Below are 57,671 nucleotides of genomic sequence, written 5' to 3'. Positions count from 1 at the left end.
CCGGCTCCGCGTCGCCTGGGTGAAGTCCGAGTATTTGATTTTCACCGTCACCGTCTTGCCGCTGATGCCTTGGGCCTCGCAGTAGCGCCAGACCTTTTCAGCAAGGGGTTTGAGCTCCGCGGTCGCCAGATCGAGATCAGCAATATCCTCGGCGAAGGTGTCTTCCGCACCCACCGACTTGCGAATCCGATTGGGCTTCACCCGGCGCTCGTCAATCCCACGGGCAATGCCATAGAAATACGGCCCAGATTTCCCGAAATGTTCCTGCAGGAAAGCGAGCGTCTTCCCCTTGAGGTCGGCGCCGGTATTGATCCCGAGCCGATGCATCTTTTCGGCCGTTGCCGGGCCGACGCCATGAAATTTCTCGACGGAGAGGACCTCGACGAAGGCGGGTCCATTGCGCGGCGTGATGACGGCCTGGCCATTGGGCTTGTTCAGATCGCTCGCCATCTTGGCGAGGAACTTGTTGTAGGAAATCCCGACCGATGCGTTGAGCCCGGTGACCGCTTTGATCTTGGCACGGATTTCCAGTGCGATCTCGGTGGCGATGTCCATGCCTTGCAGATTCTCGGTGACATCGAGATAGGCTTCGTCGAGCGACAGCGGCTCGACGAGCGGCGTATATTCCGCGAAGATTTCCCGGATTTGCTGGGACACGGCCTTGTAGACGTCGAAGCGCGGCGGCACGAAGATCAGCTCCGGGCATTTTCGTTTCGCGGTCACCGACGGCATGGCCGAATGGACGCCGAAAGCGCGCGCCTCGTAGCTCGCCGCCGCCACCACGCCGCGCGCCGCCGGATGGCCGACCGCAACGGGCTTTTCACGAAGCTCCGGGTTATCCCGCTGCTCGACCGATGCGTAAAAAGCGTCCATGTCCAGATGGACGATTTTTCGGACGGGGGTTGGACTCATGTCGTTCATGGCGGCTTCGGCGATCACGATGGGATCGGCATGTCATCTGGAAGGCGGCGCCGAAACAAATAGAGAACATAGCAGTCTTTGCCGCGAGATCAACTATTTCAACTGGCCCGGGGCCTATGTCCGCGAAACTCCGGACCGCCCGCGGCGTTGTCGTCTTGTGAGCTTCGACAATCAGGAGGCAGACGTCGGCGGCGCCGCTCGTGCTGCTGGAGGATGCCGCGAAATGGCCGACAATCTTTCCAAATACCGTGCCAAGCGCGATTTCAAAAAGACCAGCGAACCGAGCGGTGAGGCGCAGGTCAAGCCGTCGAACCGCCGTCGGTTCGTGATCCAGAAGCACGACGCCACCCGGCTCCATTATGACCTGAGGCTCGAGCTCGACGGGGTGTTCAAATCCTGGGCGGTGACCAAGGGGCCGTCGCTCGATCCACATGACAAGCGCCTGGCGGTCGAGGTCGAAGATCACCCGCTCGACTATGGCGACTTCGAAGGCACGATCCCCAAGGGTCAATATGGCGGCGGCACGGTGATGTTGTGGGATCGCGGCTACTGGGAACCGGAGGGTCGCAAGTCACCAGAAGAGGCCTTGAAGAAGGGCGACTTCAAGTTCACGCTTCATGGCAAGCGGCTACACGGCAGTTTCGTCCTGGTGCGGATGCGCAACGATCGCGATGGCGGCAAGCGAACCAACTGGCTGCTGATCAAGCATCACGACGATCATTCGGTCGAGGAGAATGGCGCGGCGGTCCTTGAGGAGAACCCGACTTCGGTCGCCTCCGGCCGCAGCATGGAGCAGATCGCGGAGGGGCAAGGGCCGCAAACCGAGACCGTTCATGATGGCGAAGGCGAATGTCGAGGCGGATGCTGTCTGGGACAGCAAGCATGGCCTGGCGGCCGACGAGCGCAAGAAGAGATCGCGGAAGGATGTCGCGACCTCCACGGCAGCCGACCCGCCGCACTTCATCGCGCCGCAGCTTCATGCTGCGGAGGTGGCAGCTTGGCTCCTTCCTCCCGATCCAGCGCGGCGACCGCGTCGCGCTCGAGAATGAGAATCCCTGATCGCTTATCGTTCTACAGACGACGTCGTGATATCAATTTCGGATTAGGCGTCTGGCTTCTGGAGATAGAGATGAGCGTTGTAGATTTCCGGCTTATCCGTCAACTCTGGATGTTTCTAGCAATTGCCGAGGAAGAGCATTTTGGTCGCGCCGCCAAACGCCTTGGCATGTCCCAACCGCCACTCACCGGGCAGATCAAGGTCCTCGAGCAATCCCTGAAGCTTCAGTTGTTTGATCGTTCCCGCCGCGGCACGAAGCTGAGCGCGGCTGGCGCCGCCATACTTCCGGCTGTACGTCGTTTCGCAGACCAGGTGGAACAGCTGGAACGTGTTGTCAAAGAAGTCGCGGCCGGGCAGTCAGGGGTCCTGCATATAGGAGCGATCACTTCCGCTATGCTCGATACCGTGCCGCCTTTGCTGGAGGGACTTCGCCGGAGCCACCCCAACCTGACGGTGTTCGTTCGCGAGATTGATAGCGTCGAGGCAGTTCCAGGCCTTGAGGCCGGGGAACTGGATCTCGCATTCGTCCGGCTGGAGGGTGAGATTGGTAGCGGTATTGCGACCATGCCGCTGACCGACGATCGCCTCGCCGTTGCCATGCCAAAGGACCACGTGCTTGCCAAGCTTCCGAGGGTCCGTCTGAAATCGCTGGAGACCGAACGGTTGGTGATGTCGTCTCGACAGGTAAGCCCAGTCTATTTCGACATGGTCGTCGCGGTTTGCCGTTCGCATGGTTTTGCGCCGCGAATTCTGCATGAGGTCAGGTCCGTCGCTTCGCAGATTGCCTATGTCAGTTGCGGGCAGGGACTTGCACTGGTGCCTTCTTCGATGCGCAAACTTGCGCCTGATAACGTGGTCGTCAGGCCGCTTAAGGAAAAAGTGATGATCGTCACCGCTGCACTCGCGTGGAATGAAAATCGTTACCACCCGATGGTGGATTTGGTCGTTTCGCGCTTAAGATCTCGCAATGGGGCGAGTAACCCGACCGCCTGAGCCTGCCGCAGCAATCACCTGCATTCGCGCATTCGCTCATTGTTGGTCGAGCCGCTTCAGGTAATGGCGATGGTGAAGTCGACGATCTCTTTCCACATCGCAGGTGGGTTGGAATACATCGGGAAATGGCCGCAATGTTCGATCTCCGCGAGCCGCACACCACAGGACTTGAGCTGTGGAAGATAGGAGAGATTTGCGAAATCGACGCCGTACATGAACATCTTAGGGCATGGCAAATTGACGAACTTTGCCAGCAAGTCTCCATGATCGGAGAGGTCAACCATGGACTCAAATATTGCACGCACAGCGCCAATGCGGACCTTATGGCGAAGGCTTGCCGCATAAAGTGCGCTCGAGAAGGCAGGCGCTGAATGTGTCCGATGAATGAAGTCTTCGAAGAACTGCGCGGCGTCCGCTTCCGCATAGTCCACTATCTGTCTGGAGAGGAAGCAATCCTCCGGAGCAAGATTGCCCTTGATATTCGTGAAGCTGATCACGCGCTCGGGAGCCTGGTGAGCCAGCAACAAGGCGGTCAGCCCTCCCATGGAGTGTCCGACCAAGTGGAACCTGTCGAAGTTGAAGGCCTCAGCCACGCGAAGTGCCGCCCCCGCAAGAAAAGGGATAGAAAGCTTCGGCAGGTCGGAACAGTAGGTCTCACCAAAACCTGGCGCATCGAAAGCAATGAAGGGGTGACCATCGAAAGCGCGCTGGCGCACAAAATCGGCATAGTCTTCCTTGGTCGAGCCGAAGCCGTGAAGGAAGACGAACGGAGTAAGATCTCCATCACGATGAATCGCCGCGATCTTGAGATCGGCGCCCGCGAATTCTTGTTTAAGTTCCGTCTTGCGAAACTGCCGGCTCATCCGCCCAATCCTTTATTCTTCTTTCAAGGCGCCTGCGGGAGCATACTGCAGGCTGGTGTTTATCAGGGATGCGGCGAGACGGTCGATCATCAACGTCGGTCGGAAGGTTTGGCAGTGGCGGGTGTCGGTTAAGCGGGTTGACACTCATACCTTGTTTCTCCAAGCGCCGAGGCCCAGAAGATCGAGGGTCGTCGCGCCGCTGACGAGCTTTTCCATCATGATCCTTTCCTTGGCAGCGCGCGCGTTCGCATCGATGAGCGTTCGCTCGACGGCTAATCTCGGAAGGATGATGACGCCGTCATCATCGGCAACGAGGAGGTCGCCGGCCGCTGCGGGTACGCCGCCAAAAACAAGTGGGGCTCCCACCGAAGAAACGCTCGCCTTGAACGTACCGCGCATGGAAACGCCGCGAGAAAAGACCGGGAAGCGGCGCGCCTTCAGGGCTGCGACGTCGCGGACGCCGCCGTCGATGACTAGACCGACGATACCGGCTGCTTCCGCCGCGACTGTGAGCACCTCTCCCCAGTAGCCGGCCAGATAATCTCCCGTGGCAACCACGAGGACGCTGCCGCGTGGTGCCCGTTCCATGGCAATGTGGATGGCGAGATTATCACCCGGCGCGCAGGCAAGGGGATAGACGGGTGCGGCAATCGCAGCTCCTGTCGATAGCGGTCGAATTGCGGGATCGACCGAACAGGGAAGCGTGGAGGCTTCGAAGAGGGTTGCGCTTCCAAGCGCAAGCGCGCGCGATGTCGCGTCTTCAGGCAAGCAGACGAGAGACGAAGCGGCGTTCATTGGGGTTTCCTTTGAAGAAGATGGTAGCCAAGCGCCGCACGAGCCTGCTTCAGCGCTTGTCCTTTCGCGATCGCCTCGCGTATCTTCGTTTCAACGCCTTCGATCGCGTGGGCGACCTCGGCAACCTCGCGAGCGCGCGCCCTCGGCACGACGACAACACCATTCGCATCTGCAACCACGATGTCACGGGGCGCAACGCGGGTCTTGCCGACGGAAACCACTTCATTGACTGACCCAACCTCGACCCGGTCCTTTCCTGTGCGCATGAAGCGACCGCGGGTAAAAAGCGGGTAGTTAGCGCCAAGCGCCTTCGATACGTCCCGGCAAACCCCGTCGATGACGGTCGCCGCAATTCCGCGTGCGCCAGCATATTGGGTCATGATGTCACCCCAAACAGTGCAGTCGGTGCGGCCGCCATTGTCGATGACAATCACATCACCTTCCGCAACGTCACCGGCGAAATCGCCGACCGTGCCCGGTGGATTGGCTGCGGGCACGTATTGGACCGTGAAGGCCGGACCGACGACGGTGCCATCATAATTGGCGAGAGGCATCACATCGAAGCACTGCCCGCCAAGACCCAGCTTGTCCAGCGCGTCCGAAACGCCTGGCGTGTCGAGCCCTCCAAAAAGCTCGACGAGCTCCCGATCTTCTTTCCTCATTTCGGCAGCTCCTGCTTGATCGCGTCAAATTCCTTGTCGTGCATCACCTCTTCCACGGAGCGTCCGGACCTGACGGCCGCGACCATGCCGTCCTGGCGGCGCGCAATCCGCTCACCGAGATCAAGCACTTCCTCAATCCGGGAAGCGGGCACGAAGACGGTGCCGCAGCGGTCGGCAATCACGTAATCGTCCTCATGCACCGTCACGCCCGCCATCTGGACAGGTACGCCAGAACTTACCTGAACCACGCGATTGCGGGCGCTGACCATTGTCACGCCGCGACCATAGACTGGATACTCGATTGCTTCGCTGCCTTCGATATCGCGGCTGAAGCCATCAATGACGGAGCCACGCAGGCCGCGTGTCTTGGCAGCATTCGCGAGAATATCGCCCCAGCAGGAAATGCCCTCGATGCCGCCTGCGATGACAAGAAGCCGGTCGTCGCTCTTGACGCGGGCAATCACTGGGGAAATCAGATGAACGGTCGGCGCCGTCTCGCTTTTCGGTCCGAGCTGGATGGTGCTCGCATAACCGACGATCTTCGGGCAAGACCAAAGAGGGCGAAGGCCGACTGTGGCACCGGGAAGATTGAGGAAGTCGAGAGCATCCGAGACTGTGTTGGTGTCGAATCCTGCAAGCCGGTCGAGGTGAGAAGGATATGTCATGGCGCCTTACCCGTCATTGTTTGAGGCGTCCATTGTCGTTCAACTTCATTATTTTGAAAAATTGCAAGAAAAGATCGCTGTGATAGCTTTTTCGGATCACAAGAATCGGATGCGGGATTAAGCGCGCGGAGCTTCGGCGCAGACCTTTGACCATCACACTGCGCCTGGATGCCCACGGTTGTGATTCCGTGTTCTATTTCATTTCGGACAGGCCCATGATGGCTGCGTCCTGATTACCACCATCAGGGGGAACCTCGCGAATGAAATAGGCTTCGCTCTTCGATCTGATCAAGAAAACGTCCTGGAAGTTCGCCAGGGTAATTGAACCTGTCGTCCGTCAATTGAGTTAAGACGCTCGAGCAAAGACATTTTTCATGACCGAAAGCGCGCCGAGCGGAGGCTTAAGATTCGGTCGGATTTACTGGATTGGGACGTTCTTTTTGCGGCTTGCCTTGGCGGCTTCACAACTGTATAGCGGCGACCCTTATGAGGGACTGCCCGGCTGTGGCGACGGCAAGTTCTGTATAAACGAACGGATCGTGCTTTGGACCGGCGTCGTTGGACGGCCGATCAGCCGGGCGAGCTCGCCCCCATTGTCGAAAAGCGCGCCATTCGCCAAGCCGGCATCCGTGTCTGAAAGCATAATGGCAAACATCTCCGGCAAACCGGCTCTGATTGCCGCCGCCTTCAAATCATCCGGCGTCATGTCCTTATAGGCAATGGGCTTGCCAGCCGCCTCGCTTGCCAACGAGACCAGTTCGGACAAGGTAAAGGGTGCGTCGCCCGCCAGCTCGTATGTGCGTCCAACATGATCGCCACCCGCCAGAACCGCGGCTGCTGCCTCGGCATAGTCCGCGCGCGCAGCCGGGGAGATGCGCCCTTCTCCCGCCGCACCAATCAAGGTTCCGGTCTTCAAGGCAATCGGAAGCCGCCAAGTAAAGACCTCCGAGTACCATCCGTTTCTCAGCAGCACAAAAGGCAAGCCGGATTCTGCTAGCGCCGCTTCCGTATCGCGATGCTCGTCTGCAACGAAAAGGGGAGATGTGTCTGCGTGAAGGCCGCTGGTATAGGCGACCAGACCAACGCCAGCGCCCTTTGCGGCGGCGATGACGTTGCGGTGCTGCTCCTTGCGCTGGCCGATCTCGCTGCTCGAGATCAACAGGAGACGGTCGACGCCGAGCATCGCGGCCTCCAATGTCTCCGGTCGAGCGTAGTCGGCGAGGCGGAGCTCCACGCCTTTGTCCCGTATGGCCAGTGCCGCGTCCTTCGAGGGATCGCGCACACCGGCTGCTATGGCGCTTGCAGGGACTCTCTCGAGAAGGGCGTCGATTACCAATCTTCCGAGTTGGCCGGTCGCAGCGGTGACGAAAAGTTTAGGCGAACTGGACATAGTGGCTCTTCCTTGTGCTTTGTTTCAGGTGCAAACTACGTAAGTGAGACCGTATTTGATGTGAAGGAGGCACGATTTTGGGACAGGGTGAGGCAGGCGTAACCATCCCAGCCGCCAGTGCTACCTTGCGCGGCGCGCTTGCAGATTGGAGGCACGAGGGATTGCCCAACGGGCAATGTCCGGTCCGCGGTGTTCTTGATCGTATCGGAGACAAGTGGTCGACGCTGATCTTGGGTACGCTTGCGGCTGGTCCACACCGCTTCAGTGCAATCAAGCGCGCAATCCCTGAAATTTCGAAGAGAATGGTGGCGCAGACGTTGCGGGACCTGGAACGCGACGGCCTGATCGCGCGCACGGTCTTTCCTACTAAGCCGCCGAGCGTTGAGTATAGGCTGACACCTCTGGGGGAGACGATCCTCGAGCCTCTGGCCGTTGTGGTCCGTTGGGCTGATCGCAGCCACGCCGAGATCGAAAAGGCTCGCTCGGCCTTCGACAGATCCGGATGATCTTTGCGGCAAGCTTTCCGCTTGGGTCCGACAAGGATGCTGCGGACTGCCAAGTGGACGCGCGCTGGTTAGAGAACCGCGATGGAACGAATTTCGAGGAATGCCATTGCCCGGCCGCCTATGCATGAGAGTATGCCAAGCCAGTCAATTGACATAGGCTACCTGGAACAATCACCTCCATTGCGACTGTATGCGCAATCGTTGACCGTCCGCTCCAAACTCAGATTCTGAAAATCAGACAACGGTGATTTCCAAGACGGCTTCCGCACGGCGCTGGAGTGTCGGTTTTGGTCATCCTGTGCTCCTGTCCCCCCTCCCTATGAGCCGCAAATATCCGACCGTCGACCCGGAAAACGCTTTGTCGTCTGAAGTGCGCCGCGGAAACCGGGCTGGCCTCTTGGTCGAGAGGCTCCAACCTGCGACAGGCAAAGGAGCACAGCGACCGAACCATAACTGAAATGACTGCGAAACCTCGGGTGACTCGATCAATAGTATCGACAGCAACGTGGCGAATTGCCTTCACGTCCAGTATTGCCTCAAAGGCTGCTAATCCCGCACAGCGACGATCCTCGTCGTTTACAAATCACCTCTAAGAACTGCGCTCGCCCAAGGCCGAATGACCATCTTCATCCCTGTTTTGCGCAGCTCGACGGTTCCGGCGCGCGTCTCCCAATCCAGCCCGCGGTAACCGTTCCGCTGCGCCAGCCGCAGCGGGTTCTTCTCGCCATAGCCGGCGCCGGCGGCAGCGCCCACCTCCAGCTCCATCAGCCGCTCGGCGGCAAAGCCGATCATCTAGCGCAAAAGATCCGCATCGGGGGTCTTCTCCACGAGCGCGCGCAGGTTCATCATGTCGTCCGTCATCGGTGGTTCCTTCGAATCAGGTTGGTGTCAGCAACCCGACCGGAACGGAAGAACATCGATGACCACCGCTGCGCCGCTCGCTCGAGGGCGCGCTCGCGAGCGGCTTCGCTACCGCCGAGCTACACCACCTCGCGGGACACGACCAGATGAACAGCATCACGCGGTGAGCGGTGTCGAGCAGACGATCGACTTCTTCATCCGTGCGGCCCTTCAGCAGATCAAATTTCATAAGCGGCAAGACCGGTCTCCTTGTTTCGATGGTCTAGCATTGTCACGATCGCCCAGGCGTCAACTTGAATGGCGTGGGCATCATTTCAGAGTCGAGGAAAAGTCGCCCGTCCAACTGCCCGTTCAAACGTTCAACGAAGCCGGACGCTTCGTCCATATGCGCGCGCATGAGGTGACGGACTTTTTCAGCGTCCCTCTGCCGGGCCCCCTCGAGTATCTTGATGTGGCATTTGGCGTTTGCGCATCCGAATTCGGCGTGCTCCTCGGGCGGCGTGTGGGTGCTAAAGACGACCAGGCGTCGGAGCATTTCATTGATCATCTGACAGAGGAAGCGCAGAAACGGGTCCGGGTTGGCGGAAGCAAGAATGTCGTGGAAGTCGAGGTCCGCCTGCCTTTGATGTACGAGCCGCGTTTCATCACGAGAGGTAGGCTGGCAATTCTCAATGTTCTCTTCCAGAGCACGGAAATGCTTCTCGGTAAGATATGGGACCGCGCCCGCGGCGAGTTCAGGCTCCAGTAAACGTCTAGCGGAATAGATGTCTTTCATCGTCACGTTTTGGAAGAACAGGTAGTTCTGTAAAAAAAGCAGAGTCCGCTCCAAGGGTACCTCGACGATGGTGGCGCCGCCAGTCGGACCCGTGCTGATTGTTATCAGCCCTTGCACCTCGAGTGATTTCAGAGCCTCGCGAATGGTGCTCTTGCTTACTCCGAACAGTTTTTGCAGTTCCTTCTCCATCGGAAGTTTGTCGCCAGGACTCAGCTCGTGCTGAGTGACAAGTCGCTTGATATCCTCAGCGACGAGGTCGCCCCGCTTCTGCTGCCGCACCCGAGTCGTCTGTGATCGAAATTCCATGACGCATCCTCTGAATTTGTCCCTCACCTTCATACCATCCGTAGCCCCAGCTTCAAACAATTGATGACTATGGATTGTATAATACGGTTTATCATGATAAATATAACAAAAGCGTGCGAAGGGAGCTAATATGATTGAGGACCCTATCGGGATATGGGCAGCCATCCCGACGCCATTTTCACCGTCTCTCGAAGTCGACGAGCCTGGCCTGCGTCACAACGCCCGTCATTATATTGGGCTGGGATTGCGCGGCGTCTTTTGCAATGGTTTGATTGGTGAGGTCTGGGCCATGACCGTCGCCGAAAGAAAACGAGTGGTGGAAGTCCTCGTTGAGGAAGGCCAAGGTAGGCTGGGCGTATCGACAGTCATCTCGGCCAGTTCGATCCATGAAACGATTGAGCTTGGTGCTCACGCAAAAGAAGCGGGCGTGGACCACGCCGTCATCATGGTGCCGACGTCCGGTCCCAGATCTCGCGAGCAGCAATTCGAATATGTGAAATTAATCTGCGATAGGCTTGATATGCCGATCGTGATCTTCAATGCAGCGGGGGCGACAGGAAGCCCGTTATCCTCCGAGCTCTTCTCTGACATCTGTGCTTTGCCTCAGATCGTCATGCTCAAGACGACCGCTTACAATTACAATGCCGCTCTTCGAAAGGCAGCCCACGGCAAGGTGGTCGTTTCCGACCCGCTGGAGGAGCACTTTCTCGAAAACCGGCTGCAGAGCCAGCAGCCAATCCTTTATGCCGATCCTGAGCCGTACCTCTACCAATTTCCGGGGGTCTGCCCGATTGCGGACTATGTCGCCCAACTCGACCGCGGAGAGAACGATGCCGCCCGCGCAGCCCGCGAAAGGCTTGAACCACTGCGCCGCGCCTTCAACAAATGGGTGATGAGACCATTGATCGAAGGCCACATGCCGAACGCGGCCGTCAAGCGGTGGTCTGAGATGTTGGGAATGGCCGGTGGAGCCGTGCGCGCGCCGATCCGGCCCCTCAGCCCGATCGAAAAACAGGCTCTCGAAGAAGAAGTGCAGATCGCCCTCGAACAATCCGGCCTTCCAAAACCGGAGGTCGTTTACTCGTAGCATAAGTGTTCAACCAAGCAAAAGGGGAACCAGAATGAACAAGACCTTTGCAATGAACCGCCGTGCATTCTTGAAAATAATGGGAGCTGCGTGTGCTGTGCCGTATGGGCTGGGCAGGGCGTTCGCGCAGGAAGCGAAGCCTCTCACCGTCGGCGTAATCTACCCCGGCTCGAAGGAAGACTACGGCTATAACAAGTCGCATGCTTCAGCCGCAGCTCAATTGAAGGCGTTGCCGGGAGTCACCGTGATCGAGGAGGAGCGTGTTCCTGAGACAGTCGCGGTGCAACGAACCATGGAAGGTATGATCCAGCAGGACGGCGCCAACTTGATCATTGCGACGTCATTTGGCTATTTCAAACCTCACGTGCAGCAGATCGCTGCGAAATATCCCGACGTAATGTTTGCGCATTGCGGCGGTGTGTGGGACGAAACGATGCCAACGAACATTGGCACGTTCTATGCTTACATCTATAGTGCGCAGTATGTTTCCGGCATCGTCGCGGCTCATATGACGAAGACGAAGAAGCTGGGAGTCGTTGCGGCCAAGCCTACCCCGAACCTCATCCGCAGCATCAACGCTTTCGCGATTGCGGCACGGTCCGTCGATCCGAGCATCACAGTCCAGGTCATCTTCACCGGCGATTGGGTTCTGCCGGTGCGCGAGGCCGAGTCGACCAATTCTTTGGTTGATCAAGGCGCCGACGTCATTGCCTGCCAGGTCGACAGCCCCAAAGTGGTGGTGGAAACGGCAGAGAAGCGTGGCGTATACTCCTGCGGTTATCATTCGAGCCAAGCCGACATCGCCCCCAAGGGTTTCCTAACAGGCGCGGAGTGGAACTGGTTTACGCCCTACAGCAACTTCGTCGATGCTGCGCGCGACGGCAAGCCCCCCGTTCACTATCTTCGCGGCGGTTTCGCCGAGAATTTCATCAAAAACACTCCGTTCGGCTCGGCAGTAACCGCAGAGGCCCGCGCGGCGGCTGAAAAGGCCCAAGCGGCGCTCGCGTCCGGGAGCCTATCGATTTATGCTGGTCCCTTGAAAGACAACAATGGCAATGTTGTGATTCCGGAAGGAACGAGCTTTGCCGAAAACGATCATCGACTCGACAAGATTGACTATCTCGTCGACGGCGTGATCGGTCAGAAGTGAGGTCGGTCCAATGGTCGATCTGACACGAGTGCTGACGACAGTGCCAGCACGAAAATGGAGTCCAAATTACGTCGCGGTGACGGCCCAGCTGGGAACCGTCCTGGTTGCCTCGATCATTTTTGCGATGTTTGTAGGTCTCTATGGGTTTGACCCCCTGAAGGTTTTCACCTTCATTGTGGAAGGGGGGTTCGGCAGCGGTTTCGCCTGGCAGGACACCCTTTCCCGTGCGGCTCCGCTCATTCTCGTGGGGCTTGCGGTGGCGATACCCGCGCAAGCCGGTATGGTCATCATCGGCGGGGAGGGAGCCATCGTTCTCGGCGGGCTTGCGGCCGCCGTCATCACCCTGCCGTTCGTGGGAGCTCCACCACTTCCAATGCAGTTAATAATGATCCTTGCAGGGTGCGTTGTCGGAGCCTTCTGGTTTGGGCTTGTTGGTCTGCTGCGGCAATGGCGCGGCCTTAACGAAACTATGACGAGCCTCCTCCTCGTTTACATTGGCCTTGCAATCTTCAATCAACTCGTTGAGGGCGTGCTTCGCGATCCGGCCAGCCTCGATAAACCGTCAACGCACCCGGTCGACGCTAGCTATATGTTACCGACTATCCCAGGCACATACATTCATATCGGCCTGCTAATAGCTACATCAATGGCCCTCATCGCCTTCGTTGTTATTCGCTTTACGAAATGGGGATTCGCTCTTCGCGTGGTGGGCGGCAATGAACGCGTCGCGCGAATGATCGGCCTGCGGGTCAACCGCTGGATCATCGGGGCGGCCGCAGCCGGTGGCGCAATGGCGGGCTTAGCAGGCGCCATCGAGGTAGCGGCGGTGCAAGGCACAGCCAATTCCTCGCTGCACGTTGGTTATGGCTTCAGTGGTATTCTTGTGGCCTTCCTCTCTCGCCATTATCCCCTGGCCGTTATCCCAGTGTCGATATTGATCGGCGGCGTTCAAGCCAGCGGCAGTCTCCTTCAGCGCCGCCTTGGCCTGCCGGACGCTACGGTGCTGGTCTACCAAGGCATCATCTTCGTCTGCGTTCTGCTGGGCGACGCGATGGTTCGTAAACTCAGCGATGGTGGGAGGAGCTGAGCCATGGACATGACCTCTCTTGGTTGGACCGTTCTGCCGCTCGCTATCCTGGCGGGTGCGATCCGGGTCTCGACTCCCTTTATCTTCGTCAGTCTCGGCGAGAGCATCACTGAGAAATCGGGGCGAATCAATCTCGGTCTTGAAGGTAACCTCGTGCTGGGAGCGATGTCCGCCTATGCCGTTTCGTTCCTTACCGGATCGCCGTGGGCTGGTGTTTTCGCCGCGGGTGCGATGGGCATGCTCTTCGGCACGTTGCATGGTCTCCTTTGTAGCGTAAGGCGGGTCAACGACACAGCAATCGGTATCGGTCTCATGGTACTTGGCACCGGCTTGGCCTTCTTCTGGGGTAAGCCATTCATCGAACCGAAGGCGCCGTCGCTGCCGACAATTCCCTTGGGATTTTGGACTGATATTCCGCAGGTTCAGTCCGCTCTCGATGTAAACGCGCTTTTCTTTGTTGGAGTGGCACTGGCGTTCTTGCTGCGCCTCTTTTTCACCCGGACCGGTTGGGGCCTTATGCTGCGGACTGTTGGAGACAGCGAGGACGCCGCACGTGCCTTGGGTTTTCCAGTTATGAAAGTACGGATTCTCGCGACGAGTGTCGGCGGATTTCTCGCGGGCGTGGGCGGCAGCTTCCTATCCCTCTCTTATCCCGGCAGCTGGAGCGAAGGCTTGTCCAGTGGACAGGGGATCATGGCGGTCGCTTTGGTGATTTTTGCGAGGTGGGACCCGGTCAGGGCGCTGTGGGCGTCGCTCTTGTTCGGAGGCGCTGGCGCAATTGGCCCTACTCTCCAGGGAATGGGAATTACCGGCTTTTATTATCTTTTCAACGCGGCTCCATATGTCCTGACGTTGGCGATCATGATTGCGTCGACCTCACGAGTTCAGACGTTCACCGACGCACCGGGTGAACTTAGTCTGCACCGATAAGAGCGAAGGGAAACCAAAAATGAATGCGATCAGTTTGGACCTGGTGGACATGACCAAAAAGTTCGGCACGCTCACGGCGCTCGATCGTGTTTGCCTTTCCGTCAGGGCCGGAAGCGTCCACGCATTGCTAGGCGAGAATGGCGCTGGCAAGAGTACGCTCGTAAAATGCCTTGTCGGTTTCTACCAGCCAGACGAAGGTTCGGTCTTGGTTGACGGTCGAGGAGCCAATATCGCAACGCCAAAAGACGCTGACGCCCTGGGGATAGGCATGGTGTATCAGCATTTTACCCTAGTTCCGTCCATGACCGTTGCTGAAAATCTCGTAGTGAGCGAAGCACGCTTGCCACGCTTTATCGATTGGCACTCGACGGGCGAACGGTTGCAGGCGCTGATAAAGACGATGCCTTTCCACGTTCCTCTCAACGTGCGTGTGTCTCAATTGTCTGCTGGTGAGAAGCAGAAAGTCGAGTTGTTTAAGCAACTCTATCTCGGTCGCCGCCTCCTGATACTGGACGAGCCTACCTCTGTTCTGACGCCTGATGAGGCTAAGGAGGTTCTGGGCTTCGTACGGCAGCTCACTGGGACCGGAGAACTCAGCGCGATCCTCATCACACACAAGTTCGAAGAGGTGACCCGCTACGCCGAGGACGCGACGATTCTTCGCAAGGGGCAGGCCGTTTGCACAGGCCGGGTGTCGGAAATGACCACAACGGAGATGGCGGAGGCAATGATCGGCCATGCCTTGGAAAAAAAGAGCACCAAGCCTCGGAATCCAACATATTCCAAAACCCATTTCTCAATCCAGGGTCTCTCCGCGCTGGGGGATATCGGCTTGCCTGCAGTCAAGAACGTTTCTCTTGATGTTGGAAGGTGCGAGATCGTCGGTGTCGCCGGAGTATCCGGGAATGGCCAGAAGGAATTGGTCGAGGCCCTGATGGGGCAGCGAGATCGCTCGGGCGTCGTAAAAGTATTCGGCAGAGCCTTCCATGGAACCAGGAAAGAAATCGCCGATCTCGGAGTCTACGGTCTTCCGCAAGAGCCCTTGAAGAATGCCTGCGTTCCACGCATGTCGCTTCAGGAAAACATGGCGCTGCGAAACTTCGACAGAAGGCCGGTCGCCGTCGGTCAGTTCATCAGCGGCAAAGCAATGGCAGAGCAAGCACTGAACTTTGTTCAGCAGTTCCGCGTAAAGGCAGCAGGTCTCGATGCCGAAATGACCACGCTGTCCGGAGGTAACGTGCAACGGGCCGTGCTGGCACGCGAGCTGACAAATGAGGTGCAGGTTCTCATTGCCTCAAACCCCACCTTCGGCTTGGACTTCAAGGCCTGCGAGGAGACTCGCGAAAGGATTGTCAACGCTCGCAACAACGGCGCTGCCGTCCTCCTGCTTTCCGAAGATCTCGACGAGCTGTTTGATCTTGCCGATCGCATCGTTGTCATGAGCGAAGGCAGGTTTGTTTACGAAGTTGACGTCACAACAGCGGACAAACAAACCATCGGCCGGCATATGGCCGGTGCAGCCTGACGAGCTTAGATGAAGCGGCTTGCAAACATAACGGCCTCTGCTCGCCATAATGTTGCTGGTGTTGCGCAATAGCTTGCTCCAGCTCGGCCGCGATCGGCTGACGCTCGCAGGCGTCGATCGATGCTGCTAGTTTCGGCGGGAATTCATAAGATGCTGCCACCGTTCGAATGACTTGACTGCGCTGGGTTCTCGGCGCAAAACGCTCACCGAAATCGCCCTCTGGAGAGACGAGCGTTACAGAGGTCGAACTTTGCCTGGAACGTGCGCTAGCCTTGCTCGATGCGAGTCAGTAGACGAGGCCATTGCGAAGGCGAATGGATCTCATTCCAGAGTTGGGCGACCAGCTTAACGGGATTGGGGGACGCCAACAACGTGGCCTGCTAGTTCGACGACAAGCAGTAATCTGCCGCTGGGCAGCGGCGAGGACCTGGCACCGAGCTCGAAATCGTCCGGTAACCGGTGTCTCAAACGGAAGCAAGCCAATCCCGCTCTCTTGTGATGGCGTCCTGGCCCGGTTCCGGATCTTCCACGATCAATCCGAGAGGGGTAAGCAGCGGCCGCTTCCGCTTCGCGTTGCGGTGATCGCGCCCGGAGCCCAATCCTTTCGAGGAGCCATCGAGCGGGAATTGGCCCGCTCCCGAAGGAGCCTCTCAAATGTTGCACGATCTTTCCCTCGCACGCCTTGCAGCTCTCCCGCGACCTGATGGTCCCGGTCACCCTCTTCGAAGTCGACGGCGAATACGGCGTCCGTCCTTCCAAGGAGATCGAGACCGACGACGAGCTGGCGGATCGCCTCGGCCGGTTCATTGAACCGGCAACTGCCTTGGCGTGCCGCTGAGCGCGGGCCGCAGCTGCGCCGCGGGGCGACGGCAGCATTGCATGATCCGACGATTGCCAGCCCCGCCCGTTCGGCCTTTGGTCTTCGCGGCCTGCCGAAGGCGCCCCTGAACAGACGGGCAGGGAAGCATCACTGAGGCCGATCGCATGGCGATCGGAAGGAAAATGAAGAGAAGAGAGATAGAGGTGCTGCGCAAGCGGGTGAGCTGCGGGGCCGTTCTCGAACGAGCCGGTTTTGCCATCGACGTCAAGGAAACCACGCGGCGAGCGGTAAAGTTTCGTCGCGGCGTCGAAGACGGAGTGCAGCAGGCACAGACTTGGCGATAATTTGGAGGGCGCGTCCATCGTCAGGTAAATCCCGTCACCATGCGGCTGCAGACATCCATCGCCAGTGTCAGCCAGGGCCGGCCGATCGGCTGCCTCCTCGTCGACGACAAAGATGTCCGACTTCGTATGGTCCACCTGAACAACCTGCAAAGGCCGGGAGGCGGCAAACACCCCAGCAACGGCCTGTGTCTGCTTCACGATCTCGGTTTCGCCGCGTCGTTTGGCGCGCCTCTGCAGATCGATCTCCTCGAGACGAGCCTTGATCGTTCGCGATGCGGCGGCTTGAGGCCGACCGAGATGCAGTTTGTTTGCACATCCCGGACCAGCTGCGAAACTGTCGGCCGGTTTCGCGTTAGGTGGTATCGGTTGATCGTCGTGCGGATGATCTGTTCCCGTTTGTACATCCAGCACCCGGTGTCCCTCTGGTCGACCGCGCTTGCGGTCCCCCAACGACATGACCGTTCCAAAACAGTTTGATACGGCGGTACGCAGTTGCCCGACTGGGGCAAGGATCAGTGCGAAGGACCGCCATTTGCCGTCGCTCCAATGCCTTCCGGGTGGGGCGGCAAGCGAGCGCGCACCTTCCGATTGACCCTCTTGCCATTTTCTTCAGGCCCGGATCTCGGCAAGACGCGCAGCACTGATGCCAACGCGGTGGAAGTCTCGCCCGAAATATATGAGCCCATCACAACCGGCCTGATATCGAACGGCCGTCACTCCGCAATAGAAAACAGTGTGGGTGCCCACTTCGGAAGCAGAATCGATCTGACAATCGAAAGCCCCATCGAGCACCGGAGCGCCCGTTTCAAGGACACTCCATTTAGCACAGGCGAGGCGTTCGCTGACTGACAGCCCCTTCGTAGCAAACTGCATCGCCACGTCACGCTGATCGGCTGATAGAACGTTGACACAAAGATTTCCATTCTTGCGAATGATTTCGTTGTTGGCGCTCGAGCGATTGATGCAGACGAGGAGCGTCGGCGGCTCGTCCGTCACCGAGCAGGCTGCGGAGACTGTACATCCTGCAAGGCCGCAGCGCCGTTCGACGTGACGATATTAACTGCCGCAGCCAGACCTGCCATTGCGTCTCGGTACTGGGACCTATCAACCATGTGAAATCCTGCAACTCACAAGTGAAATCACTTGGCAGCCGCATCGCCGCGACACTTCGCGGCCGAATGCGTTTCTTTGCTGCGCGACCCACACCAGATGATGGTAATCCACCTACTTGATTCGGAGGCGAATATCAGAACACGTCGTGGTCACACTTGCCCGAAGCATCTTCGCCAGAAATCTTTGACTCGAACATCGTGTGCCCGCTTCAAGTCTCGGGCCTGATATGAGGCACATGTTGGGATCTGGACAGCATTCGAAGCGTAGATCTGCATTCAACCTCCTACATCACTTCCGACTTTAGCTCTGCGCCAACGACGTCGATCGAATGGGAACATAATGTAGTCGCGCACGGTGAGCGGCTCGGGCTGGTCTCGGAGGCCAACTTCTGGCCACTCATTCTTTTGTGGCCAATATGCCGTCAGAAAAATCGTGTCCCAGATGGTTGTAAAGAACCCGTAGTTTCGGTGCCGGTGATGCGGTTCCATCGAGTGGTGGATGCGGTGGAACTTATTATCGCCAATGATGTAGCGAAGCGGCCCAAGATTGATGCGAGTGCTAGAGTGTGAAAGATGCGCCTGAAAGGTGATCAGGGTCATGGCAACAACCGGCACCACGCCAGATTCGAAGTGGATCAGCGCGAGTGGTAGTGCTACCAACGCTGCGTAAATGAGGGGCTCGGTAATGTGATGATTGCAATTCCATGCCGTCAATTCGCGGATCGAGTGGTGAGTAGCGTGGAGGCGCCAGAGAAATGGAACAGCATGCTGAGCGCGGTGCATCCATTAGTAAAAGAAGTCGCCGGCAATTGCGACCAAGACCCCTGAAAGGACGGCCAATCCAGTGTTAATTATTGCGTTCTCAGAGTGAAGCAACGTCCCGAAGTCGATTGTTACGAGCGGCTTTACCCCTAACCAGTCTAAGCTTACGGCGTAGAGGTGCCAGATCAAGGCACCCCATCCGAGACGAATAATCCAATTCCGCACGCCGCGAACGTATGAGGCAAAACTGTAGCGATAAGCCGGAAAAGTTAGCTCCAGCGCGGCGCAAAAGGTAGCGAAAATCACAACCAGCTCAAGCGATTTCACAAAGGACTGGATCATCTGATCAACATCGAGAATGTGCATTTGTTCTGCTCCGGCGAATCTTTCTGATCAACGCGGTCGCCTTCGTCACGAGGGCAGTCCAACCGGGATCGGTATCCGCGCAGAAAGCACGATGGCCACGTCATGCAAATTCCTCGCACGCATCCAAACGGTGATCATTCCGCCGTACGGCGGGGCACCGCGAGGACGCTATGCGGTATTCTCGCCCTTGGTAAAATCCATTGTTTGGATAACGCCCATCCGTGGCCCAAATGGCTGGAGGAGCCCAGCAGACGAGGTGGCTTACGGGAGGCGTTTGGATTGGTCGACTACGGATACTACCAAAGCGACGCAAGCCATCCCCGGTCACGGCAGTATTCGTTCGGGTCTCCTGCGCGACTTTCCCAAGTATTGGGGACGGGACGCCCTCTGGCTGATTACGAGGTATCAACCGCGGACCGAGGTCGCGAACATCGCGATGCTGGTACCTTTGATGGTAGTTCAGCGGGTTGCAGGCGCAGCCAGCGATGCGATGCTCGCGCGGGAAACTGACTGCGATGGTGGTGGAAGCGCAAGGACACGGCCATCACCACGAAGCTCGCCGTAGAACGGGACGACTCTTTCACCTGATCGGTGCGGATAATGGGCCCCACCGGCAAATGAGGGAACCCATGCCCGCCCGAAGGCCTTCGCATCAGGCCTCTTCGACGCGGCTCGTCATCCCGTCGTCTTCTGCCAAGCGAAGCGGTCATCGAGGTCCTCTTCGATCACCCCGGCCGCGTATAACTGTTCGAGCAGGTCGGCGACCGCAAGTACGCTTGATCCGTCCGTCGCGACCCGCCTAACGAGCTCCGAGGCTGTGCAGTTGCCGCACGCGATTAGTTGGCCAACGGAAATCGGAGCGACATCGTCGAGCACCCTGTGTTCCATGTTGCGTGACCGGAGCTCGAAGTACCCGTTTCCTGGCCTGTATTGCAGGCCGCTGCGGAAGCGAATTGGCAGGCCTGGGGCTGGGCTCTCGAGCATATGCTGATCCATCATGCTCTGCAGCCCCTCCCGAAACTCATCAGGCGTCCTGAAGAAACGTTGATCCACAATGCGATACCCGAGAGGCCACCGTTCACTGCCCGGTACCGGCGTCACCAATTGTGAACGTCCCTGCGGCATATTTACGAGGAAGCCGGAAACACAGGCGATTGTCGTGTGATAGCCCTCCGGCAAGGCGATTGCATCACCTTCGTTGGCTACCCTGAGCTTCTGCTTGCGCGCGCGTGCCCGCCCGGTGAAAGCCTTCGCGGTCGGCGCCTCCTTGCCCTGCAGGATGAGTTCGACCCCGAGCAGCTCCTCAGGCGAAAACGCCATGTGAATCTTATTGAGATGCGCTGTGCTCAGCACAGAGAAGCGATTGGTAGTAGCGCCGTAACGGTCGAAGAGTCTGAGCACGCGCCTGGTGAGGGCCTCATCCTTGAGCGGGGCGGCCGTCGATGTTTGCGGCAATGCCCCGGTGATTTGATAGTAGTCGTACAGAAACTGATCGTAGTGCGGGTTGTCCATAGGATCTGTGGCCCAGTAGCAGAAACCAGTGCGGGCTGCCGAACCAAACATCTCGCTTGCAACACCAACTACACCGCGCCAAAGCTCTGCATGCTCTTCGTTGTAGTCATAAAAGCCTTTAAAGCGATCGGCCGAGAGGCCACAGAACCAGCAGCCGACGGTGCAACCTTCGCTCAGCTCGAAGGCGATAACGGGGTGCGTGATCGACGGCGCCGATCCGCCCAATTCTTCGTTGCAGCGCCGCATCTGCCGCTCACGCCAGGCATGAAATCGAAGGTTGATCTTCGACATATCGCCTTCGATGCGTAGGCGGTCGCGATGGCGCGACATCTCGCGGATATGGTCATCCCACATCATAGCCAATGGCCAGGGGGCAGACTCAGGCTTGAAGCGATATTTCAGGTGGTCACTGCGCCAGAGCGGCAGCATTTCCATTGGGTCAACTTCGATGCCGTAGCGCTCTGATACCGCTCCAGGCGCGTCGACGTTCTCCGAAAGCGCCCTGCGGAACTTTATGTCACCAGACAGCCGTTCCATGAAGCGCTTGACGTGTGACAACGTGCGCCGTTGCTCCGGTGTGCGCCGGTCAATATTCGGTCGGCAGTGTTCGCCCCGAGGGTACGAGTAGGCCCCTGAAGGCATATCTTGCTGGCCTGATGTCATGTTTCATTCTCGATGAGGATGGCTTTCATGTTCCCTTGGCACCGGCTCGGCGAACTCGATGCCGGCAGAGCCAGAATCACACCACCACAACAACAACTACAACAGCTACAACGACCGCGGCGAAGCCAGGCAACTTTTCCTCGGCGCCGATCCTCTTACTGGTTACCTTCTGTGGGTTGGCTAACCGTATGTAACTTTTCACCTCATCAGGCGTGATGTTGTAGTCGAGGCTCTTTCCGACCGCCGCGATCGATGCAAGGCCTGTAGCAGTTGGTTTGACGTTTTCAAGCAGGCTCACTTTTCTCCCTAAGTCGTTGACGAATCGCTCTACATCAGTTTGCGGCATAGCTGATTTCCGCCTTTACTCAATGTTGCCACGCTACCCATCTTGCTCTCGCAAACGCTCAAGTGAATGATGCCATGAACGAGGCAAGCGGCGTACCAATCTGAGATCTCTGATTTTGCGCCTTGTCTGACCGTATACATTGTCAACTTGCCGACATTTGGCTCCCGAACCCGACGATTGGACTGTCCAAAATGTCGCCAACCGAGCATTCTTTCAGTCAGCGCTCTGCGGCGCCAGCTCAGTTGTGGAGACCCCTGGTGGATTCCCCAGCGCAGCATCGATCGGGTGGCGGGGACGACATTTCATCTGACGCACGAATTCCTCTCGCTGATGCTTGCCGTCCGTCGACCATTCTGGAGGGTAGCGATTTCATACGTTCCGTGGGAGGCCACATAAGAATCGCAGCAGGGAAGCACTCAAGGGATTCGCGCGCGAGCCTGTGGCAAGCCCGAGACTGAATAAGTAGCTATCGAGCCGAGCGGGGGACGAGGAGCAAGACGTCAGAGCGGGGACCAAAAGAAGGGGCCGCTGCCCACGCCATGGGCCGTCAGCCAACGGTCGCCGCGAAGGCTCCTACGGGTCGACGGTTAGATCCCATAGCGGTCGAAGATCTCGTTCCCAGAACAAGGACCGGCCTCCGCGGCCGATCCACCAATTGGACGATCTCAGTTAAAGAACGCGAACGTTTTCTGCCTTCGATTTTCCGGTCTTGCGATCCTGACCTAGGTCGTAGCTCACTTTCTGTCCTTCGCTCAGCGAACTGCCACCTTGCAAGGCAGACACATGCACAAACACGTCAGCCCCTCCATTTTCGGGTGTAATGAAGCCAAATCCTTTGTCTCCATTGAAAAACTTAACCGTGCCAGTGGCCATGAGCATATCCTCGACGCTTTCACGGCTGATTGCCGCTTGAAGAGCTTTAAGCCGGCAATGTGTCGCCCGCAATCTGTTTGATCCTGATCTTGTCCCGAACATCGGACCACTCACGCAAATGGAGGCGTCCAGAGGTTCATCATGTGTCGGCCGAAAGGATCAGTGGTTACGCGGTTGCCGGTGACGACGCGGGGGACCATCGCTTGGTTTAGGGGCGACGAGGTTCCAACAGTTTCATCGGCACCTATTCTGCTGCGATACCATGGCCGATATGGTGTTCATCCGTATCGTGGTCTCGCGCGACAGCAACCCTACGCATGACGATGGGACGGTCCTCAACTTCCTTGTCAATCCGGATGCGCGCTTGAATGACCGCCGGCCGATGGATCTGTTGAAGCCCGGCGACGTGAGACCGGTGGTCGAGGCCGCAACAAGTGCATGACGGCACCGCTCCCCCCGGCTGACCTCGCGATCTTTGTCCTGCCTAGATTACCAACTTGAGATGACTGGACAAGACCAGGCCTGCGGCCCCCCGTAACGCGGTGTGACCTTCTCCGATCCCGTTCACCGTAATGGAAATCTCCTGGTTTGGCCGCTTCCTGACCAGGCGTTCGACATGCTGCCTGACGCGTGCGGCGGCGTCTGGGCCGCCACCTGCGATGTCGCCGTGCAGGACATAGGAGTTGAGCGACAGGGTCTGTTGCAGGTTGAGGATCCCGAACGCGACATTGCGAGTATAGCGATCGAGCAGAACATCGGCGGCCTCCGATCCTTCGGCGGCCTCTTTGACGAGGCGAGCGGAGGTGACACCTTCGGGATTCGCCAAACCGAGTCGAGCCGCTTCTCGCCGTAGCCAGGGCAGGGCGGCGACGGTTTCCCAACATCCATGCTTGCCGCAGTTGCAGAGCTCGCCATCTATCTGGACCACCGTATGGCCAAGTTCGCCTCCGGAGCCGGCAAGCCCCCGATAAACCCGTCCGTCGATGTAGAAGGCTCCGCCCAACACTTCACCGGTGTAGATTGCCGCGAACGTCTGCTGGCCCCGTCCCGGTCCAAACCACCGGTCGCCGACGAGGAGTGCGCGGGGGTGGTGATCGATGACCACGGGAAGCGAAAAATGATTCTGCAGGATGTCGACCAGGCGCAGACCGCTCAGAACCGGCGCGAGATTGACGGCAAGGATCACACCGTTATCGCTGTCGATCATTCCCCCCGAGGCAATGCCAATTCCAAACGGCGCCTGGTGGGCTTGGGACAGCGTTGCCGACAAGGTCTCCTTCATGATCGCCAGGAACACATCCCTGTCTCCATGCGGATCGAATTCTGCCTTGGTGAGCGCGTTGATCTCGCCGCTCAAAGTCACCAGGCATGTCTGGATTCTGCCCGGCAAGAGAAGCACGGCGCCGAGCATCGGGGCTTCCGGATTGAAATAGATCGGACGCGCCGGCTTGCCGCCCTTGAAGTCGGAGGGGACCGCGTCGCCTTCGACGAGCAGGCTCTCTTCAATCATCGGCTGGACGATGCCGGTTATCGTCGTCCGGTTCACGCCTGCCAGACGGGCAAGCTCCGCGCGGCTCTTGGGGCCGTGGTCGTACAGGGCCTGCAGCACTCGGCCACGATTGATCTCGCCCAGCGTCGACTGTGAAACAAGCGTCACGTTGCCACCGTCGCCAGCGTCCTTGTGGGAAGGACTGCGCTGCCCCAGCGAATAAGGTGGTTGATTCTCGAATTTCAACTTGCATCTCCGATTTGGCAGCTGGTCTTTCTAGCCTGTGAGCGCTTGCTCGACCAGACGGAGCCTGCGCGCACACACGAGGACCCAGCGCGGTTTGGCGACTTCTTGACAGTAGCATAAGTTTGTGCGAAGTACAAACTAACTGCTGCAAAACGGCAGACGAGGGGTAACAATCTACGTCGAGCAGGGCGCCAAACGCGTCCGAAAATCGATTGAGGTTGGATTACAGATAACTGAGGAGGAGACATTCATGACATATATCGGAAACATGTCGCGCCGGAACATGCTGAAGTCGGCGTCCGCCGCGGCGCTCCTGGCGTCAGGCGTCGGCGCGCTTGTGGCGCCACGGCGTGCAGCCGCCGCCGGCACGGTACGGGTACTGTCTGTCGAAGACCCGTTCTTCTTCGCGATGAAAGCGATGATCCCTGAATACGAGAAGGAGACCGGCATCAAGGTCGAGCTGGAAAGCCTCTCCTATGATGCGCTGCAGACCCGCCTCGTCTCGGCCTTCGTCGCCAAGACGTCGGATGCAGACGTCATCGCCGTCGATCAGATGTGGCTCGGTCAGTATCTCGACAATGGCTGGATTATTTCGCTCAACGACTTCATTGCCAAGGACAGCGACATCGATCTGTCAGACTTCATTCCCGAGGTTCTCTATTCTTCGAACATGTGGCGCGGGCAGATCGGCACGCTGCCGGTTGCGGCCTATGCGCAGGGCGTCATGTACCGCAAGGACATCTTCGATGAGTTAGGCATCGCCGTGCCGCCGGCCGAGAGCTCGGAAGACTGGACCTGGTCGAGATACCTAGAGACGCTGAAGGCGCTCGAAGGCAAGTCGTTCGGCGGCAATCCGCTGTTCCCGACGGTGGTCTGTGGCTCGCAACCCTCGCCGATCACCCATATGTTCACCCAGCTTTCGGTGAGCCATGGTGCGAACTGGTTCAAATCCTTCCCGGGCGCTCCGTGGGATTTCTCGCCGGAACTGACCGGTCCGGCCTGGATAAGGACGGTGGAGATCTACCGGCAGCTCTACAAGCTCTCGCCGCCCGAGGCGATCAATTACGTCTGGTTCGATGCAGGCACCCGCTTTGCCAAGGGCGATATCGGCATGTTCTACTGGTGGACGCCGTATTTCTACCTGGTCAAGAATTCCGGCTACATGACCGGCAAGAAGTCGGATGTGATGGACAAATACGCAACCGCTGCTTTGCCGAAGGCCGAAGGCCTGCCGCAGACCGTCAGTCTCGGCGGCTACAGCCTCGGCGTCCCCTCGAGTTCCGAGCGGCAGGAGGCGGGCTTCGCGTTCATCAAATGGGCGACGTCGAAGGCGACCCAGAAGAAAATGGCGCTCTGGCCGGACCTCAACTACCAGTTCTCCGACTTTGCCCGCGCCTCGCTCTACGAGGACGCGGAGGTGAAGGCGGTCTATCCTTATCTCGACGTCCAGTACGCGATGATGAAGCAGGGCAACGGCAAGATCACCCGCCCGCCGGTTCCTGGCTACACGGCCATCGAGAGCGTACTCGGCCTCACCTTGAACCAGCTCCTGACCGGCACTGAAGACCCGAAGACGGCGCTCGAGCGTACCAACGGCCTGTTCGAAAGCATCCTCAAGGGCAATCTGATGATCCCTTATCAGAAGGAAAGCTTCACGGACACGCTCGACGGGGCCAAAACCCTGATCAGCACGCTCAGCAAGGCGTAATAGAGTTCTCCTCGTGCCGGCGCGGCAACGTTCGCGCCGGCAAGCCGAGTGAAGAAGAACTGGACCTTGAAATGCACTCTAGAACTGCTCGCATGCCACAGGCGCTTGCGCCTGCCCGGATAAGCTTTATCCGGCGAAATCTGCCCTACCTGCTGATCGCGCCTTCGGTCATCATGCTGCTGGCGCTGATCGCCTACCCGCTGCTCTTTGCGCTCAAATCGAGCTTTTATTTCTGGAACCTGCAGGTCGGGCCGCAGCCCTTGGCGTTCGTCGGCTTTGACAACTACGTCCAGGCCCTCAATGCCTTCGATTTCCGCGCGGCGCTCACCAACACGCTGATCCTGTCGGTCCTCGGTACCGCGATCGAGTTCGGGCTTGGGCTGGCAATTGCACTCGTCCTGCTCAAGGCGCTGCCCGGCATGAATGTCGTGCGCGCGCTCCTGATCCTGCCAACCACGATCGCGCCGATCGTCGTCGGCTTTCTGTTTCGCTATCTCTACGATCCCGGCGGCGGCTTGGTGACCTGGGTTCTGCAGTCTCTTTCGCTGCCCATTCCGGCGGAAGGTATTCTCGGCTCGCCCTCGACGGCGCTCGCCGCGATCCTCTTCGTTGACATCTGGCAGTGGACGCCCTTCTTCGCCATCGTTCTCTATGCGAGCCTGCTCGCCGTCGCCGACGAGATCATCGAGGCAGCCAGACTTGATCGCGCCTCGGCCTGGACGATCCTGATGCGCATCAAGCTGCCGCTGATCCGGCGCACCGCGATCATCATCGTCATGCTGCGCTTCATGCAGATCTTCAACACCTTCGACACCGTGCTGGTACTGACTCGCGGCGGACCGGGGACTTCGACGCGCACGCTCGGCTATTCGCTCTACGAGCAGGGCCTGGTGAACTTCAATGTCGGGCTGGTCAGCGCGATGACTTGGATCACGGTGCTGATCATCAACATCATCGTCGCCCTCTACGTGTTCTTCGCCTTCCGCAATGAGGAGTGGTGATATGTCAAGACGCACGACGTTCTACACTGCGCTTACCTATGCTGCTGGCCTCCTGTTCCTGGCGGTCTTCATCGGACCGATCATCTGGTTCCTGGCGCTCGCCATCCGTCCAGCCGAAACGGCGTTCGCGATGCCGCCGGAGCTCACCTTCGAGCCGACACACGATGCCTTTAGGCATATTCTCGTCGACCCAGGCACCAATGCGCCGCAACTGGTGAACTCTCTCATCGTGGCCATTGGCGCCGTGCTGCTCAACCTGCCGTTCTCGGTTCCGGCGGCCTATGCGCTCTCTCGTTTCAAGCTGCGCGGCAAGAAGAACATCATGCTCTGGTATCTCGGCTTGTTGATGGCGCCGCCGATTGCCTTCCTGATCCCGTATTTTGTGCTGATCAACCGGATCGGCCTGCAGGGCTCCTACCTTTCGATGGTGCTGGTGCTGCAGACGCTGACGATCCCGTTCTCGGTCTGGCTGATGAAGAGCTTCATCGACGAAGTTCCGGCTGAACTTGAGGAAGCCGCCCGCGTCGACGGGGCCCGCTGGTATACGATCATGTGGCGGATCACGCTTCCGATCGTTCGCCCCGGCATCATCGTCACATCGATGTTCGCCTTCGTGTTCGCCTGGAACAATGCTGCCTTTCCGCTGGTGCTGAGCTCGCGCTCGACCGCCACGCTTCCGATAGGGACGCTGGGATATTTCGCCACCAGCGGCGTGACCTGGAACTACATCGCCGCGGCCGCGGTGCTCGCGATGATCCCGCCGATGATAATCTTCCTGGTGTTCGACCGCCACGTCGTCAGAGGCCTCACCTTCGGTTCGGTGAAAGGCTGATCGCCCCCTTTTGAATGGAGTAGAATTGAATGAGCAAACTTCGCATGGGCGTCATCGGCGCCGGCCTTTGGGGCAACAACCACGCCCACACCTTTAACGTCCTGCCGGAAACCGAACTCGTCGGCGTCTGCGACCTCGATGAGGGCCGGGCGTTCAAGATGAAGGAGAATTTCGGCGCAGCTGAGGCCTTCACCGATTATCAGAAGCTGATTGCCAGTGACGATATTGATGCGGTGTCGGTGGCAACACCCGACTTCACCCACACGCCGATCATCCTCGCGGCGCTCAGGGCTGGCAAGCATGTCCTGAGTGAAAAGCCTTTGGCGACGACAGTGAAAGAAGCCAAAGACATTGCCGAAGCTGCGGCGACGTCCAAAGGCAAGCTGATGATCGACTTCCACAACCGTGTGAACCCCATCCTGTCCCAGCTTCGTGACATGATCCAGGACGGCCAGATCGGACTGGCAAAGCATGGCACCGCGCGGCTTTCGAACACGACATTCGTGCCGTTCCAGATGCTGAGCTGGGCTGCGAAGTCTTCAGCGCTCTGGTTCCTGGGCAGTCATCTCGTCGACGTCCTGCGCTTCATCCTCGCCGACGAGGTTACCCGCGTCTACGCTGTTGCCCGTTCAGGCACATTGTCAGCCGGAGGCGTCGATACAAAAGACTTCCACGTGTCGATCCTGGAGTTTTCAAAGGGTACGGTCGTGACCATGGAGAACAGCTGGATCCTCTCGCGTGACAACCCGTCTCTTGTCGATTTCAAAATCGAGTTCGTCGGCGAGAAGGGCCAGATCCAGGCGGATCCAACCCATAACGGCGGTCTTCGCCGCGTCATGGAAGGCGGCCTGAGATACAACGACTACATCGGCGTAACGCCCACCGGCACAACCCGGATCGGAGGCTTCGTGCAGGAGTCCATCGCCCGCTTCGTCGATAGCGTGGTGCGCGACGTCCCCTTGCTCGCGGACGCTAACGATGGCCTCGCCAACACAAAGGTTCTAGCCGCCATCGAGGAGTCGGTCGCCAACAGCAAACCCGTGAACATCGGCTGATGTTTTAACCCTCACGAGGCATTCCGGTCCGGAGGATAGTTGCCTCGCCTCTTGATGCTTGGAGTAGAATTATTATGGCGTCCATGACCTTCGACGGGATTGGAAAAATCTTTTCAGACGGGACCGTCGCCGTCGCCAATGTGAGCTACACGGTTGCCGACGGCGAGTTCGTCGTGCTGGTCGGACCTTCGGGCTGCGGCAAATCCACCTTGCTCAGGATGGCGGCGGGGCTGGAGACGCCGAACAGCGGCCGGCTTCTGATGGACGATCAGGATGTCACCAACACCGAGCCTCAGGACCGCGACATCGCCATGGTGTTCCAGAACTATGCGCTCTATCCGCATATGACCGTCTACGAAAACATGGCTTTCGGCCTGCAGCAGCGCAAGATGCCGAAGGACAAGATCGAAAAGCTCGTCCGCGATACGGCCGAAATGCTCGACCTGACACGCTATCTGCAGCGCAAACCCGGCGCGCTGTCGGGCGGCCAGCGCCAGCGCGTGGCGATGGGCCGCGCCATCGTCCGCCATCCCATGGCCTTCCTGATGGACGAGCCGCTCTCCAATCTCGACGCCAAGCTCAGGGTCCAGATGCGTGCCGAGCTCAAGCTCCTGAACCAGCGCCTCGGCGTCACCACGCTCTATGTCACCCACGACCAGGTCGAGGCAATGACGATGGGCGACCGGGTCGCGGTTCTCAAGCCCGTCGGCAACGCCGGCGAAAGCAATCTGCAGCAAATCGACACGCCGCAGCTGCTCTATGACCGGCCGGCAAATATCTTCGTCGCAGGCTTTATCGGCTCGCCGGCGATGAACTTCGTGCGGGCCGAACTCCGGGCGGAGGGGGCAGGCCTGCGCGCGGCGATCGCGGGGACCGGGATCAGTTTTCCGGTTCCCGCGAGCGCTGCCTTGTCTGCCTATGGCGGACGCCAGGTCGTCGTCGGAATACGACCGGAGATGTTTCTGGTGTGTCCCGAAGCTGAGGCGCTGTTCAACGAGCCAGTCCCGGTCGCCGAGGCGCTCGGGGCCGACACCTATGTCTTCTTCGACATCGCGTCCCCGCCCGTCGATGTCAACGGCGCCGAGGAGCCGGAGGATTTCAATCGCAAGGGCACCAATCGCCTGGTGGCGCGTATCCCGCCGGCAGCGACGCCGGCGCCCAATCAGCGACTGCCGCTGACAGTGGATTTGCAAAAGCTGCATTGGTTCGACCCGTCGACAGGAACTGCTATTCGCGATTGATCCGGATGGAAGATCAAGCACCGACTCGCTTTTACAATCGTTTCCCGACCCTCCCAGGGCGCCTTGGCTGCCGTCGATCAGGTCCCGACGGCAGCCCTTTTTTTGGTTCAGCATTTCGGGGACGAGCGGTTCCGGACCTCATCAGCAACATCATGGGGAGTAGCGTGTGAGATACGTGTCGACCTTTGGGAAGTTCTTCCTGCTCATGGCTAACGACGAGTTTTGAGCTTTCGTTGCAAAAGTCGAGAACAGGTTCCGATGACGAGGTAACAGACTGAATTTGGGTGTTTATGACGACGTGGAAACTTCCGCCCTTTGAAAGATCGTGCCTTAGGTGGATATCGCTGGGCAGGAGCGTCTCCGAGATCGCCTTACTCGAGGGAAAAAGCGAAGCAGAGATCAATCTGTGCTTGGATCGAGCCCTTGTCTTACTTGGGGCGACCTCGTTGGAGGAGGCGCTCAAGAAGGCGGATCTCATCTAGATAGACTGCACGCTGCCATAATTGGCAGACGGAATTTTTCTCATTCGGGTTAGCTCACGTGCACACCTTTGCAAGCGCAATCACAACCCCCGCGCCGGAAGCACCATCATACCCAATGCTGGACCAAACGTGCGCTGCCATAGCACAGGCAGGGCAATTGGGAATAGCTCTGGCAGAAGTCATCGCTGGACGCTCATGAACTGCTCGCTATAGATGGATGCATTCAATGATCGACCATTCACAACGCCCAAAACGTGTGTTAGAGCGCGTTGTTCGAAATCAAGGTGGCTCATCAATGCGGATTGCACCACGCTCGTTGCTTTGCCTAGCTGCGGCATCGCATCCTTCAGCGTTGCGAGGCTTCTCCTGAATGAGTGGGAATGCTCTGACGCGGTTATTTCCACGCGTAAGGGGTGCGTGCAAAAACAGAATTTGTCGATAATCTTGCACATCTCACAATTCGATGCCCTCTGGCCGATTTCAGTGAAGATCGCTTCCGCTCGGCGCGCGGGTTCGGCCGATGACAATGCTTCACAAGATGCCGGTTGGTAGCGAGCCTGAGGCTCTGCGCGGGCGAGTGCGAAGGCTAGGATTTCTCGTGCCACAGCATACGAGTCCGCTATGGCCCATTCGGTGAGGGGCCTCGTGAAGTAGCCCTTTTGGGGGATGGATATGACCTTTCCCTCAGCTGCAAGTCGGATAAGTGCTTCGCGTACCGGAGTTCTTCCAATGTTGAGTTTGGCCGATAACTCAACGTCACTCAGCTGTTGCCCCGGCATAAGCCCGTAGCTGTACAGCAAGTGAACTACTGCATCATAGGCCGCATCCGCTTTTCCGCGCGTTCTTGGTGGCTCAATTCCACGACATTGGGCGGCATGATCACAGACCCACATCTTCGCACTCTCCTTTGTCGATGTCGTTTGACAATCTACTGCAGGATGCCAGAAACAAGCTTGTTGGGTCACATTTCACATAATGGCGGGTCGAGCAAGCGTGCCGTTGGCACGACCTTGACGAAGTTTCGCGTGCTTTTCAGATGTTCGGCGGTCACCAGCGGTACTGCTTCGCTGGACCTGGGCATCCGAGATCCGGCCCAGCTCGACAGCGTGTTCCTCCAATCACTGAGGCCACGCCAGCTGATAGATGGCGGGAAAAATACGGAGGCATGGTGTGCAGCTCAAGAGGACTTGGATTGAGGCGAGACTAAATATCGGAAGATTGGTATGCTTAGCGGAGCAAAGGCCGCAGTTTGAGGAATTATATTCAAAAATATATTTTACATGTTGCTTGATTATTGTTGCCCGTGCATTCACTTTTCGCCGCGGTAGTCTTGGATGAGCAGAGCGAACAGTGCCAAGAGGCTGATGGATCGTGAATGATTTCGTGCACTAAATTCATGTCGGCGTGATTTCATTTTGGGTGAAAGTCGGTGCCGATGGTCCTGGCGAAGCAAATAACACTTCCAAAGTGTAATCGACTTTCCCGCAGCTGACCGGGAGGTCTGGAGATCTGTGGAGTAGCTTGAATTGTGAAGGCTTAACGGATGACTGAATGCATGCCCGCCTGCGAATTCCTAGAGCTCCTCATATTCGATTGCGATGGGGTCCTCATCAACAGCGAAAGCATCGCCACCGAGGTACACGTCGAGGCTCTCGCAAAATTAGGGTACGCCATAACTGCTGAGGCTTATAATAGTCGTTTCATAGGCATGACCGATCAGCAAAGCTACTCTATCATCGAAGCCGAGGCAGGCCTGCGCCTGCCGAATGACCATCATCAACGTGTGATGATGGAGATCTCCAAGCGATACTCGTGCGAACTCAAAGCCATCGCGGGTATTCGACAGGCTTTGAACGCCATCAGCCTGGCAAAATGCGTGGCCTCGAGCAGCGACCCGACAAAGCTGCGTTTTGGACTCGAGATTACAGATCTTTACGACCTTTTTGCGCCTCATGTCTTCAGCGCGTCCGAGGTTCCGCGCGGCAAGCCCGCGCCCGATCTCTTTTTGTTCGCAGCGGAGAACATGAAAACACAGCCCGCCAACTGCCTGGTCATCGAAGACAGTGTTGCTGGGGTTCAAGCGGCGGTGGCAGCCCGGATGCGGGTGATAGGCTTTGTCGGCGGTTCTCATTGTGTCTCGGGCCACGCAGAGAAATTGTTGGAAGCAGGCGCCACGGGAAGCTTCAACCACATGGCAGTTTTACCGGAGCTTCTTAAGAAGCTTCAAATGAACAGTTTATGTGAGTAGTTGCTCACGCAGTCCACCGGTGTATCAAACGCGTGGGCTCTGTCGGACACTTCGGGCATTACCGGCACAAAGCACAGCAGTTACCGTGACGTTTCTTAATCGGCGACCCTGACGCTAATTGCCGCTCCTTGAGCTTTGCTTTCGCGCTGAACGCCGTAACGCCTAGAAGAAAAGAGGACTAGTTAGAAGATGCACGGCGCTAGCAGAACCACAGTCGAGTACTTGGAAACATATCCGAATTTCATTCCTGTGTGTGCAAGCTGGGCTTTCGGGCAATGGGGTTGCCAATCGAATGGCTCATTCGCGCAGGCAGAGCGTGAGTTCTTTGAGGGAGCACAGACAAAATCAATTCCGCTGACTTTGATCGCGATCGAGGCTGACAGACCTGCAGGCATGGTCAGTCTGTGGGAAAGTGATTTCCGAGGAAGATTGGATCTGACTCCGTGGCTTAAGTCGCTCTACGTCCATCCGTTTCATCGCAAAAAAGGAATAGCATTGCTGCTAATCAAGAGGCTGGAACAAGAGGCTTGGCGGCTCGGCCATCGAAGCCTTTACCTTACAACCGAGGACGCAAAAGACCTCTACGCAAAAGCCGGTTGGCAGGAGATAGAGTCCGTACGAACACCATATGGCGAAGCGGCATTAATGACCAAGGCGCTGACGCAGGCCAACGATGCCTGTTTAGAGTGATCACGGATGCAAATTGCGAACTGCATCTCGCTTCGCGGCTAGGCATTGCCTTGGTGCCTTGAGGGGAATCAAATTGAAGTCCGCATTAGTTTATTGACCCAGCAAATCCATCGAGCATGGAAAACTCGAACTAAGTCGCTGCCGCTCCAGACTTGTGGGCAAGTGTTTCGCAGATCGCCCGATCGGCGGAATTCAGGTTAGCCAACCTTTCGGATAAGGCGGAGCCTGCGAGGATCCATACGGCGGTGGAGGAACTCTTGCAGCCAATGACCTTGCCGACCACGTCGCCGGAGTTTGATGGCGGTCTCTGATAGCAACCGATCAAGGCCGCCTTGGCACGACGGCTGTGGTGAGTTGAACCCGTCGCTTCGTCCATCAACGATGAACGGTACGGCGTGATCACGCCCTCGGATGATGCCGAAGCCATCGGGCGTCTTGCCGTCGGGAAAGTTCTCGGCCGCGTGCGACCATCAAACCCAGCGAGATGTCGGAGAGGTGGCTTCGTTTTCCGGATAGCTACAGCCGACATCGAAGTGGTTTCCGGCGAACCACACCTGCTGCAGCCAATCCGGATGCTTGAAATATCGCGCAAGGGCTGCCCCGCACATTCAGCGCGAGAGCAGGTCTTTGTCGGGCTCCTGCTGCGCCGATTGTCGGCAATGAGACTCAATGCCAGAAACCTGACACTACGCGCCGCTACGAAGTGCCTGCCGAGCCTGCGAATTCACTTCGGCACGCGATTTGCTCTGTTCACGGCATCGTCACCAATCGCAGTGCGATGGTCTTGGGACGGACACCTCTCGTGGCTGTTCGCGTCTGGTCCGTTCCGACGGTTGCTGTGGCAATGACTTGGCGCTCGGTTGTGAATCGCGAAAATGCAGGGAAGTGTTGGATGCGATCTAGAGTTCTTCTTTTGGGACTGCCTGGGCGCTGCGCTGGCGCGCCTGGAATTGCGATGCGCCTTTCCGCCGCTGTTCGTGCGGCTGGAGGATCTGGCGCTGACCGTCGTCGCGCGGGACCTCGTCTACATGCTGTCTTACGTCATTCGCTGCCCGCAACGCCTGCCGGTCACCTCCCGCCCTTCCATCGCTTAGAGAAGTGAAGTGCCACCATGTCCGAACAACCCTTGCCGACGCTGCCGATGTGGCGCGTCGATCACATCGAGCCCTCGCCCGAGATGTTGGCGCTACGCTCCAACGGTCCGATCCACCGCGTGCGCTTTCCGTCCGGGCACGAAGGCTGGTGGGTGACAGGCTACGACGAGGCCAAGGCAGTGCTGTCCGACGAGACGTTCCGGCCCGCGGGAATGCCGCCGGCGGCATTCACCCCGGATTCGGTGATTCTCGGTTCGCCGGGGTGGCTGGTCTCGCACGAGGGGGGTGAGCATGCCCGGCTACGCGCAATCGTGGCCCCGGCCTTCAGCAGCCGCAGGGTGAGGCTGCTCGCGCAACAGGTCGAGGCGATCGCCACGCAGTTGTTCGAGACGCTGGCGACCCAGCCCCAGCCCGCCGACCTGCGGCGCCACCTCTCCTTTCCGCTTCCGGCCATGGTCATCAGCGCACTGATGGGCGTGCCCTACGAGGATCACGCCTTTTTCGCCGGGCTGTCCGGCGAGGTGATGACGCACCAGCATGAAAGCGGCCCGCGCAGCGCGTCGCGCCTGGCCTGGGAAGAACTGCGCGCCTACATTCGCGGCAAGCTGCGGGAAAAGCGCCAGGATCCGGGCGACAACCTGCTGACGGATCTGCTCGCGGCGGTCGACCAGGGCGAGGCGACCGAGGAAGAGGCGATCGGCCTGGCGGCGGGCATGCTGGTGGCGGGGCACGAGAGCACCGTCGCGCAGATCGAATTCGGCCTGCTGGCCATGTTCCGCCATCCGCAACAGCGCGAACGTCTGGTCGGCGATCCATCCCTGGTGGACAAGGCGGTGGAGGAAATTCTGCGAATGTACCCGCCGGGCGCGGGCTGGGACGGCATCATGCGCTATCCGAGGACCGACGTAACCATCGCGGGCGTGCATATTCCCGCAGAGAGCAAGGTGCTGGTCGGCCTGCCGGCGACGTCGTTCGATCCGCGCCATTTCAACGACCCGGAAATCTTCGACATCGGACGCGACGAAAAGCCTCACCTGGCGTTCTCCCACGGGCCGCACTACTGCATTGGCGTGGCGCTGGCCAGGCTGGAACTCAAGGTGGTGTTCGGTTCGATCTTTCAGCGCTTTCCCGCCCTGCGTCTGGCCGTGGCGCCCGAAGAACTGAGGTTGCGCAAGGAGATCATCAGTGGTGGGTTCGAGGAGTTCCCGGTGCTCTGGTGATGCGCGGACGCTGCCGGTTATCGCGATCTTCTCCGCAATTTGCCGGCGCGCCTGGCGCGCGCCGGTGGGATCAGCCAGCCAACAGGTAACCGAGATGGACGTGCAAGAAACCACGGCAGCATGCCGGGACGCTTTCGCCGAGCTGGCGTCGCCAGCGTGCATCCACGACCCCTATCCGTTCATGCGGTGGTTGCGCGAGCACGATCCGGTGCATCGCGCGGCGTCGGGCCTCTTTCTGTTGAGCCGCCACGCCGACATCTACTGGGCGCTCAAGGCCACGGGCGATGCCTTTCGGGGACCGGCACCGGGCGAACTGGCGCGCTATTTCCCGCGTGCGGCGACCAGCCTGTCCCTCAAACTGCTGGCGTCCACGCTAGCGATGAAGGAACCACCGACGCATACGCGTCTGCGTCGGCTGATCTCGCGCGATTTCACCATCCGCCAGATTGACAACCTGCGGCCGAGCATCGCGCGCATCGTCGCGGCGCGCCTGGACGGCATGGCGCCCGCATTGGAGCGCGGGGAGGCGGTGGACCTGCATCGCGAATTCGCGCTGGCCCTGCCCGTGCTGGTCTTCGCCGAACTGTTCGGCGTGCCCCAGGGCGACATGTTCGGGCTCGCCGCCGGCATCGGCGCCATTCTGGAAGGCCTGAGCCCGCACGCCAGCGATCCCCAGCTCGCCGCGGCGGACGCGGCCAGCGCCAGGGTGCAGGCCTACTTCGGCGACCTCATACAGCGCAAGCGCACCGATCCCCGCCACGACATCGTGTCGATGCTGGTCGGCGCACACGACGACGATGCCGACACGCTGTCGGATGCGGAGTTGATCAGCATGCTGTGGGGCATGCTGCTGGGCGGTTTCGCCACCACTGCTGCGACCATCGACCATGCGGTCCTGGCGATGCTGGCGTACCCCGACGAGCGGCACTGGCTGCAGGGAGACGCCGCGGGGATTGAGGCATTCGTCGAAGAAGTCCTGCGCTGCGACGCGCCCGCCATGTTCAGCTCCATTCCGCGTATCGCCCAGCGCGACATCGAACTGAGCGGCGTGATGATCCCGAAGAACGCGGACGTGCGCGTGCTGATCGCGGCCGGCAATCGCGACCCGGACGCCTTCGCCGACCCTGACCGCTTCGATCCTGCGCGGTTCTACGGCACCAATCCTGGCATGTCGACCGACGGGAAGATCATGCTGAGCTTTGGCCACGGCATCCACTTCTGCCTCGGGGCGCAACTGGCCCGGGTGCAGTTGGCCGAGAGCCTGCCGCGGCTCGAGGCGCGCTTCCCCACGCTCGTACTGGCCGAGAAGCCGACCCGGGAGCCCTCCGCGTTCCTTAGGACGTTTCGCTCCCTGCCCGTGCGGCTGCATGCGCAGGCGGGGGGCTGAGATGCGCGTCGTGGTCGACCAGGATCTGTGCGGAACCACCGGGCAGTGCGCGCTGACGCTGCCAGTTGTCTTTCGCCAGCGTGAACCGGATGGCGTGGCCGAAGTGTGCGTGGCGACGGTCCCCGAGGCGCTGCACGCCGCCGTGCGGCTCGCGGCCAGCCAATGCCCGGTTGCCGCCGTTCGGGTCATCGAAAGCGACGCTGGCGATGACGATAGCGCCAGTGCCGAACCTGTGCCTCCTCCGGCAGAGGCCGAGCGGCATGCCGCGAAAGAGCAGCGCAATGCAGGAGGACGAGATGGGACGGTTTGAAGGCAAGGTTGCCGTGGTGACCGGCGCCGGCGCCGGCATCGGCAAGGCATGCGCGCTCGCCATCGCGCGGGAGGGGGGCCGAGTGGTGGTGGCCGACATTGATGGCTCGGCGGCCATCGCCTGCACCGCGCAGATCGCGGCCGAAGCGGGTCAGGCGCTTGCCCTGGCCATGGACATCGCAGATGCGCAGGCGGTGGCCGCGCTATTCGAGACGGCGGAGCAGCACTTTGGTGGGGTCGACCTGCTGGTGAACAACGCAAGCGCCATGCATCTGACCCCGCGCGACCACGCGATCCTCGACCTGGACCTGGCGGTTTGGGATGAGACGATGGCGACCAATCTGCGTGGCACGCTGCTCTGCTGCCGGCAGGCCATCCCACGGATGATAGCCCGTGGCGGTGGCGCGATCGTCAACATGTCGTCGTGCCAGGGGCTCAGCGGTGACACCGCGCAGACGTCCTACGCCGCGTCGAAGGCGGCGATGAACATGCTGTCGGCCTCGCTCGCCACCCAGTACGGTCATGCGCAGATCCGCTGCAACGCGGTTGCGCCGGGTCTTATCATGACCGAACGGCTCCTCGCCAAGCTGGACGAGTGCATGCAACGGCATCTGCGTCGGCACCAGCTCCTGCCGCGCGTCGGCCGCCCCGAGGACGTGGCCGCGCTAGTGGCTTTCCTGCTCTCCGACGATGCTGCGTTCATCACCGGCCAGGTCGTGTGCATCGACGGCGGCATGCTGACGCATGTGCCGACATACGCCGACGGTGGCAACAGCCGAGCCGCGCGGCCGGCCGGCGACACCGCCGAAGCGGCCGCTGCGCCAGGGAGGTGATGGACATGCTGCTCAACCCGCTGAACCGTCGGCACCGGCTGCGGTACGACATCCCGGTCTTGCCCGGCGCCTTCCCCGTGGTCGGGCATCTTCCCGCCATCGTTTGTGACCTGCCGCGCCTGCTGCAGCACGCGGAACGGACGCTGGGCAGCCACTTCTGGCTGGACTTCGGCCCTGCCGGACAGCTGATGACCTGCCTGGATCCGGATGCGCTCGCATTGCTCCGGCACAAGGACGTGTCCTCGGCGCTGATCGAAGAGATCGCGCCCGAAATCCTTGGCGGAACGTTGGTCACTTTGAACGGTAGCGCGCATCGGCAGGCACGCGATGGGATCAAGGCGGCGTTCCTGCCCAGGGGACTGACCGGGGCCGGCATTGGCGAGCTGTTCGAGCCCGTCATCCGGGCCCGCGTGCAGGCGTGGCGCGACAGCGGTGAAGTAACGATCCTGCCCGAAACCGGCGACCTGATGCTCAAGCTTACTTTCATTCTCATGGGCATCCCCGCCCAAGACCTGCCGGAGTGGCATCGCAAGTACCGGCAACTGCTGCAGTTGATGGTCGCGCCCCCGGTCGACCTGCCCGGAACGCCCTTGCGGCGCGGCCGCGCCGCCCGCGACTGGATCGACGCGCAGTCGCGCCAGTTCATCCGCGATGCGCGCGCGCATGCCGCGCGCACCGGGTTGATCAACGACATGGTGAGCGCCTTCGATCGCAGCGAAGACGCGCTCTCCGATGACGTCCTGGTCGCCAACATACGCTTGCTGCTGCTTGCCGGTCACGAGACCACCGCCTCGACGATGGCCTGGATGGTGATCGAGCTGGCGCGGCAACCTGAGCTGTGGGACGCCCTAGTCGAGGAGGCGCAACGCGTGGGCGCGGTGCCGACTCGGCACGCGGACCTGGCGCAGTGTCCGGTCGCCGAGGCGTTGTTCCGCGAGACGCTGCGCATGCATCCGGCGTCCTCGCTCGTACCGCGTCGCGCGACGCAGGATTTACAACTCGGCCAACGGCGCATTCCCGCGGGCACCAGTCTATGCATCCCGCTGCTGCATTTCTCGACCTCGGCGCTGCTGCACGAGGTGCCTGATCAGTTCCGCCTGGCGCGGTGGCTGCAACGCACGGGGCCGATCAGGCCGGTGGACATGCTGCAGTTCGGCAGCGGCCCACACGTCTGCATCGGCTACCACCTGGTATGTCTGGAACTGGTGCAGTTCAGCATCGCCTTGGCCCTGACCATGCACAAGGGCGGGGTGCGGCCGCGGTTGCTGAACGACGCCGAAAAAGGCCGGCGCTATTACCCGACAGCACAACCCTCCATGAAAATCCGCATCGGATTCTCATGAGCTGGCATCCGTATACCCCGCCTGGCGTGGCAGCGGCGCCGGCGAACACTGCAGCGGCTCGCCGCTCGCTCTGGCCGTCTCCTGCCAGATACAAGGACATGAACAACATGCAGACTTTTCCGACGCTACACGACGACATAACTGGCGTTTCCCCGCTTGGCGGATTGGGGGCGCAGGCGAGCGGTGGATCCGGCACGCTGCTGCCGGAGATCTGGATGCAGGACGGCGCAAAGCGGGTCGAACAGGCGCTGGCGCGTCGTCTTTGCCCCGGAGACGACGGTGAGACCGAGCTGATGGCGGCGATGCGCTACGCCGCCTTGAATGGCGGGAAGCGCACCCGCGCCTTGCTCTGTATGGCTGCCGGCGCACTGGCCGACACGCCGGCGCACACGCTCGACGACGTCGGGGCCGCCATCGAGATGATGCACGCCTGTACCCTGGTTCACGACGACCTACCCGCAATGGACGACGACGTGCTTCGCCGCGGCCTTCCGACCGTGCACGTCAAGTTCAGCGAAGCCACTGCGATTTTGGTCGGCGATGCGCTGCAGGCACACGCCTTCCTGACCCTGGCGAGCCTGGATGCTCCCAGCGACAACCGTATCGCGCTCGTGCGCGAACTGGCGCAGGCGGTATCCGCCGAGGGTGCCGCAGGCGGCCAGGCCATGGATCTGTCGCTGGTTGGAAAGCACGTCGAGCTGGACAGGATCGTGGCGATGCACCGGATGAAGACCGGAGCGCTAGTGCGCGCGTCCGTTCGCATGGGCGCGCTATGCACCATCACGGAGGATGCCGCTCACGCTGCCCTGTACGGAGCGCTCGATCGCTACAGCGCCTGTATCGGCCTGGCGCTGCAGGTGATCGACGACATTCTCGACGCGACAGCGGATCAAGCGACGTTAGGCAAGACCCCCGGCAAGGACGCGGCGGCGCATAAGCCGACCTGCGCGTCGATCATGGGGCTGCAAGCAGCGCGCCAGTTCGTGGCGGATCTGTTGCGCGATGCCGCGGAGGCCATCGCCCCGCTGGGGCCGCGTGCGGAACAGTTGGCGCAGATGCTGCAGCGGGTCAATACCTATCTGGTCAAGCACACGCCATGCGCATGAGTGCGCCCGTCCGCATGGAGTCGCCCCTGTGCCGCTGCGATTGGCCGGCAGCAGCGGTGCATAGTGCTCTATGTCCGAGTCCTCGACGCCGGTCGCAGCGGTGGCCCAAGAAGGGTGCGTCGCGCCCTCGCAAGCCTAGGCGGACCGGCGCCAGCATCGGGGTCGGCGACCTGCGCGACGTCTGCCCGAGCTGTGTTCCTGTCAACCGTCTGCAGAAGGAACATTCGGCGTGAACGCGCTGTCCGAACAGATCCTTTCCGAGTTGCGCCTTCTGCTGAGCGAGATGAGCGATGGCGGCAGCGTCGGTCCGTCCGTCTACGACACGGCGCGCGCTCTGCAGTTCCACGGCGTTGTCAGCGGCCGGCAGGACGCATACGCGTGGCTCCTTGCGCAGCAACAGGCCGATGGCGGATGGGGAAGCGCGGACTTCTCGCTGTTCCGCCATGCGCCCACTTGGGCGGCGTTGCTAGCATTGCAGCGTGCCGACCCTCTTTCCGGTGCTGCCGACGCAGTCCAGGCTGCAACCCGGTTCCTCCAGCGCCAGCCCGATCCCTACGAGCATGCGGTGCCGGAAGACGCGCCGATCGGCGCGGAGCTGATCCTGCCGCAGTTTTGCGCCGAGGCCGCATCCTTGCTGGGCGGCGTGGCGTTTCCGCGCCACGCGGCGCTGTTGCCGTTGCGGCAAGCGCGCCTGGTCAAGCTGGGGGCGGTGGCGAAGTTGCCGAGCGGCCATCCATTGCTGCACTCCTGGGAAGCCTGGGGGACGTCGCCGACCACCGCATGCCCGGATGACGACGGCAGCATAGGCATCAGCCCGGCGGCCACCGCAGCATGGCGTGCGCACGCCGTGACACAGGGGAGCACGCCGCAGGTCAGGCGCGCCGATGCGTATCTGCAGGCGGCATCGCGGGCGACGCGCAGCGGCATCGAAGGTGTCGTTCCCAACGTCTGGCCGATCAATGTGTTCGAGCCATGCTGGTCGCTGTACACCCTGCATCTGGCCGGGCTGTTCGCGCATCCCGCGCTCGCCGAGGCGGTGCGCGTGATCGTTGCGCAGCTCGACGCCCGCCTGGGTGCGCGCGGTCTGGGCCCGGCCTTGCACTTCGCGGCCGATGCGGACGACACCGCCGTTGCATTGTGCGTCCTGCGCCTTGCAGGCCGCGACCCATCGGTCGATGCGTTGCGCCATTTCGAAATCGGCGAGCTGTTCGTCACCTTCCCCGGCGAGCGCAATGCCTCGGTGTCAACCAACATCCATGCCCTGCATGCGTTGCGACTGTTGGGAAAGCCCGCCGCCGGCACCAGCGCCTACGTCGAGGCCAACCGCAACCCGCACGGTCTATGGGACAACGAAAAATGGCACGTTTCGTGGCTGTATCCCACCGCGCATGCGGTCGCTGCGCTGGCGCAAGGCAAGCCCCGGTGGCGCGATGAGCGCGCGCTGGCGGCGCTGCTGCAGGCGCAGCGCGACGACGGCGGCTGGGGCGCCGGTCGCGCGTCCACATTCGAGGAAACCGCCTATGCGCTGTTCGCGTTGCACGTGATGGACGGGAGCGTGGAGCCGACAGGGCGCCGGCGCATCGCGCAGGCGGTGGCGCGTGCGCTTGAGTGGATGCTCGCCCGCCACGCGGCGCATGCGTTGCCGCAGACGCCGCTGTGGATCGGCAAGGAATTGTATTGCCCCATCCGGGTCGTGCGCGTGGCCGAGCTCGCCGGGTTGTGGCTGGCGCTTCGTTGGGGGCGGCGCGCCCTGGCCGAGGGAGCAGGAGCGGCGCCATGATCGAGACCGAACGCGCGCTGCAGCAGGTGCTGGAGTGGGGGCGTTCCCTGACCGGGTTCGCCGACGAGCATGCCGTGGAGGCGGTCAGGGGCGGCCAGTACATCCTGCAGCGCATCCAGGCGAGCCTGCGCGACACCAGTACCCGCACCGGCCGCGATCCGCAGGACGAAACGCTGATCGTGGCGTTCTATCGCGAACTGGCGCTGCTGTTCTGGCTCGACGATTGCAACGACCTTGGCCTGATCGCGCCGGAGCAGCTCGCCGCGGTGGAGCAGGCGCTGGGGCAGGGCGTGCCGTGTGCGCTCCCCGGATTCGAGGGCTGCGCTGTGCTGCGCGCTTCGCTGGCCGCGCTCGCCTACGATCATCGCGACTATGCTCAGCTTCTCGACGATACCCGGTGCTACTGCGCGGCGCTGCGCAACGGACACGCGCAGGCGGCAGGGGCGGAACGCTGGTCCTACGCCGAGTACCTGCACAACGGCATCGATTCGATCGCCTACGCGAACGTGTTCTGTTGCCTGTCATTGCTGTGGGGGCTGGACATGGCGACCTTGCGCGCGCGTCCGGCGTTTCGCCAGGTCCTGCGGCTCATCTCCGCGATAGGGCGCCTGCAAAACGATCTGCATGGACGCGACAAAGACAGGTCGGCCGGCGAGGCCGACAACGCGGCGATCCTGCTGCTGCAGCGCTATCCGGCCATGCCTGTGGTGGAGTTCCTCAACGACGAGCTGGCCGGCCATACGCGCATGCTGCACCGGGTGATGGCGGAAGAACGCGTCCCCGCGCCGTGGGGACCGTTGATCGAGGCCATGGTGGCCATCCGCGCGCAGTACTACCAGACCTCGGTCAGCCGCTACCACAGCGACGCTGCGGGGGGAGGCCAGCGTGCGCCGGCCTGAACGCGCGGGAGGCGGCGGCGTGCGCGCGCTGCCGTCGGTGCGATCCGACGCAGCGCCGTCGCCCGATGCGACGCATGGAGCGAGCATGAGCGACACCGCCCTGAGCCGGCGCAAGGACGACCATCTGGACATCGTGCTGGATCGGCGAACGGCGCCGGCCACGGTCGCCGCCGGCTGGGAGTACATCCGTTTCGAACACTGCGCATTGCCCGAGTTGGACCTGACGCAGATCGACCTGCGCGCCTCGCTGCTAGGCAAGACCATGCGCGCGCCGCTGCTGATCAGCTCCATGACCGGCGGCATGCCACGCGCCGAGGCCATCAACCGGCATCTGAGCGAGGCAGCGCAAGCCTTGGGGATCGCCATGTGCGTCGGTTCGCAGCGCGTGAGCCTGCAATCCCGCAGCTCCCAGGGGCTGACGCGCGCGCTGCGCCGCCTGGCCCCAGACATTCCGTTGCTGGCCAATATCGGCGCAGCGCAACTGCGCGTGGCCGACGGCCTGGACCTGGCGCGCCGGGCGGTGGATGCGCTGGAGGCCGATGGACTCATCGTTCATCTCAATCCGCTGCAGGAAGCGGTACAGCCGGAGGGCGACCGCGACTGGCGCGGCGTCCTGGCGCAGATCGCTCGCGCCGCGCGCAGCGTGGGCGTGCCGATCGTGGCCAAGGAAGTGGGGTCGGGCCTGTCCGCCTCGGTGGCCTGTGCGCTCGTCGAAGCGGGTGTGGCGGTGATCGATGTCGCCGGCGCCGGCGGCACCAGTTGGGCCGCGGTGGAGGGCGAGCGCGCCCGCGATGCCGCCGACCGTGCAGTGGCGATGGCGTTCGCCGATTGGGGGATTGCGACCCCGGCCAGCGTGCTGGCGGTACGTCGGGCGCTGCCAACGGTGAAGCTGATCGCGTCGGGTGGGATCCGCGACGGCGTCGACGTAGCCAAGGCCATCCGCCTGGGCGCGGACATCGCCGGGCAGGCGGCCGGCGTGCTGCGCGCGGCGACTGTGTCCACCGAGGCGGTTGTCGCGCATTTCGAGATCGTCATCCGCCAGTTGGCCGTCGCCTGCTTCTGCACCGGCTCGGCTGATCTGGCGGCGTTGCGTCAGGCGCGCTTGCTGCCGTCGGCGCATCTGCCCGCCAGTTGATGCCGGCTCGCCCGCACGTGGCGGCGGGCGCCTAACAGGCTGCTGAAAAAGCTAGGCCAAAGAGAGCCTACTGATCCACCTTGGCGAGGCGGTTCGATGCGCGGGTACGATGGGTTCATGGAGCAGCTGTTCACGATGAAGCGGTTGGAGGATTTCGTTTCAGCCGATCATTCACTGCGCCCGATCCGCTGATGGTCAATGTAGCGCTGGTGCGGCTAGACGGCTTGTTTTCCGGCATGCACGCCTGCAGTGCCAAAGGCGGTCGCCCAGCCTTGCGCCGGAGAATTGCTGCGGGCCATGTTGTTGCGGGTGTTCTACCGCGTCACTTCGAAGCGGCTGACGCTGGAGACGGACAAGGGCTATGACGCGGCCCGAGTTCATTAAAGCGCGAAATTGAGCCTTGCCAACTCGTCGACTAGGCGGCGACAGCGGCGGGGTTCTGGCCCTCACCGTTGTAAAGAAACCTTCTTGCGCGTTGATATTCAGTTTGTCGTCCTCAGACCAGCGACACCGCCGACCCGATCGCTACCTATTTCTCACCGACGCAGGGCGGCCCTCACCAAAGGGATGCAGCTCGACTCAGAAGCTAGACGGACGTCGCATGCCCTTTCCCAACCAGTCTCGGAAGGGCCTTCCAGACCTTGTGAAAGGCTGCAGCGTAAAGTTCCATCACGTCGGCATCATTCGGCGGAGCAATCTCGGATATGTAGAACATCGTGTCCAAGAGTTTCATCGTATTTGGAAAGTCGGCAGCCCTCCAACTGTCGTGAATGTTGGGGAGATATTCGAACACGGGTTTCCTAAGCCAGACCCAAACGGGCACACCTTCAGCCTTGAGCAAGTTGACGATGAAATCCCTTCCTGCGGGGCCCGCGCTGAATCCGAGGGATTCCGGTTCGATACGAAGAGGAAAATTGAGCATTGACTGATGCTGATCCGACGGATTGAAGAGTGGGAGTAGTCCAGGAAGTTCCCTGATCATGCCCCATAGGAGCTGCCCGTTATTTCTTCGCTTCTGCAGTTGCGTGTCGAGATTTGTTATTCGCGTGTTTGCTATGGATGAGGAGAAAACGTTAGGACGATAATTATATCCTTGTGCGCAAGGGGAGAATATGCGCTCACCGTTTCGAGCTGAGCTCGCCAGTGACACGCGATCGACATGCTCGATCAGATTGCTGTCTTCCGTCAGGATGAATCCTAGCTCGCCCGACCCCAGATGCTTGGCCCCGTTTCCTGATAAAGCGAGTGCGTCGCTATCGAGGTGCGTTCCGTCGAAGATCGCTTTGGCAGCTGCGATTGTCTGGCAGACATCGTCAATCAGCGCGACACCTTGGGTACGCGCAGCTGATCTTGCATCGGGAACAAGAATGTTATTGCCAAAGAGATGGGTGGTGAGGAGTGCGGCGACATTCGGTGCGAGCTTTTCGGCGGTGGACTTTTGATCAATGCCGGCCAAATCTAGATCGACATCGACGAAGATCGGCCGCAGACCACAAATTGCTATCGGCCCGACCGCTCCGGGCCAATTCAGGGCTGCGGTAACCACGCGCTCGCCGCGGCTTTTGAAGTAGTCGAGTGCAATGTGGATGGCCGCCGTACCACTGCCGACGGCGCGCACCATCCACTTCCCGGTCCACATGGAGAGGTTTTGCTCCAACTCGGTCACAATCGGGTGGTTGACCCGATGATATTTCCCGCTCTCCACTACTGCGCGGAGAGCATCTAAATGCTTCTTCTGTGCGGCTGGCCAAGTCGTTATGCGCTCAGGGGAAAACACAGGATCGCCGCCAAAGAACGCCAGCTTCATTTCCGGGGAGGCCGAGCTGGCTTGGTTTGCATCCGTATCAATGCGGGCACGTTTATTCATCCATTTCTCCGGTTAAATCGGGGAATACGCAGGTCATTCTGTCGGCGACATAAAGTACGATAAAACATGCTCATGCCAGTTCAACTGAGTATAAGAAATATATTTTAGAATATACTTTGAATTATGTTCGCGTGGACTCTAAATTGCCGTCGTGTAGGCGAACAAATAGGAAGGCGTACAATCTGCCGTGCCCTTGTGCCGGACAGCATCGCGGGTGATCGGTTCGTGAAAAACTCAGTGATGTCTTCCGCGATGAAACCTGAACTGAACCATGTATCCACCGTTGTGGGCGGCAGATGCTGCAGCAACTCTCCGCCCCGCGCGTCGATCGAGGCACTTTCACGGAGGCGCGTCTGTGCGACCCGGCAACGGATCAACCGCCATCAGGTCATGAAGCCCGAACAAAGCTCCCCAATAGCGGGGAAATTGTCAAAGAGCTGGCGTGGTGTGTTTGGAAGCAGGCACGAAAAACCGCAGGCCGCGAAGGCAGTGCGGCGACCTCGTTATACACAGCACTTCAGGCGCTACCCGAGCTCTCGACCAATGAGGGTCCATCAAACGAACGGTTGCCAAGCCATCTTTCGTCTTTGCGAATGACCTGAGATGCGGGCAACAAACTTTTGGCGCGAGAGGATTACGCGATGGATCTTCTGATAAGGCGACTAAGGGAACAAGACTTAGGCGAACATACGACGGCTCCTGGTGATCGTGACAGGGCCGGTTCCGTAGGGCTGGTTAAGGGAGGCCAAAGCAGTCATCGGTTGATGCCGGCTCAATCTCTAATTTCAGCGGGAACGTTAGGGCCTGCAAATCGGGGGCGTCTACTACAAGCCTTATATGACATGGGACCGTCTAGCAGAGCGGATCTCGCGCGCTTTACCGGCGCCAGTCGAGGAACCATCGGCGGGATTGTTCAACCTCTGCTCGATCAGCATATTCTCGCAGAGGGAGAAGCGATTCCGCCTAACAAAGCCGGGGGAAAGCCGGCCACTAAATTGTGGTTCTCCAAAGAGGCCAAGCCTATATGTGCGGTTCTCCTAATGCATGATCGTGTGCATACGTGCTTGGTTTCGCTGGAGGGTGAGATCTATGCCAAGAATGTCGCGGAGGTGCCGCAAGCTCTGACGAGCGCTTCCGACGTGTTCCAGATTGTCAGCGGCTGTGTCGAAAGAACCATCACATCCGGTAGTTATCCAATCTTGGGGATCGGCGTTGCAGTTGCAGGAATGATCGATACGGAAACCGGTGCAATTGTACGCACCGACCTTGTGCCGTATCTCGACGGTTTTCCAATAAGAGCGGAGTTGACCAAAAAGTTTGGCGCTCCGGTCGTAGTCGACCAAGATACCCGGGCGTTGATTGTTGGCGACCGATGGTTTGGCCAAGGGCGTGGCCGGAGAAACTTCGCCGTGGTTTACATCGGTGAGACTCTAAGAGGGGCACTGTTCCTGAACGGACATGTTCATCGGGGAACTGCGGGGGCAGGTGGCGAAATCGGTCATACAATCGTGGAGCTCAATGGTCGGGCATGCCACTGTGGGCGACGCGGATGTTGGGAAACAGTCGCAACGCTGGAGTGGTTAAGGGAGCAAGGTCAATCAAAGGGGCTGCCGAAAGCTCACGCGCTCAACGCCGGCCGTTTGGTGATACTAGCCGAGCAAGGCGTTAACGAGGCCGAGGACCTACTGCAAGAGTACGCATTCAATGTTTCGGTTGGGTTGGCTAATCTTCAGCATTTGATAGCACCAAACTGCATTATTCTTCATGGAGATGTCGTGCATGGGGGAAGGCGGATGCTCAGTCTGATCGAAAGAAACTTTCGGGATCAGCTACTCGACCGTCCTGGTGACGAGATTATGCTAGCCCTTGGGGACAGGGAAAATGTGGCTGCCCTGCGAGGTGCAGCTGGACTCATTCTCTCAGAACTGCTTAATTTCGTTATCTGACCAATGAGCAAAGGCATTGTCACGTCCTCGGGATCGGAGCCCGCCTTATCTTACTGGAACCGTCGGAACGTGCACTTCCCGATCCTCTAGTCTCCCCGCTTAACCTCACATCCGCCTCTCAAACCGTTCCTCCCGAGCCGAAGCCTTTAATGCTATGAAAACACCATGGAAATTCTTTGTTAAGTTGACGTCGCGGCGATCCTCGGCGAAAGCGCCAGACAGTTCGGATGGCTATGACACCGATCCCGAGGCTCTCGAGCGCAATGTGGAGCACACGTCAACACTTCCGACCAATTCGACGCAAGCTGTCAGCCAACCTGGTCACGCTGAGGACGTATCGGTGGATCAAGTGTCGGCCGCATCGGACGAGGCGAAAGTTGATGATGAGATCGAGGAGGCAGAAAAGCCGCCGTTAGATTTTGAAGAGGCCCAACCGGCAGCGCGTCTCGAAGCAGATCATTCGGGGGGCAAAACGAATTCGACGGCGCTAACAAGCACGGCGGGCACAAAGTTGCGAATGAAACCGGCAACAAAGGGTCGAGAAGGGAGGAAGAAAGCCAGGGCCCACGTGGCTGCGCAGAACACCGCTTCAAAGAATGATAAAAGTGTGAAACCCCCATCCTCAAGAGATTTGTTCTTCCATGATGTGGCAACACTCGACGAGGAAATCAAGATGCTTAGAACCCAGCTGGCTCGGAAGCTTTATCTGCAGAATGTTCAGCTTAAGAAGATGCTTGAGCGATTCGAAACTTCGTGAGCGTGTGTCATGTCCCTCATACTTGCGTCATCTTTTGCCCGGCCGTTCGCCGCCTCGTTGAATGATCTCCAGCCTGCTGGACACGATCCACTCCGGTCCAAACGCTACGACGCCGCCGTCACGCCAGGCTTACTCCTTCCTAATCGGGCAGCGACGCTCGAAAAGGGCACGATGGCGTTTGTGATGTTTGGCCAACCCATAAAGGCCAGTGAGGACAGTTGCGCTCGATTGTCGTCTTTCTGACACCGTCGGACATGAAGCACTGGTCCACAGAGTGGCCCATCGTTTCAAAAGGCTTTTATGGGTTGGCACGGCACTTGCTCGACTAAGCACAGCTCCCCACGGATGATCGAGCAGGACACATCCATGAACAGCCCCGTGGAGCTGCAGTCGGCACCGCTCTGCGTGGCCTCTACAAGCGAAGCCGCCCCCGCTCAAAATGCGCTTGGTCGGGCGCGCGACAGGCAACTCCCCACTGCAGATGGGTAAGCCAACATGCGAGGCGGCAGTGCCGCTGGGTCGTCGGGTCGTCGCGCCTGATGAAGCGTTACGAATTTGGAGCGTGCCGCCAAGGCGGCCGCGCTTCCGTGGGTTCCCGTTCAGACGAATATGAAGTCCGACGCGGTCAGGCGCAGACTAGCGAGGTTGGACACACTGTCCACCTCAGACAGGTGAGCGAACACATCCACGTGATTTCCCGAGGTGACATAGGCGAGATCCGCCGTATGGGTCTTGTAGTTGTGGTAGACGATGATGTCGCCGGCGCTCTCGCCGGATATCGCGCTCGCGGCGGCAGAGCCATCGGCGAAACTACGGTCGGTGATAACCACGACGTGCTCGCCGTTCGCACCCGGGGCGTTGCCGCTGTAGAAGGTGTCCACCGGGTAACCTGACTGCACGCTGGCGTGGTTGATGAAGTTTGCGCCAACGCCATCGTTGTAAAGCCCCGGCGCATCGAAGGCGAAAGTATCCTGCTCCGGGTCGAAATCCGCGATGGTGGTGATATCCGGGTCGGGCCCCTGTTTCGGAAGCCCGGGCATTGGGTTATGCTGCCCGGGCATCGGGTCATGGAACTGGAACACGAACGTGTCGCGGCCTCCGTCACCCCTTAGCCAATCCCTGCCGTCACCGATGAACAGAACATCATCGCCGCCACCGCCGCGGACATAGTCATTGTCCTGACCGGCCACGCGGGGTTGGTATCGATCATTGCCGCCGTATAAAACGTCGCTGCCGTCTTCGCCGTAGACCTGGTCATTACCCGGGCCGCCAAACACCCGGTCATTCCCGGCGCCACCGAAGGCTCGGTCAGTGCCCGCGCGACCGTCGATCCAGTCATTGCCGCCGTAATTCCAGAGCAGATCGTCATGATCGCTGCCGATGAGGGTATCGGGGCTCCTCGCTGCCCTTGAAGAACTTTTCCCAGAACTTGAAATTTTCCATCGCAATGGTCCTTGTGTTGCAGCGCCCTACCGCTGCGGGACGCCTTCATACCGTTCATCGCATAAGCCGAGTAATCTATTGTTGTGATCGAATGCATCGACGTGACGGATGGATGTGCGCGCGCCCTTCGTGAACGAGGCCCGCGGCAGGTCGCCGAGATACCGTGGTTGTCGGTAACGAGTCGCTGCGTAGCGACAGTAGCGGCATCATCCTGTCGCCCTGGGTTTCACGATGGCGAAAGTGCGGCAATTGATCAGTAACAAACCCGTAAACGTGCAAACTTGCCAATGTGATGCCATGGCAGCGCTGCAAGTCGCCAGCCCAGGGATAGCCGCCGGGATTGATGAGCTGTATAGCTTCTAGATGGAGGAGACCTCGCCACAACGAGCGTAAGGGCCATCGTTTTCAGCAGGCCAGCGTGCCTTCCCTCCGCAATGATCGCCCCTTGTCCGAGGACCACGATCTTGTCGGCCCCGCGAATGGTGCTCAGTTGATGAGCGATGGCGATGATCGTTTTGCCGGCACGACGTAGATCTTCAACCACATGGTGGTGGCCGTCTCGATTTGCTCCCGTTTAAAGCTAACCTGAGGCTTGGTGGTTTCTTCCGCCGGAAGTTTTGAGGAGAGTGTGACCTCGATGATGTTGGCCATCAGTCCTTTGCGTTCGCGGCTTGGGGTATCCGGCTCTTTCCAGAGCTCGTTGAAGTCGGCCGTCATTGCGACCAATCGCTCGTGGACGGCTTTATCGAGGATGAGTTGACCGTGCTCTCTGCCACGTTCGCGCTCTTCGCGGGCACTGGCCAGCGGTCAGAAGGACAGATCGGCTCCAATGGATCCACCCTGTCTCGCCACCTTCATAGGCCGCACATCGTTGAATCTCTCTTGCCAGAGCAAAAATACTTCTTTTGATCACGATCCTTTGGCGAGACGCCGTCGACGAGATGCGCTACGAGCGAGAATTCGCTCCCGGATTCACACAGATATCGCGCTAACTGCCAGTTGTTCAACTCACGGGTATAACTCGGAGCGCGCCTCAGGACGGTTCGCCGCTGCCTGACCGTCGTAATCTCCTCGACCCATGCAGCGTCACTAAGTCTCAAGCTGGCGGTTGCGATAAGGCTCCTCACCGGAGAGCTCTTTTCAGCCTTCTCGATAAACAAGTAATCTAAACCGGTCGTCAATAAAGTCCGGACGGCGTCGGTCACGTTTTGGACGACGGGTTCGTATCGGTTGTTAAACGAGGTATTGAGAAGTACCGGACAGCCCGTTCTTTCTTTGAAAGCCGATATGAGCCTCCAAAAACCGAAGTTAGCAGATTTCGTGACGACTTGTACCCGCGCTGTCCCGCTGGCATGAGTAACGGCACCGAGTTCGGCTCGTTTTTCTTCTCGCACCTTGGTCACAAAGACCATGTGTTCCATGTTTGGATTCGATGGTAGCGGGATGAAATAGTCATTGAAGTCCTCCGCGAGTACTGCTGACCCAAATGGGCGGAAGCTCTCTCGCTGCTTGATCGCGAGATTGATCCCTTGCCAGTTCTGTCGAGGTCGAGTGTCTCCAAGTATGCTTCTGTTGCCAAGCGCGCTCGGCCCGAACTCGGACCTGCCTCTCGCCCATCCGACTATTTTACCTTCAGCCATTTTTTCAGCGGCGGCCTCGAAGACGTCATCACATTCAACAATGTGCAGCCCTCCTTCCCACGTTTTGATCTCGCGACGAATATCATCATCTCAACTATAGTCGTCGTACCGCCGGGGGCAGTCAGCCCAATTCGATTAAGAGTTTGCAGTCTGGCGGCCATGAGCATTCCGCGTTTCTGACATGCGATGCCAATGAGACCATGAAACCTATTCACCCGAAAGCGATGCCGGCCGATCGACGGACCCGGCAAACACCGAACTATGGCTCGCAGCGGAGTGGAAGGACGCAAAGAAACTGAAGGGGCCATTCGAGCCTGACGATGCTGCTGCCTGATGAAAGGGCCAACAATGACATTGCGACTCCGAAGCCTCTAGTAATGCACTGCTAGGGCGCACTACTGTGGCGCACCACCATGACGCACTAGTAAATCTATGGGGCCAAGGCAAATGACGGCAGAGATCGCTGGGTATTGCGCGTTGTGTCGGTCGAGGTGCGGCACAGTCAACAGGGTTGACAACGGTCAGCTCGTTTCTGTGCGACCGGACCTTTCCCACCCCACCGGCAAAGCGATGTGCATGAAGGGTCGGGCCGCACCCGAGTTGGTCCATAGCCCGTATAGGCAACTTTATCCGATGCGGCGAACAACCCCCAAAGGGTCCGCGGATCCCGGATGGGTACGCATCACGTGGGAAGAGGCATTGACGGAAACAGCGGAAAAACTCGCCCGCGTGAAGGCAGAAAGCGGAGCCGAGTCCGTCGCCTTTTCAGTGACTACCCCGAGTGGGACACCGCTCTCGGACAGCATCGACTGGATCGAGCGCTTCATTCGCCATTTCGGCAGTCCAAACAGCTGTTGCGGAACGGAAATCTGCAACTGGCACAAGGATTTCGCTCACGCGTTCACCTTCGGCAGCGGCATTCCACCCGCAGACTATGCGAACGCCGACACGATCCTGCTGTGGGGCCACAACCCCGCCAATACCTGGCTCGCGCAGGCCAATGCCATTGCAAATGGTCGTGACAAGGGAGCTAAGCTTGTCGTCGTCGACCCACGTCCGACGGCTCTTGCAAAGCAGGCCGATGTCTGGCTGCCGGTTCGCCCGGGAACCGATGGCGCCTTGGCACTCGGCTTGATCCGACTGATGCTTCTGGAGCGGCTCTATGACAACCAGTTCCTGAGGACCTGGACGAATGCGCCGCTTCTGGTTCGAAAGGACACTGGCCTTTTCCTGCGCGAACAGATGCTATGGCCTGACGCGTCACTCAACAGATACGTCGTATGGGACGAAAAACACAACGTGCCCTTCCCAATTGAAGGCGACAGAGTGCTTCCTTTCGAACAGAGCGCGACACTGCGCCTTCGCGGCGACGTCGACGTAATTGTTGCCGGGAAAGCCCCGGCCCGGATCGTCTGTACCCCGGCTCTTGAGCTCCTCGCCCGTGTCGCGGCGCCCTACGACCCGGAACACGTCGAACACATCACCGGTGTTGCACCGGCTTGTCTCACGGCAGCAAGCAAGCTCATGGGCGCCGGGCGCCGGATCGCCTATCACGCTTGGACCGGCATCAGTCAGCACAGCAATTCCACTCAAACCGAACGCGCCGTCGCCAGCCTGTATGCCCTTTCCGGCAGCTATGACGTCGTCGGCGGAAACCGTGTTCGTCGCGGCCCGTTTTACCGTCCCGTCAATGGGCTGGGAGCGCTTTCTCCAAGTCAGCTCTCGAAGGCTCTCGGGGCGGACAAGCGTCCGATCGGACCGCCTGCTATGGGGTGGGTGACAGCCCGGGATATGTATCTTGCCGTCACGGAAGCAAAACCCTACCCAATACGCGTACTCCTGGCCTTCGGTACGAATCTACCCCTCTCCCAGGCTGACAGCGCCCTTGCCGAGGAAGCACTAAAGACGCTGGAGTTCTACGCCCATTGTGATCTCTTCGAAACGCCGGCGGCTCGCTTTGCGGACATCTTCCTCCCAGTCAACACACCGTGGGAACATGAGGGCATCCGCTTCGGTTTTGAAATCAGCGACGAAGCAGCGTCGCTCGTGCAGCTACGCCAGCTCGTGGTCGAGCCGCGCGGAGAATCGCGCGCTGACAACGAAATCGTGTTCGATCTGGCCTGTCGCCTCGGAATGAAGGACGAGTTCTTCGGCGGCAACCTGGAAGCGGGCTGGAACTACATGCTGGAACCGCTTGGCCTTTCGTTGGCGGATCTGCGCGCAAATCCGCGGGGCATCAAGTGCGAAATCGATTCCCGAGAGCGCAAATATCAGCTGCCGCACCATGACGGTAGCGGCCGAATCCGGGGTTTTGATACAGAGACGCGAAGGGTCGAACTCTATTCAGAGCTTTTGTATCGAAACGGCCAGCCGGCCGTTCCCACCTTTCACCTCCCCGCGGAGGACGAAATCATCAGACGCAACGGCACCGCGAAACGATTCCCACTAGTGCTGAGTTGCGCCAAGAACGGCTATTATTGCCATAGTCAGCACAGGGGGCTTGTCTCGCTGAGAAAGAGAGCTCCGGAACCGATTGCGGAGATCGGCCCGGGCCTCGCCCGCAATCGTGGCATTCATGAGGGTGACTGGATCCGGATTTCGACACGCAACGGCGCTGCGCGTTTTGTCGCCCGTGTCGTACCGAACCTCGCTGACGACGTCGTGATGGCCGAATTCGGCTGGTGGCAGGCTTGCCCCGAGCTCGACCGCACCCTCCTTCCGATCCGCGGGCCGGAAAGCAGCAACGCGAACAGCCTGATCTCGGCCGATGTCGTCGATCCGGTGAGCGGCTCGATCCCGCACCGCTCGTTCCGTTGCAACATCGAGCTCGATCCGCTGACTGAGCGGCGACAGCGGGCCTGGTCGGGCTTTAGCCCCTTTCGCGTCGTCAATGCGATGATCGAGGCGGAGAACGTTCGCAGCGTGACCTTCGAATCGATCGACGGACATGAGTTGCCTGATTTCCGGCCCGGCCAGCATATTCAGGTTCGCATTGATGACCAACTTCAGACAAGTCGTGCCTATTCGCTGACCGGAGCAGCCTATGTCCAAGGTCGCAAGAGCTACAGTATCGCTGTCCGGCATCAGAAGGGCGTTGCGCCGGATGGCACGAACTTCGAAGGCCGGATGTCGGGCTATATTCACCGTGAACTGAAAGAAGGCGACATCGTCGAGCTAAAGGCGCCTTCCGGGAACTTCATTCTGCCGCGTAACTCCCCGCAGCCTCTCATATTGCTCGCCGGCGGCATCGGCATCACGCCCTTCATCAGCCTTCTGGAATCGCTGCCGGATGGCGACCAGACGGAGATCTGGCTCTTATACGGCAATTTGAACAGTAGAGCGCATGCCTTCCGAAACAGAATTGCCGAGCATCGCCAACGCCTGCCCGGCCTGCGGATCAGGGATCACTATGACGCTCCGCTGCCCGATGACGTACAAGGCCGTGATTATTTCAGCGGCACCCGGATCACCGCGGAAGTCGTGCCGAGTGACGTGATCCAGCGACAGCCTCGGGTCTACATGTGCGGACCGCCCGGTATGATCAAGGTTTTTGCCGATGGCCTTGTGGCGCGCGGTATACCGCGTTTCGATATTTTCAGCGAGGTCTTCCGTTCGCCAACAGGCCCGATTGTTGATGATGGTCGGCAATATGCAGTGACATTTTCGCAATCTCGCAAGGCTCCGGATTCGTGGTCTGCGGCACAAGGGCCATTGCTTCAATTTGCCGAGAAGCTTGGCCTTTCACTGCCGAGCGGTTGCCGCGTGGGGCAATGCGAGAGCTGCGCCGTCCGCGTCGTGTCCGGAACTGTCCGCCACCTTCATGGAACCGAGCCGGATGATCCAGCCGTCTGCCTGACCTGCCAGGCGATCCCGACGAGCGACGTCGTGCTCGACGCGTGAGCGTCCGCGCCCAGATTGTCGAGGCGCCCGAGGCTGCCGGAGCCGTCGCTGGCGGCGATCGCGAGATCAGCAATTTCTCGTGGAATTGTTGAAGAGACGTCCCGGCCGCTTTGCCTGCGTTCATGGAATACGGAAAAGGGCCCTGTGTTCGCCACCGGCATCTTTGGGGCGCTTCGCCAAGCGAAAATTCTTGTCGCGACGGGTGCCACTGTCAAGCATTGCAGGCCGCGCGCGGAGCGGGAAGGGATCAATCGGCTCCTGTGCGGTCTTCCAGAGTAACTAAACGCACTCCAAATGCCGTCCTTTTCATGCCGCTGACAAAGTCGGCGGATCGCAGGTGAACAGGTCAATGCTCGCGCTGGTTCGGGCGGTGAGGGGCTTGGCCGTGGGTAAGCGGCGAAACCATAGCCGCCACCTGGGATAGTATTTCGCGCATCCAGAGGCTTGCCGGATCACTGTTGTGAAGGGCGGGCCATTGAACGCTTTCGATCAGCGGGGGTAATGGCAGCGGGAGCTCGACGATCCGCAGGGGTATTGTTTTACGAAATGCTGCGCTAGCAGCAAGGGCACGGTCGCTATGCGTTCGGTGCCTGACACCACCGGCATAATCATGCTAAAGCCCTGCACGACGACTTCGATACGTCTCTTCAGACCGTGCTCGAGCAAGTACCATTCCTCGGCGGAGGGCTTCCGGGTGTTGCCGAACTTGACCCCAACGTGCCCCATCGACATGTATTTCTCGAATGTAAGTGGCTCTGATAGCTGCTCGTTCGTGGCACAACCTACGCACACAAATGTATCCTCAAACAGTGCTGCGTGAGGATGCATCGACATGAACATTTCCGGTACAATCAGAAAATCGATTTCGCCGCGTCGGAGAAGCTCCTCGTAGTCGTCGGCAAGAGGCAGACAATCGAAGCTGACTCCGGGAGCTTCCTGCCTCGCACGCTCCACGACCTTTTGAAAAAATACGAGTGTCACGTAATCGGAAAACACGACTTTGAAGCGGCGATCCGACCGGGCCGGATCAAAGGGTTTTGGAGAAACAATGGAGAGCTGAATGTGCAGCAGAGGATCATGTCCCAGGGAGTGGTGTAGGTGGCGGCTTTGGTCGCCGCGTTCTCCGGCATGGGCCGGGATGATCAGCGCGCCACGGCTGGCAGGCTGATGAGCGGATCATCGCTCATCTGGCTGATGGTTTCTAGCGTCATGTATCTGGCGCGTTGGACAGCCCATTCGTCGTTCTGCTCGAGCAGGATCGCGCCGACGAGGCGGACGATGGCGTCATCATTGGGGAAGATGCCGACGACCTCGGTCCTGCGCTTGATTTCGCCGTTGAGGCGCTCGATCGGGTTGGTGCTGTGCAGCTTGGCGCGGTGCTCCTTCGGGAAGGTCATGTAGGCGAGAACGTCTTCTTCGGCATCATCCATGATGGCGGCGAGCTTGGGCACCTTCGGCCGGATCTGGTCGGCGACGGCGCGCCATTGGGCGCTTGCGGCTTCCGGCGTCTCCTGGGCGAAGGCGGTGGCGATGAAGGCGGAGACGACACGCCGACCGCTCTTGCCGGCGTGGGCAAGAACGTTGCGCATGAAGTGGACCCGGGGGCTGTTGAAGAAGTCTCATGCATCTGATTCAATTGAGATAATCGG

Annotated in this window: 49 protein-coding genes and 6 pseudogenes (1 of these 55 running past the window's edge); 33 read left to right on the top strand and 22 right to left on the bottom strand. The window is 59.7% G+C overall.

All coding sequences use genetic code 11. The features are described 5' to 3' along the window. Positions 1-921 carry the 5' portion of a DNA polymerase IV gene (gene dinB, locus CO664_RS27285; protein WP_097540500.1) on the bottom strand. The gene continues 177 nt to the left of window position 1, outside the view, so 921 of the gene's 1,098 nt are visible here — the first part of the coding sequence; the start codon lies at positions 919-921; its stop codon lies beyond the left edge, outside the window. A gap of 223 nt (positions 922-1,144) precedes the next feature. On the opposite strand from dinB, the pseudogene CO664_RS27280 reads away from it, so the two are divergent. Both CO664_RS27280 and CO664_RS27275 read left to right on the top strand, forming a co-directional pair. Then, positions 1,145-1,898, top strand: a pseudogene (locus CO664_RS27280) (DNA polymerase ligase N-terminal domain-containing protein); the annotation flags it as partial. A 68-nt stretch (positions 1,899-1,966) separates the two neighbouring features. Beyond that, positions 1,967-2,971, top strand: a complete 1,005-nt coding sequence (locus CO664_RS27275; RefSeq protein WP_337441804.1) for a LysR substrate-binding domain-containing protein — start codon at positions 1,967-1,969, stop codon at positions 2,969-2,971. Between the two features lie 56 nt (positions 2,972-3,027). Here CO664_RS27275 and CO664_RS27270 read toward each other — a convergent pair whose 3' ends face one another. The 5 genes from CO664_RS27270 to CO664_RS27250 form a co-directional block, all read right to left on the bottom strand. Next, positions 3,028-3,834: an alpha/beta hydrolase gene (locus CO664_RS27270; RefSeq protein ID WP_097540496.1), complete on the bottom strand. Its 807-nt coding sequence runs from the start codon at positions 3,832-3,834 to the stop codon at positions 3,028-3,030. Positions 3,835-3,978: 144 nt separating this feature from the next. Further along, the gene (locus CO664_RS27265) at positions 3,979-4,629 is read right to left on the bottom strand and encodes a dimethylmenaquinone methyltransferase (RefSeq protein ID WP_097540494.1); all 651 of its coding nucleotides are present in this window, start codon (positions 4,627-4,629) and stop codon (positions 3,979-3,981) included. Next, a complete protein-coding gene (locus CO664_RS27260; protein ID WP_097540493.1) occupies positions 4,626-5,291 on the bottom strand; it encodes an RraA family protein in 666 nt (221 codons plus the stop codon). Before CO664_RS27260 ends, CO664_RS27265 begins: the two co-directional genes overlap by 4 nt. Next, entirely contained in the window at positions 5,288-5,956 is a 669-nt protein-coding gene (locus CO664_RS27255; RefSeq protein WP_097540491.1) for an RraA family protein, read from the bottom strand. Before CO664_RS27255 ends, CO664_RS27260 begins: the two co-directional genes overlap by 4 nt. 484 nt (positions 5,957-6,440) lie before the next feature. Further along, the gene (locus tag CO664_RS27250) at positions 6,441-7,346 is read right to left on the bottom strand and encodes an SDR family oxidoreductase (RefSeq protein WP_097540490.1); all 906 of its coding nucleotides are present in this window, start codon (positions 7,344-7,346) and stop codon (positions 6,441-6,443) included. Between the two features lie 125 nt (positions 7,347-7,471). Here CO664_RS27250 and CO664_RS27245 point away from each other — a divergent pair, with 125 nt between their 5' ends. After that, entirely contained in the window at positions 7,472-7,852 is a 381-nt protein-coding gene (locus tag CO664_RS27245; protein WP_234820041.1) for a helix-turn-helix domain-containing protein, read from the top strand. Between the two features lie 639 nt (positions 7,853-8,491). Here CO664_RS27245 and CO664_RS27240 read toward each other — a convergent pair. Both CO664_RS27240 and CO664_RS27235 read right to left on the bottom strand, forming a co-directional pair. Beyond that, positions 8,492-8,713 (bottom strand): annotated as a pseudogene (locus tag CO664_RS27240) (transposase); the annotation flags it as partial. 271 nt (positions 8,714-8,984) lie between these two features. After that, complete coding sequence (locus CO664_RS27235) at positions 8,985-9,794, bottom strand: FCD domain-containing protein (protein WP_097540533.1); 810 nt, start codon at positions 9,792-9,794, stop codon at positions 8,985-8,987. Between the two features lie 130 nt (positions 9,795-9,924). Between CO664_RS27235 and CO664_RS27230 the strand changes: the two genes are divergently transcribed. From CO664_RS27230 to CO664_RS30890, 8 genes and pseudogenes are all read left to right on the top strand, one after another. Beyond that, positions 9,925-10,881, top strand: coding sequence for a dihydrodipicolinate synthase family protein (locus CO664_RS27230; protein WP_097540486.1), 957 nt, complete (start codon positions 9,925-9,927; stop codon positions 10,879-10,881). Positions 10,882-10,915: 34 nt separating this feature from the next. Further along, positions 10,916-12,031, top strand: a complete 1,116-nt coding sequence (locus tag CO664_RS27225) for a BMP family ABC transporter substrate-binding protein (protein ID WP_176536691.1) — start codon at positions 10,916-10,918, stop codon at positions 12,029-12,031. A 10-nt stretch (positions 12,032-12,041) separates the two neighbouring features. Next, the gene (locus tag CO664_RS27220; RefSeq protein WP_097540484.1) at positions 12,042-13,118 is read left to right on the top strand and encodes an ABC transporter permease; all 1,077 of its coding nucleotides are present in this window, start codon (positions 12,042-12,044) and stop codon (positions 13,116-13,118) included. Positions 13,119-13,121: 3 nt separating this feature from the next. Beyond that, positions 13,122-14,048 carry an ABC transporter permease gene (locus CO664_RS27215; RefSeq protein WP_097540482.1) on the top strand — a complete coding sequence of 309 codons (927 nt, stop codon included), beginning with the start codon at positions 13,122-13,124 and terminating at the stop codon, positions 14,046-14,048. 19 nt (positions 14,049-14,067) lie between these two features. Next, positions 14,068-15,573: an ABC transporter ATP-binding protein gene (locus CO664_RS27210; protein WP_097540480.1), complete on the top strand. Its 1,506-nt coding sequence runs from the start codon at positions 14,068-14,070 to the stop codon at positions 15,571-15,573. Positions 15,574-16,227: 654 nt separating this feature from the next. Next, a pseudogene (locus CO664_RS31605) lies at positions 16,228-16,411 on the top strand (hypothetical protein). A gap of 164 nt (positions 16,412-16,575) precedes the next feature. Continuing rightward, positions 16,576-16,737 (top strand): hypothetical protein, encoded by a 162-nt coding sequence (locus CO664_RS30895; protein ID WP_158254901.1) that lies wholly within the window; start codon positions 16,576-16,578, stop codon positions 16,735-16,737. 39 nt (positions 16,738-16,776) lie between these two features. Next, positions 16,777-17,214, top strand: a complete 438-nt coding sequence (locus CO664_RS30890) for a hypothetical protein (protein ID WP_176536690.1) — start codon at positions 16,777-16,779, stop codon at positions 17,212-17,214. A gap of 132 nt (positions 17,215-17,346) precedes the next feature. Here CO664_RS30890 and CO664_RS27190 read toward each other — a convergent pair whose 3' ends face one another. The 6 genes from CO664_RS27190 to CO664_RS27170 form a co-directional block, all read right to left on the bottom strand. Then, complete coding sequence (locus tag CO664_RS27190; RefSeq protein ID WP_234820035.1) at positions 17,347-17,733, bottom strand: flavin reductase; 387 nt, start codon at positions 17,731-17,733, stop codon at positions 17,347-17,349. Between the two features lie 392 nt (positions 17,734-18,125). Continuing rightward, the gene (locus CO664_RS31430) at positions 18,126-18,632 is read right to left on the bottom strand and encodes a sterol desaturase family protein (protein ID WP_234820034.1); all 507 of its coding nucleotides are present in this window, start codon (positions 18,630-18,632) and stop codon (positions 18,126-18,128) included. Positions 18,633-18,635: 3 nt separating this feature from the next. After that, positions 18,636-18,977, bottom strand: coding sequence for a hypothetical protein (locus tag CO664_RS31425; protein WP_234820032.1), 342 nt, complete (start codon positions 18,975-18,977; stop codon positions 18,636-18,638). Positions 18,978-19,652: 675 nt separating this feature from the next. Then, complete coding sequence (locus CO664_RS27180) at positions 19,653-21,152, bottom strand: radical SAM family RiPP maturation amino acid epimerase (RefSeq protein ID WP_097540476.1); 1,500 nt, start codon at positions 21,150-21,152, stop codon at positions 19,653-19,655. A gap of 76 nt (positions 21,153-21,228) precedes the next feature. After that, positions 21,229-21,498 carry a hypothetical protein gene (locus CO664_RS27175; RefSeq protein WP_097540475.1) on the bottom strand — a complete coding sequence of 90 codons (270 nt, stop codon included), beginning with the start codon at positions 21,496-21,498 and terminating at the stop codon, positions 21,229-21,231. 669 nt (positions 21,499-22,167) lie between these two features. Then, positions 22,168-22,371 (bottom strand): cold-shock protein, encoded by a 204-nt coding sequence (locus CO664_RS27170; protein WP_097528089.1) that lies wholly within the window; start codon positions 22,369-22,371, stop codon positions 22,168-22,170. A gap of 262 nt (positions 22,372-22,633) precedes the next feature. Here CO664_RS27170 and CO664_RS27165 point away from each other — a divergent pair, with 262 nt between their 5' ends. Continuing rightward, a complete protein-coding gene (locus CO664_RS27165) occupies positions 22,634-22,813 on the top strand; it encodes a hypothetical protein (RefSeq protein ID WP_097540473.1) in 180 nt (59 codons plus the stop codon). Between the two features lie 42 nt (positions 22,814-22,855). Here CO664_RS27165 and CO664_RS27160 read toward each other — a convergent pair whose 3' ends face one another. Continuing rightward, complete coding sequence (locus tag CO664_RS27160; RefSeq protein ID WP_097540472.1) at positions 22,856-24,106, bottom strand: ROK family transcriptional regulator; 1,251 nt, start codon at positions 24,104-24,106, stop codon at positions 22,856-22,858. A 250-nt stretch (positions 24,107-24,356) separates the two neighbouring features. On the opposite strand from CO664_RS27160, the gene CO664_RS27155 reads away from it, so the two are divergent. From CO664_RS27155 to ugpC, 5 genes are all read left to right on the top strand, one after another. Next, a complete protein-coding gene (locus CO664_RS27155; protein WP_097540471.1) occupies positions 24,357-25,814 on the top strand; it encodes a sugar ABC transporter substrate-binding protein in 1,458 nt (485 codons plus the stop codon). Between the two features lie 71 nt (positions 25,815-25,885). After that, on the top strand, positions 25,886-26,815 hold the full coding sequence (locus CO664_RS27150) for a sugar ABC transporter permease (protein WP_097540470.1): 930 nt from the start codon (positions 25,886-25,888) through the stop codon (positions 26,813-26,815). Position 26,816: 1 nt separating this feature from the next. Next, a complete protein-coding gene (locus CO664_RS27145; protein ID WP_097540469.1) occupies positions 26,817-27,647 on the top strand; it encodes a carbohydrate ABC transporter permease in 831 nt (276 codons plus the stop codon). Positions 27,648-27,676: 29 nt separating this feature from the next. Next, a complete protein-coding gene (locus CO664_RS27140; RefSeq protein WP_097540468.1) occupies positions 27,677-28,702 on the top strand; it encodes a Gfo/Idh/MocA family oxidoreductase in 1,026 nt (341 codons plus the stop codon). A 74-nt stretch (positions 28,703-28,776) separates the two neighbouring features. Next, positions 28,777-29,943, top strand: coding sequence for a sn-glycerol-3-phosphate ABC transporter ATP-binding protein UgpC (gene ugpC / locus CO664_RS27135; protein WP_097540467.1), 1,167 nt, complete (start codon positions 28,777-28,779; stop codon positions 29,941-29,943). Positions 29,944-30,604: 661 nt separating this feature from the next. Here the strand turns inward: ugpC and CO664_RS27125 are convergent. Next, positions 30,605-31,318 (bottom strand): GntR family transcriptional regulator, encoded by a 714-nt coding sequence (locus CO664_RS27125; RefSeq protein ID WP_097540466.1) that lies wholly within the window; start codon positions 31,316-31,318, stop codon positions 30,605-30,607. A gap of 650 nt (positions 31,319-31,968) precedes the next feature. On the opposite strand from CO664_RS27125, the gene CO664_RS27120 reads away from it, so the two are divergent. The 13 genes and pseudogenes from CO664_RS27120 to CO664_RS31420 all read left to right on the top strand — a co-directional run. Continuing rightward, on the top strand, positions 31,969-32,673 hold the full coding sequence (locus CO664_RS27120) for an HAD family hydrolase (protein WP_245426469.1): 705 nt from the start codon (positions 31,969-31,971) through the stop codon (positions 32,671-32,673). Positions 32,674-32,862: 189 nt separating this feature from the next. Beyond that, positions 32,863-33,363, top strand: a complete 501-nt coding sequence (locus CO664_RS27115; protein WP_097540465.1) for a GNAT family N-acetyltransferase — start codon at positions 32,863-32,865, stop codon at positions 33,361-33,363. An 875-nt stretch (positions 33,364-34,238) separates the two neighbouring features. Beyond that, positions 34,239-34,457, top strand: a complete 219-nt coding sequence (locus tag CO664_RS27105) for a hypothetical protein (protein ID WP_202859964.1) — start codon at positions 34,239-34,241, stop codon at positions 34,455-34,457. Between the two features lie 17 nt (positions 34,458-34,474). Further along, positions 34,475-35,677, top strand: coding sequence for a cytochrome P450 (locus tag CO664_RS27100; protein ID WP_097540464.1), 1,203 nt, complete (start codon positions 34,475-34,477; stop codon positions 35,675-35,677). A 94-nt stretch (positions 35,678-35,771) separates the two neighbouring features. Beyond that, positions 35,772-37,064 (top strand): cytochrome P450, encoded by a 1,293-nt coding sequence (locus CO664_RS27095; RefSeq protein ID WP_097540463.1) that lies wholly within the window; start codon positions 35,772-35,774, stop codon positions 37,062-37,064. Position 37,065: 1 nt separating this feature from the next. Beyond that, positions 37,066-37,374 (top strand): ferredoxin, encoded by a 309-nt coding sequence (locus CO664_RS27090; protein WP_097540461.1) that lies wholly within the window; start codon positions 37,066-37,068, stop codon positions 37,372-37,374. Continuing rightward, positions 37,361-38,206 carry an SDR family oxidoreductase gene (locus CO664_RS27085; protein WP_097540459.1) on the top strand — a complete coding sequence of 282 codons (846 nt, stop codon included), beginning with the start codon at positions 37,361-37,363 and terminating at the stop codon, positions 38,204-38,206. Before CO664_RS27090 ends, CO664_RS27085 begins: the two co-directional genes overlap by 14 nt. Further along, a complete protein-coding gene (locus tag CO664_RS27080; protein WP_097540457.1) occupies positions 38,206-39,549 on the top strand; it encodes a cytochrome P450 in 1,344 nt (447 codons plus the stop codon). The genes CO664_RS27085 and CO664_RS27080 overlap by 1 nt, the downstream gene beginning before the upstream one ends. A gap of 98 nt (positions 39,550-39,647) precedes the next feature. Next, positions 39,648-40,655, top strand: coding sequence for a polyprenyl synthetase family protein (locus CO664_RS27075; protein WP_176536688.1), 1,008 nt, complete (start codon positions 39,648-39,650; stop codon positions 40,653-40,655). 229 nt (positions 40,656-40,884) lie between these two features. Further along, complete coding sequence (locus CO664_RS27070; RefSeq protein WP_097540455.1) at positions 40,885-42,435, top strand: hypothetical protein; 1,551 nt, start codon at positions 40,885-40,887, stop codon at positions 42,433-42,435. Then, entirely contained in the window at positions 42,432-43,334 is a 903-nt protein-coding gene (locus CO664_RS27065; RefSeq protein ID WP_097540453.1) for a hypothetical protein, read from the top strand. The genes CO664_RS27070 and CO664_RS27065 overlap by 4 nt, the downstream gene beginning before the upstream one ends. A gap of 85 nt (positions 43,335-43,419) precedes the next feature. Beyond that, positions 43,420-44,469 (top strand): type 2 isopentenyl-diphosphate Delta-isomerase, encoded by a 1,050-nt coding sequence (fni, locus tag CO664_RS27060; protein ID WP_097540525.1) that lies wholly within the window; start codon positions 43,420-43,422, stop codon positions 44,467-44,469. A gap of 96 nt (positions 44,470-44,565) precedes the next feature. After that, positions 44,566-44,817 (top strand): annotated as a pseudogene (locus CO664_RS31420) (IS5/IS1182 family transposase); the annotation flags it as partial. Between the two features lie 238 nt (positions 44,818-45,055). Here the strand turns inward: CO664_RS31420 and CO664_RS27055 are convergent. Next, a complete protein-coding gene (locus CO664_RS27055) occupies positions 45,056-46,276 on the bottom strand; it encodes a DegT/DnrJ/EryC1/StrS family aminotransferase (protein WP_234820039.1) in 1,221 nt (406 codons plus the stop codon). A 701-nt stretch (positions 46,277-46,977) separates the two neighbouring features. Between CO664_RS27055 and CO664_RS27050 the strand changes: the two genes are divergently transcribed. Together CO664_RS27050 and CO664_RS27045 are read left to right on the top strand one after the other, a co-directional pair. Further along, positions 46,978-48,282, top strand: coding sequence for an ROK family protein (locus tag CO664_RS27050; RefSeq protein WP_234820028.1), 1,305 nt, complete (start codon positions 46,978-46,980; stop codon positions 48,280-48,282). Positions 48,283-48,436: 154 nt separating this feature from the next. Then, entirely contained in the window at positions 48,437-49,039 is a 603-nt protein-coding gene (locus tag CO664_RS27045) for a hypothetical protein (protein WP_097540448.1), read from the top strand. 599 nt (positions 49,040-49,638) lie between these two features. Here the strand turns inward: CO664_RS27045 and CO664_RS27040 are convergent. From CO664_RS27040 to CO664_RS27025, 3 genes are all read right to left on the bottom strand, one after another. Beyond that, on the bottom strand, positions 49,639-50,487 hold the full coding sequence (locus tag CO664_RS27040) for a calcium-binding protein (RefSeq protein ID WP_337441803.1): 849 nt from the start codon (positions 50,485-50,487) through the stop codon (positions 49,639-49,641). A gap of 481 nt (positions 50,488-50,968) precedes the next feature. After that, a complete protein-coding gene (locus CO664_RS27030) occupies positions 50,969-51,199 on the bottom strand; it encodes a hypothetical protein (RefSeq protein ID WP_176536687.1) in 231 nt (76 codons plus the stop codon). A gap of 137 nt (positions 51,200-51,336) precedes the next feature. Further along, on the bottom strand, positions 51,337-52,122 hold the full coding sequence (locus tag CO664_RS27025) for a carbamoyltransferase C-terminal domain-containing protein (protein WP_097540445.1): 786 nt from the start codon (positions 52,120-52,122) through the stop codon (positions 51,337-51,339). A 432-nt stretch (positions 52,123-52,554) separates the two neighbouring features. Between CO664_RS27025 and CO664_RS27020 the strand changes: the two genes are divergently transcribed. Further along, positions 52,555-56,022, top strand: coding sequence for a molybdopterin-dependent oxidoreductase (locus tag CO664_RS27020; RefSeq protein ID WP_337441802.1), 3,468 nt, complete (start codon positions 52,555-52,557; stop codon positions 56,020-56,022). A gap of 346 nt (positions 56,023-56,368) precedes the next feature. Here the strand turns inward: CO664_RS27020 and CO664_RS27015 are convergent. Together CO664_RS27015 and CO664_RS27010 are read right to left on the bottom strand one after the other, a co-directional pair. Then, positions 56,369-57,093, bottom strand: a pseudogene (locus CO664_RS27015) (LysR substrate-binding domain-containing protein); the annotation flags it as partial. A gap of 71 nt (positions 57,094-57,164) precedes the next feature. After that, positions 57,165-57,623, bottom strand: a pseudogene (locus tag CO664_RS27010) (transposase); the annotation flags it as partial. Between the last annotated feature and the right edge of the window lie 48 nt (positions 57,624-57,671).

The sequence above is a fragment of the Sinorhizobium sp. NG07B genome, from assembly GCF_002532005.1.
In the GTDB taxonomy this organism is placed as follows: domain Bacteria; phylum Pseudomonadota; class Alphaproteobacteria; order Rhizobiales; family Rhizobiaceae; genus Sinorhizobium; species Sinorhizobium fredii_C.
This window is presented reverse-complemented; position numbering and strand designations above follow the sequence as displayed.

Bases quoted from the DNA above. Each gene is read 5' to 3' on its own strand.
- CO664_RS27140 (WP_097540468.1), top strand. From the start codon at position 27,677: ATGAGCAAACTTCGCATGGGCGTCATCGGCGCCGGCCTTTGGGGCAAC.
- CO664_RS27180 (WP_097540476.1), bottom strand. From the start codon at position 21,152: ATGACATCAGGCCAGCAAGATATGCCTTCAGGGGCCTACTCGTACCCT.
- CO664_RS27275 (WP_337441804.1), top strand. From the start codon at position 1,967: ATGAGAATCCCTGATCGCTTATCGTTCTACAGACGACGTCGTGATATC.
- CO664_RS27150 (WP_097540470.1), top strand. From the start codon at position 25,886: ATGCACTCTAGAACTGCTCGCATGCCACAGGCGCTTGCGCCTGCCCGG.
- CO664_RS27080 (WP_097540457.1), top strand. From the start codon at position 38,206: ATGGACATGCTGCTCAACCCGCTGAACCGTCGGCACCGGCTGCGGTAC.
- CO664_RS27220 (WP_097540484.1), top strand. From the start codon at position 12,042: ATGGTCGATCTGACACGAGTGCTGACGACAGTGCCAGCACGAAAATGG.
- CO664_RS27030 (WP_176536687.1), bottom strand. From the start codon at position 51,199: ATGACGGCCGACTTCAACGAGCTCTGGAAAGAGCCGGATACCCCAAGC.
- CO664_RS27055 (WP_234820039.1), bottom strand. From the start codon at position 46,276: ATGAAGCTGGCGTTCTTTGGCGGCGATCCTGTGTTTTCCCCTGAGCGC.
- CO664_RS27155 (WP_097540471.1), top strand. From the start codon at position 24,357: ATGACATATATCGGAAACATGTCGCGCCGGAACATGCTGAAGTCGGCG.
- CO664_RS27115 (WP_097540465.1), top strand. From the start codon at position 32,863: ATGCACGGCGCTAGCAGAACCACAGTCGAGTACTTGGAAACATATCCG.
- CO664_RS27255 (WP_097540491.1), bottom strand. From the start codon at position 5,956: ATGACATATCCTTCTCACCTCGACCGGCTTGCAGGATTCGACACCAAC.
- CO664_RS27125 (WP_097540466.1), bottom strand. From the start codon at position 31,318: ATGTGGGTCTGTGATCATGCCGCCCAATGTCGTGGAATTGAGCCACCA.
- CO664_RS27045 (WP_097540448.1), top strand. From the start codon at position 48,437: ATGAAAACACCATGGAAATTCTTTGTTAAGTTGACGTCGCGGCGATCC.
- CO664_RS27215 (WP_097540482.1), top strand. From the start codon at position 13,122: ATGGACATGACCTCTCTTGGTTGGACCGTTCTGCCGCTCGCTATCCTG.
- CO664_RS30895 (WP_158254901.1), top strand. From the start codon at position 16,576: ATGAAGAGAAGAGAGATAGAGGTGCTGCGCAAGCGGGTGAGCTGCGGG.
- CO664_RS27095 (WP_097540463.1), top strand. From the start codon at position 35,772: ATGGACGTGCAAGAAACCACGGCAGCATGCCGGGACGCTTTCGCCGAG.
- CO664_RS27100 (WP_097540464.1), top strand. From the start codon at position 34,475: ATGTCCGAACAACCCTTGCCGACGCTGCCGATGTGGCGCGTCGATCAC.
- CO664_RS31430 (WP_234820034.1), bottom strand. From the start codon at position 18,632: ATGCACCGCGCTCAGCATGCTGTTCCATTTCTCTGGCGCCTCCACGCT.
- CO664_RS27020 (WP_337441802.1), top strand. From the start codon at position 52,555: ATGGGGCCAAGGCAAATGACGGCAGAGATCGCTGGGTATTGCGCGTTG.
- CO664_RS27085 (WP_097540459.1), top strand. From the start codon at position 37,361: ATGGGACGGTTTGAAGGCAAGGTTGCCGTGGTGACCGGCGCCGGCGCC.
- CO664_RS27075 (WP_176536688.1), top strand. From the start codon at position 39,648: ATGAACAACATGCAGACTTTTCCGACGCTACACGACGACATAACTGGC.
- CO664_RS27210 (WP_097540480.1), top strand. From the start codon at position 14,068: ATGAATGCGATCAGTTTGGACCTGGTGGACATGACCAAAAAGTTCGGC.
- CO664_RS27270 (WP_097540496.1), bottom strand. From the start codon at position 3,834: ATGAGCCGGCAGTTTCGCAAGACGGAACTTAAACAAGAATTCGCGGGC.
- CO664_RS27065 (WP_097540453.1), top strand. From the start codon at position 42,432: ATGATCGAGACCGAACGCGCGCTGCAGCAGGTGCTGGAGTGGGGGCGT.
- CO664_RS27120 (WP_245426469.1), top strand. From the start codon at position 31,969: ATGACTGAATGCATGCCCGCCTGCGAATTCCTAGAGCTCCTCATATTC.
- ugpC (WP_097540467.1), top strand. From the start codon at position 28,777: ATGGCGTCCATGACCTTCGACGGGATTGGAAAAATCTTTTCAGACGGG.
- CO664_RS27235 (WP_097540533.1), bottom strand. From the start codon at position 9,794: ATGGAATTTCGATCACAGACGACTCGGGTGCGGCAGCAGAAGCGGGGC.
- CO664_RS27225 (WP_176536691.1), top strand. From the start codon at position 10,916: ATGAACAAGACCTTTGCAATGAACCGCCGTGCATTCTTGAAAATAATG.
- CO664_RS27050 (WP_234820028.1), top strand. From the start codon at position 46,978: ATGGATCTTCTGATAAGGCGACTAAGGGAACAAGACTTAGGCGAACAT.
- CO664_RS27165 (WP_097540473.1), top strand. From the start codon at position 22,634: ATGGCCGATATGGTGTTCATCCGTATCGTGGTCTCGCGCGACAGCAAC.
- CO664_RS27250 (WP_097540490.1), bottom strand. From the start codon at position 7,346: ATGTCCAGTTCGCCTAAACTTTTCGTCACCGCTGCGACCGGCCAACTC.
- CO664_RS27260 (WP_097540493.1), bottom strand. From the start codon at position 5,291: ATGAGGAAAGAAGATCGGGAGCTCGTCGAGCTTTTTGGAGGGCTCGAC.
- CO664_RS27265 (WP_097540494.1), bottom strand. From the start codon at position 4,629: ATGAACGCCGCTTCGTCTCTCGTCTGCTTGCCTGAAGACGCGACATCG.
- CO664_RS31425 (WP_234820032.1), bottom strand. From the start codon at position 18,977: ATGCACATTCTCGATGTTGATCAGATGATCCAGTCCTTTGTGAAATCG.
- CO664_RS27170 (WP_097528089.1), bottom strand. From the start codon at position 22,371: ATGGCCACTGGCACGGTTAAGTTTTTCAATGGAGACAAAGGATTTGGC.
- CO664_RS27105 (WP_202859964.1), top strand. From the start codon at position 34,239: ATGCAGGGAAGTGTTGGATGCGATCTAGAGTTCTTCTTTTGGGACTGC.
- CO664_RS27175 (WP_097540475.1), bottom strand. From the start codon at position 21,498: ATGCCGCAAACTGATGTAGAGCGATTCGTCAACGACTTAGGGAGAAAA.
- CO664_RS27230 (WP_097540486.1), top strand. From the start codon at position 9,925: ATGATTGAGGACCCTATCGGGATATGGGCAGCCATCCCGACGCCATTT.
- CO664_RS27145 (WP_097540469.1), top strand. From the start codon at position 26,817: ATGTCAAGACGCACGACGTTCTACACTGCGCTTACCTATGCTGCTGGC.
- CO664_RS30890 (WP_176536690.1), top strand. From the start codon at position 16,777: ATGCGGCTGCAGACATCCATCGCCAGTGTCAGCCAGGGCCGGCCGATC.
- fni (WP_097540525.1), top strand. From the start codon at position 43,420: ATGAGCGACACCGCCCTGAGCCGGCGCAAGGACGACCATCTGGACATC.
- CO664_RS27090 (WP_097540461.1), top strand. From the start codon at position 37,066: ATGCGCGTCGTGGTCGACCAGGATCTGTGCGGAACCACCGGGCAGTGC.
- CO664_RS27025 (WP_097540445.1), bottom strand. From the start codon at position 52,122: ATGGCTGAAGGTAAAATAGTCGGATGGGCGAGAGGCAGGTCCGAGTTC.